Source organism: Microcoleus sp. AT3-A2 (assembly GCF_036705685.1).
Taxonomy (GTDB): domain Bacteria; phylum Cyanobacteriota; class Cyanobacteriia; order Cyanobacteriales; family Microcoleaceae; genus Microcoleus.
On sequence record NZ_JAUBVF010000022.1, the window covers coordinates 1 to 57,671 of the forward strand.

At 44.1% G+C, this 57,671-nt stretch carries 43 protein-coding genes, 1 tRNA gene and 1 pseudogene (1 of these 45 running past the window's edge); 16 read left to right on the forward strand and 29 right to left on the reverse strand.

Annotation, left to right across the window (positions count from 1 at the left end; all coding sequences use genetic code 11):
• Window positions 1-58: 58 nt before the first annotated feature.
• The 5 genes and pseudogenes from QUB37_RS14470 to QUB37_RS14490 form a co-directional block, all read right to left on the reverse strand.
• Window positions 59-787 (reverse strand): transposase, encoded by a 729-nt coding sequence (locus QUB37_RS14470; RefSeq protein WP_333163045.1) that lies wholly within the window; start codon window positions 785-787, stop codon window positions 59-61.
• A gap of 9 nt (window positions 788-796) precedes the next feature.
• A pseudogene (locus QUB37_RS14475) lies at window positions 797-1,465 on the reverse strand (IS607 family transposase).
• A gap of 170 nt (window positions 1,466-1,635) precedes the next feature.
• Complete coding sequence (locus QUB37_RS14480; protein ID WP_333163047.1) at window positions 1,636-1,980, reverse strand: NAD(P)H-quinone oxidoreductase subunit M; 345 nt, start codon at window positions 1,978-1,980, stop codon at window positions 1,636-1,638.
• A gap of 75 nt (window positions 1,981-2,055) precedes the next feature.
• Window positions 2,056-2,577 carry a hypothetical protein gene (locus tag QUB37_RS14485; RefSeq protein ID WP_333163050.1) on the reverse strand — a complete coding sequence of 174 codons (522 nt, stop codon included), beginning with the start codon at window positions 2,575-2,577 and terminating at the stop codon, window positions 2,056-2,058.
• 311 nt (window positions 2,578-2,888) lie between these two features.
• Window positions 2,889-4,505 carry a TerD family protein gene (locus QUB37_RS14490; RefSeq protein WP_333163052.1) on the reverse strand — a complete coding sequence of 539 codons (1,617 nt, stop codon included), beginning with the start codon at window positions 4,503-4,505 and terminating at the stop codon, window positions 2,889-2,891.
• Between the two features lie 25 nt (window positions 4,506-4,530).
• Here QUB37_RS14490 and QUB37_RS14495 point away from each other — a divergent pair, with 25 nt between their 5' ends.
• Window positions 4,531-5,331, forward strand: a complete 801-nt coding sequence (locus QUB37_RS14495) for an ion transporter (RefSeq protein ID WP_333163054.1) — start codon at window positions 4,531-4,533, stop codon at window positions 5,329-5,331.
• 238 nt (window positions 5,332-5,569) lie between these two features.
• Here the strand turns inward: QUB37_RS14495 and QUB37_RS14500 are convergent, their stop codons facing one another.
• The 8 genes from QUB37_RS14500 to QUB37_RS14535 all read right to left on the reverse strand — a co-directional run bounded on the left by QUB37_RS14500 (window position 5,570) and on the right by QUB37_RS14535 (window position 16,387).
• Complete coding sequence (locus QUB37_RS14500) at window positions 5,570-6,946, reverse strand: ATP-binding protein (protein WP_333163056.1); 1,377 nt, start codon at window positions 6,944-6,946, stop codon at window positions 5,570-5,572.
• Between the two features lie 108 nt (window positions 6,947-7,054).
• Window positions 7,055-8,410: an ATP-binding protein gene (locus QUB37_RS14505; protein ID WP_333163058.1), complete on the reverse strand. Its 1,356-nt coding sequence runs from the start codon at window positions 8,408-8,410 to the stop codon at window positions 7,055-7,057.
• A gap of 688 nt (window positions 8,411-9,098) precedes the next feature.
• Window positions 9,099-9,665 carry a hypothetical protein gene (locus tag QUB37_RS14510; RefSeq protein ID WP_333163060.1) on the reverse strand — a complete coding sequence of 189 codons (567 nt, stop codon included), beginning with the start codon at window positions 9,663-9,665 and terminating at the stop codon, window positions 9,099-9,101.
• 82 nt (window positions 9,666-9,747) lie between these two features.
• A complete protein-coding gene (locus tag QUB37_RS14515; RefSeq protein ID WP_333163062.1) occupies window positions 9,748-11,313 on the reverse strand; it encodes an Ig-like domain-containing protein in 1,566 nt (521 codons plus the stop codon).
• Window positions 11,314-11,798: 485 nt separating this feature from the next.
• Entirely contained in the window at window positions 11,799-12,785 is a 987-nt protein-coding gene (locus QUB37_RS14520) for a hypothetical protein (RefSeq protein WP_333163064.1), read from the reverse strand.
• A 30-nt stretch (window positions 12,786-12,815) separates the two neighbouring features.
• Window positions 12,816-14,192 (reverse strand): oligosaccharide flippase family protein, encoded by a 1,377-nt coding sequence (locus tag QUB37_RS14525; protein WP_333163065.1) that lies wholly within the window; start codon window positions 14,190-14,192, stop codon window positions 12,816-12,818.
• A 182-nt stretch (window positions 14,193-14,374) separates the two neighbouring features.
• Complete coding sequence (locus QUB37_RS14530; RefSeq protein WP_333163067.1) at window positions 14,375-15,163, reverse strand: TIGR03943 family putative permease subunit; 789 nt, start codon at window positions 15,161-15,163, stop codon at window positions 14,375-14,377.
• A 144-nt stretch (window positions 15,164-15,307) separates the two neighbouring features.
• On the reverse strand, window positions 15,308-16,387 hold the full coding sequence (locus QUB37_RS14535) for a permease (RefSeq protein ID WP_333163069.1): 1,080 nt from the start codon (window positions 16,385-16,387) through the stop codon (window positions 15,308-15,310).
• 1,234 nt (window positions 16,388-17,621) lie between these two features.
• On the opposite strand from QUB37_RS14535, the gene QUB37_RS14540 reads away from it, so the two are divergent.
• On the forward strand, window positions 17,622-19,082 hold the full coding sequence (locus tag QUB37_RS14540) for an ATP-binding protein (RefSeq protein ID WP_333163071.1): 1,461 nt from the start codon (window positions 17,622-17,624) through the stop codon (window positions 19,080-19,082).
• A 229-nt stretch (window positions 19,083-19,311) separates the two neighbouring features.
• On the opposite strand, the gene dnaN is transcribed toward QUB37_RS14540, so the two are convergent.
• From dnaN to QUB37_RS14560, 4 genes are all read right to left on the reverse strand, one after another.
• Window positions 19,312-20,451 carry a DNA polymerase III subunit beta gene (gene dnaN / locus QUB37_RS14545; RefSeq protein WP_333163073.1) on the reverse strand — a complete coding sequence of 380 codons (1,140 nt, stop codon included), beginning with the start codon at window positions 20,449-20,451 and terminating at the stop codon, window positions 19,312-19,314.
• A 299-nt stretch (window positions 20,452-20,750) separates the two neighbouring features.
• Window positions 20,751-20,918, reverse strand: a complete 168-nt coding sequence (locus QUB37_RS14550; protein WP_333163075.1) for a hypothetical protein — start codon at window positions 20,916-20,918, stop codon at window positions 20,751-20,753.
• A gap of 155 nt (window positions 20,919-21,073) precedes the next feature.
• Window positions 21,074-22,444 carry a chromosomal replication initiator protein DnaA gene (gene dnaA / locus QUB37_RS14555; protein ID WP_333163077.1) on the reverse strand — a complete coding sequence of 457 codons (1,371 nt, stop codon included), beginning with the start codon at window positions 22,442-22,444 and terminating at the stop codon, window positions 21,074-21,076.
• Window positions 22,445-22,592: 148 nt separating this feature from the next.
• Window positions 22,593-22,772, reverse strand: coding sequence for a hypothetical protein (locus QUB37_RS14560; protein ID WP_333163080.1), 180 nt, complete (start codon window positions 22,770-22,772; stop codon window positions 22,593-22,595).
• A 58-nt stretch (window positions 22,773-22,830) separates the two neighbouring features.
• Between QUB37_RS14560 and QUB37_RS14565 the strand changes: the two genes are divergently transcribed.
• From QUB37_RS14565 to QUB37_RS14590, 6 genes are all read left to right on the forward strand, one after another.
• Complete coding sequence (locus QUB37_RS14565; protein ID WP_333163082.1) at window positions 22,831-24,060, forward strand: transposase; 1,230 nt, start codon at window positions 22,831-22,833, stop codon at window positions 24,058-24,060.
• A gap of 170 nt (window positions 24,061-24,230) precedes the next feature.
• Window positions 24,231-25,472, forward strand: coding sequence for an HhoA/HhoB/HtrA family serine endopeptidase (locus QUB37_RS14570; protein WP_333163084.1), 1,242 nt, complete (start codon window positions 24,231-24,233; stop codon window positions 25,470-25,472).
• An 80-nt stretch (window positions 25,473-25,552) separates the two neighbouring features.
• The gene (gene def / locus QUB37_RS14575) at window positions 25,553-26,086 is read left to right on the forward strand and encodes a peptide deformylase (protein ID WP_333163086.1); all 534 of its coding nucleotides are present in this window, start codon (window positions 25,553-25,555) and stop codon (window positions 26,084-26,086) included.
• 54 nt (window positions 26,087-26,140) lie between these two features.
• The gene (locus tag QUB37_RS14580; protein ID WP_333163088.1) at window positions 26,141-26,713 is read left to right on the forward strand and encodes a TerD family protein; all 573 of its coding nucleotides are present in this window, start codon (window positions 26,141-26,143) and stop codon (window positions 26,711-26,713) included.
• A 99-nt stretch (window positions 26,714-26,812) separates the two neighbouring features.
• The gene (locus tag QUB37_RS14585) at window positions 26,813-28,267 is read left to right on the forward strand and encodes a TerD family protein (RefSeq protein ID WP_333163090.1); all 1,455 of its coding nucleotides are present in this window, start codon (window positions 26,813-26,815) and stop codon (window positions 28,265-28,267) included.
• Window positions 28,268-28,348: 81 nt separating this feature from the next.
• Window positions 28,349-28,948: a TerD family protein gene (locus tag QUB37_RS14590; protein WP_333163092.1), complete on the forward strand. Its 600-nt coding sequence runs from the start codon at window positions 28,349-28,351 to the stop codon at window positions 28,946-28,948.
• Between the two features lie 144 nt (window positions 28,949-29,092).
• On the opposite strand, the gene lysS is transcribed toward QUB37_RS14590, so the two are convergent.
• Window positions 29,093-30,646 carry a lysine--tRNA ligase gene (gene lysS, locus QUB37_RS14595; protein ID WP_333163094.1) on the reverse strand — a complete coding sequence of 518 codons (1,554 nt, stop codon included), beginning with the start codon at window positions 30,644-30,646 and terminating at the stop codon, window positions 29,093-29,095.
• A 368-nt stretch (window positions 30,647-31,014) separates the two neighbouring features.
• Entirely contained in the window at window positions 31,015-31,152 is a 138-nt protein-coding gene (locus QUB37_RS14600) for a hypothetical protein (protein WP_190734883.1), read from the reverse strand.
• Window positions 31,153-31,186: 34 nt separating this feature from the next.
• Here QUB37_RS14600 and tkt point away from each other — a divergent pair, with 34 nt between their 5' ends.
• From tkt to QUB37_RS14630, 6 genes are all read left to right on the forward strand, one after another.
• The gene (tkt, locus tag QUB37_RS14605; protein WP_333163096.1) at window positions 31,187-33,202 is read left to right on the forward strand and encodes a transketolase; all 2,016 of its coding nucleotides are present in this window, start codon (window positions 31,187-31,189) and stop codon (window positions 33,200-33,202) included.
• A 530-nt stretch (window positions 33,203-33,732) separates the two neighbouring features.
• Complete coding sequence (locus QUB37_RS14610) at window positions 33,733-36,528, forward strand: PAS domain S-box protein (RefSeq protein WP_333163098.1); 2,796 nt, start codon at window positions 33,733-33,735, stop codon at window positions 36,526-36,528.
• 48 nt (window positions 36,529-36,576) lie between these two features.
• Complete coding sequence (locus QUB37_RS14615; RefSeq protein WP_333081177.1) at window positions 36,577-37,023, forward strand: response regulator; 447 nt, start codon at window positions 36,577-36,579, stop codon at window positions 37,021-37,023.
• Between the two features lie 306 nt (window positions 37,024-37,329).
• Complete coding sequence (locus QUB37_RS14620; RefSeq protein ID WP_333163100.1) at window positions 37,330-37,482, forward strand: hypothetical protein; 153 nt, start codon at window positions 37,330-37,332, stop codon at window positions 37,480-37,482.
• 91 nt (window positions 37,483-37,573) lie between these two features.
• Window positions 37,574-39,076, forward strand: a complete 1,503-nt coding sequence (locus QUB37_RS14625) for an ATP-binding protein (RefSeq protein WP_333163103.1) — start codon at window positions 37,574-37,576, stop codon at window positions 39,074-39,076.
• A gap of 124 nt (window positions 39,077-39,200) precedes the next feature.
• Window positions 39,201-40,289 carry a response regulator gene (locus QUB37_RS14630; RefSeq protein ID WP_333163105.1) on the forward strand — a complete coding sequence of 363 codons (1,089 nt, stop codon included), beginning with the start codon at window positions 39,201-39,203 and terminating at the stop codon, window positions 40,287-40,289.
• Window positions 40,290-40,393: 104 nt separating this feature from the next.
• Here the strand turns inward: QUB37_RS14630 and QUB37_RS14635 are convergent, their stop codons facing one another.
• The 4 genes from QUB37_RS14635 to QUB37_RS14650 form a co-directional block, all read right to left on the reverse strand.
• Window positions 40,394-43,000: a PAS domain S-box protein gene (locus tag QUB37_RS14635; protein WP_333163107.1), complete on the reverse strand. Its 2,607-nt coding sequence runs from the start codon at window positions 42,998-43,000 to the stop codon at window positions 40,394-40,396.
• Window positions 42,997-43,392: a response regulator gene (locus QUB37_RS14640; protein WP_333163109.1), complete on the reverse strand. Its 396-nt coding sequence runs from the start codon at window positions 43,390-43,392 to the stop codon at window positions 42,997-42,999. Before QUB37_RS14640 ends, QUB37_RS14635 begins: the two co-directional genes overlap by 4 nt.
• Window positions 43,393-43,517: 125 nt before the next feature.
• The gene (locus QUB37_RS14645) at window positions 43,518-44,954 is read right to left on the reverse strand and encodes a response regulator (protein WP_333163111.1); all 1,437 of its coding nucleotides are present in this window, start codon (window positions 44,952-44,954) and stop codon (window positions 43,518-43,520) included.
• Complete coding sequence (locus tag QUB37_RS14650) at window positions 44,947-47,814, reverse strand: ATP-binding protein (RefSeq protein ID WP_333163113.1); 2,868 nt, start codon at window positions 47,812-47,814, stop codon at window positions 44,947-44,949. The genes QUB37_RS14645 and QUB37_RS14650 overlap by 8 nt, the downstream gene beginning before the upstream one ends.
• Window positions 47,815-48,182: 368 nt before the next feature.
• Between QUB37_RS14650 and QUB37_RS14655 the strand changes: the two genes are divergently transcribed.
• A tRNA-Arg gene (locus tag QUB37_RS14655) sits at window positions 48,183-48,255 on the forward strand.
• 72 nt (window positions 48,256-48,327) lie between these two features.
• Here QUB37_RS14655 and QUB37_RS14660 read toward each other — a convergent pair.
• The 6 genes from QUB37_RS14660 to QUB37_RS14685 form a co-directional block, all read right to left on the reverse strand.
• The gene (locus tag QUB37_RS14660; protein ID WP_333163115.1) at window positions 48,328-49,944 is read right to left on the reverse strand and encodes a diguanylate cyclase domain-containing protein; all 1,617 of its coding nucleotides are present in this window, start codon (window positions 49,942-49,944) and stop codon (window positions 48,328-48,330) included.
• Between the two features lie 5 nt (window positions 49,945-49,949).
• Window positions 49,950-50,705, reverse strand: a complete 756-nt coding sequence (locus QUB37_RS14665; RefSeq protein WP_333163117.1) for an alpha/beta hydrolase — start codon at window positions 50,703-50,705, stop codon at window positions 49,950-49,952.
• 242 nt (window positions 50,706-50,947) lie between these two features.
• Window positions 50,948-51,151: an EAL domain-containing protein gene (locus QUB37_RS14670; RefSeq protein ID WP_333163118.1), complete on the reverse strand. Its 204-nt coding sequence runs from the start codon at window positions 51,149-51,151 to the stop codon at window positions 50,948-50,950.
• A gap of 674 nt (window positions 51,152-51,825) precedes the next feature.
• Window positions 51,826-53,388, reverse strand: coding sequence for a circadian clock protein KaiC (gene kaiC / locus QUB37_RS14675; protein ID WP_333163120.1), 1,563 nt, complete (start codon window positions 53,386-53,388; stop codon window positions 51,826-51,828).
• A gap of 346 nt (window positions 53,389-53,734) precedes the next feature.
• Complete coding sequence (gene kaiB / locus QUB37_RS14680) at window positions 53,735-54,049, reverse strand: circadian clock protein KaiB (protein ID WP_006632119.1); 315 nt, start codon at window positions 54,047-54,049, stop codon at window positions 53,735-53,737.
• Between the two features lie 188 nt (window positions 54,050-54,237).
• Complete coding sequence (locus QUB37_RS14685) at window positions 54,238-55,176, reverse strand: circadian clock protein KaiA (RefSeq protein ID WP_333163122.1); 939 nt, start codon at window positions 55,174-55,176, stop codon at window positions 54,238-54,240.
• Between the two features lie 396 nt (window positions 55,177-55,572).
• Between QUB37_RS14685 and QUB37_RS14690 the strand changes: the two genes are divergently transcribed.
• On the forward strand, window positions 55,573-57,671 hold the 5' portion of the coding sequence (locus tag QUB37_RS14690) for an ATP-binding protein (RefSeq protein ID WP_333163124.1). It continues 1,165 nt past the right edge of the window; only the first 2,099 of its 3,264 coding nucleotides appear in the window; the start codon lies at window positions 55,573-55,575; its stop codon lies off the right edge, out of view.

A 57,671-nucleotide genomic window follows, 5' to 3' on the forward strand; every position in this document is an offset into this window, starting at 1 on the left:
AACTAATTATAAAATGGAACCGAAAAGTAAAAAATAAAGGTAACTTAGTTAATGCAGTTTAGATGTTTGACAGCTTAGCGTGATGCTTTGCTAATTGAATTTTGGCTTGATATCTATTCTCAGAGCCTTTGACTTTTCTGGCAAGAACTTTTGACAACCTCTTGAGTTTTGCAAGATGTGCTTTGTAGTGTTTTGGGTTCGGAAATACTACGCCAGTTGAAAGTGTAGCTAACTCTTTGACTCCCAAATCAACTCCTACAACATCATGACTTTTGATTGTTGGTTCATACTCTTGTTCGTAAGCGAACGCAATAAACCAACTATCGGCAGTGCGCGAAATGGTAATTGACTTGCAAGTTGTGTGAGGCAATCCCTCATGAGTTTTTACCCAGCCAATTGTCGGCAACTTTATAGATGTACCGCCCACAGGGATAGGCTTACCACCCGCATCAATAGTGAAAGAATCGTGATGCCCCTTCTTCTTGAATTTGGGATAGCCACCTTTTTTCGAGAAGAATCTAGAGAAAGAATCTCCAAGGTTGTCAAACGCATATTGGGTAATTTTTTGGCAAATACCTGCCTCTTTAATCCACGTAAACTCAGGTTTTACGTGGTTGTTAAAGATTTTCTTGAGAAGGTATTTATTTGGCTTCAGTCCATCTTGATAAAGATTACTCCAAGTAGCCACACCCCAATTATAAGTAAACCTTGCTATTCCAGCGTGCTTGCTCATTATTGTGGCTTGACTTTTGCTTAGCTTTAGCTTTGTTTTGATGGATAGGAGCATTGTTCGACCTCAACACTGTATTTCTTGATTGCTCAATTTTCCCAGGTCTTGTACGGGCTTGTCAATAGCATCTTTTAGATTTTCCTTGATCTCTTTGGAGTAATTTCGTAGACCGTATAGACGGCAAGAGAAGCAGTGGATTATCGCCATCAAATCTTCTACTAATTCATGCTGGGGGGACAACGATAATTGATTGGCGACTACAATTTCGCATCCAACCGACGTGGCAAGTTCTTGGATAAATTCAAAAGCAAAGCGACACATTCTGTCTTTGTGTGCAATTACAATTATTGATATTTCACCTTTGAGCATTGACAACATGATTGCTAGAAACTTTTTCCTTTTAAAATTTAGTCCGCCCCCCATTTCTGAAACCCAATCATCGACCGTTAATCCTCGGCCTCAGCAGAAAGCTTCCATTGCCAGCATCTGATTTTTGAGTTCCGGTTTCTGTCCACTGGACGAAACTCGACAGTAAACGACCGTTTTTCGGTTGGCTTCTATGGGCTTCAATCCGTTGGCTATCAAGAGATCGTCTTCGGTGTAGAACCGATGACCTGACAGGGTGCGCTTGGCTGGCAACTTTCCTGAAACGTCCCAACGTTGGAGTGTCTTTACTGATAATCCCAACTTTTTTGCGAAAACGCGCGAGCTTAAACAAAATGGTACACCGCATATTTGTCGACAAGTGTACCATTTTGTCTATTTATTCGCTACCTAGGGGCTAGCTCTTTTCCCCCCTACTCCCCTGATTAAGAGAAGTAGGAGGGATCGAAACTCAGCTACAAGCGACATTTATTATGGGTTTCAATCTTAAGTTGACATAAATGCCGATCGCCCGATCGCCCTTACAGGTTAATTTTGGCATCAACTTGAGGCAAGCCCATGCTGTAGTTGACAGCGCGACTGTTGAGGTTGTAGCTGATTTGGCCTTTTTGTAGGAACGATCGTACCAAGTGTTCCAACTCCGAACCGATACGGCGGAGGTTGTACTCGGTCAAGTCTTCGCCCTCGTAAGCGTCTACGAGTTGGTCGAATTTGGCCTGTACCTGTTTGACGGACTCGTCATTCCAGTTAAGTTCGTTATCTGGGTCAATGTCGAGGGTCAAAAGGTCGTTGCTGGGTACGAGTTCGTTATCTTCGAGGATGGCGGTGTATATGCGAATATGGCGGGTTGTTGACTTAAGCTGCATGAGTTCTTATGTGTAAAGATTTTTTGCTGAATTAATTGTAATGGCTGGGAGATGCGCGGGGAGGGCGGGCGATCGTCAATTTCTCGGAATCCCGAAATATTTTAGTTGTTCGGTCGTCCAATTTTTGTAATATTCAGTTTTCTCTAAAGCATCGGAAGCGGGCTTCAGCTTAGAATTTACTTGAACGGTGAAGCCCGGATACGGCATCCTCCTAGTATGAAGCCCGTCAATATTAAAATCTTCTTCGGGATGAGCGTGAAAAGCCAGCAACCCCAACTCTGAAATCTGATTATTCAGTTTGTCTATCAATTCTTTAGTTTCTGGCGCAGTAATTGCTGTTTTTTGAGGATTAATTACTACCATTATTTCAAATTCCGAATTGTAAAATTCATAAATCGATTTCATTATGGCAGAATCGCGATCGAACTCAGTCTGCGCTGAAAAATGCTCGATTTTGAATAAAATTTGATTTGCCAAGCGTGCCTTTTTAGTGAAGGGACAAATCGGTATATCGCTGAAAACTGGATGCGGCAACTCGACAAACTCGGTCATCCATCTGAGGGTAGATTCTATAATTTCCGTGTCAGATTCATTCATCTCAAATCTATAATATTGGACATTTAACCCTAATTATACTCAAACTCACAGCGCTTAAATTTAGTACCCACTAGACCAGAAACCGGGTTTTTTCGAGATATTGCGTTTGGGCGCGCCGATGCGGGCAAAAACCCGGTTTCTCCGAGTCGCAGCCCTTAAATCCAGTACGCGCTGGGCCAGAAACCGGGTTTTTTGCGACAATATTTGGTTTCCTTGCGCGATCGATAATAAAACCCGGTTTCTCCGAGTCACAGCGCTTAAATCCAGAAATATAAGGACTGAAGTCCTTAGTACAAAAATCGCACTTCCATTTATTCGTGAGTTGTGCCGTCTGGCATAATTGCACCTGCGAGTTTAGCACTTGTCATATTTGCTCCAACCCAGTTGGCATCTTTCAGGTTAGCTTTCTCTAGGTTTGCATAACTCAAATTTGCTCCGCACAGGTTTGCTGAAGTTAAGTTTACTCCACTCAAGTTAGCATTTTGAAAGCTAACTCCAGACAGGTTTAAGCCTGCCAAGTTTTGACCGCTCAGATTAGCTTGAGCAAGACTAGATCCGATCAAGCTTACCGCTTTCAAATTTACGTTTTTCAGGTTTGCTCCATCAAGGTTTACTGCAACTAAACTTACCCCATTCAGCTTAACCCCCCTTAGATCAGCATAAGATAGGCTAACTTTAGTTACTTTGGCTTGACTTAAATCTGCTCCTATCAAATTAGCGTTATTTAAATTTGCCTGAGTGAGGTTGGCACTGCTTAAATTGGCTGTAGTCAAGTTCGCACTATGCAATTGTGTCTCGCTCAACTTTGCTTGACTTAAATTCGCTTGAATGAGTCTTGCATAATTCAAATTTGCCTTAGTTAAGTTTGCACCACTAAAATTAGCTTGAATTAAATCGGCTTGTTGCAGGTTTGTGGATTTCAAGTTTGCCCCTTGCAGGTTAGCTCCAATCAAATTTGCCTTCACTAGGTTGGCATTACTCAGGTTGGCATTGCTCAGGTTTGCTTGACTGAAACTAATGGGATATTCCAGAGTTTTGCCGCTCAAATCGACTCCTGCTAAGTTAATCCCTGTAAAATCCCGTTCTCCCTGGTTATACCGCCGTAAAAATTCCTCAGCAGTGATAGCAAATTCCTGATTTTTTGAAACAGAATCATCAACATCCTTAACAGAATCATCAACATCCTTATCAGCTTCCAAGTTATCCGCCTTCACAGGATTAGCAACAGACTCTCCCGCTGCTTTTTCCTGCAATTGCTTGTCCACCCGATCGCTAAACTGCCTCAAAACCTCAGCATCATCAACCTGATCACCAGCATTCGAGCTTTTCTCAACCGCATTCGAGCTTTTCTCAACCGCATTCTCAACATAATACTTATCTACAAAACTTTGCAACCCAGCATTATATCCCTGTCCTACCGCCTGAAACCTCCATTCGCCATTCTTCTTATACAAACGTCCAAATTCTAAAGCCGTTTCTTGGGAAAATATCTGATTTAAATTGTACCGAACCAATTCGCTAAGAGTTTCTCGGTTGTAAAGCCTGATAAAAGCATTTGTAACTTGACTAAAACTTTGATTCTTTTCCTGTCCCTCGTGAAGAGTCACAACAAACACAATTTCCTGAATAGCCGAATTGATTTTACTCAAATCCACATAAACCGTCTCATCATCTCCGTCTATTTGCCCAGTCGCGCTGTCTCCTGAATGTCGCACCGAACCGTCGGGCGATGTCAGATTGTTGTAAAATACAAAATACTTTTCATCAGGAATCCGACCGTCCGCCGCTAACATAAAAACAGATGCGTCAATGTCGCAGTTTTGTGCCGTCTGGCTGACTTGCCACCCCAGGGCGATCGCAATTTTACTGAAATTAGGAGTTTCTTTAGAAAGATTGAACCTTTCACCCTTCGTTAATTCGATACTCATATGCGATAATTCCCTTACCTCATAAATGGTATTAATTATCTCATCTATGTTAACCCGATCGCAAATTGGATTTTATCTCGAAGACATCGAAACCCCAATTGGCAGAACCGTCAATTTAACCCTTACCGGACTCATTCTCCTATCTTCGACCAGCTTCATCGCCGAAACTTACCCGATTTCGGAAACTGTTAGAATTAATTTGCAAACTCTCGATACAGCACTTTTAGTTGTTTTTTTGTTTGAGTATTTATTGCGACTATGGTGTTCCGAAAATCGAGTTAAATTTATTTTTAGTTTTTTTTCAATTATAGATTTGCTGGCAATATTACCATTTTTACTGGGATTTGTCAACGTTAGTTTTATCCGAATTTTTCGCTGGTTCAGAATTCTCAGACTCATCCGCTTTCTAGAACTAAAAATTTCTATTTTCCGCATCAGCAGCGAAGATGGGGTTATTTTTGCTAGGATTTTGTTTACTTTGCTGGCAATAATTTTTGTTTATTCTGGTTTGATTTATCAAGTCGAACATCCGGCCAATCCCGAAAGTTTTGGAACTTTTTTGGATGCTGTTTATTTCTCGGTTGTCACCATGACCACCGTGGGATTTGGCGATGTTACTCCGATTTCGGAATCCGGTCGTTTTCTGACTATTTTGATGATTTTGACGGGAATTGCTCTGATTCCTTGGCAATTGGGGGATTTGATTAAACACTTAGTTAAAAGTGCTAATCACGGAGAAGCTGTTTGTAAAGGTTGCGGTTGGTCTGTACACGATGCTAATGCTAGATTTTGTAAAATGTGCGGCACTCAATTGGATAATGGTTGACTGTTGACTGTTGACTGTTGACTGTTACAGCGTTTTCCGGTAGGGACACAGCATTGCCGTGTCCTGTACTTCATAAATCAGGAATAAACTGTAACTTCTTCCCTCTTCCCTCTTCCTTCTTCCTGAAATCCGTTACATCCGTTACAGAATCCGTTGCCGAACTTCCCTCTTCCTGAAATCCGTTACATCCGTTACATCCGTTGCATCCGTTACAGAATCCGTTGCCGAACTTCCTTCTTTAAGCTAACGGTAACAAAATTTCAAATTCAGTGCCTCTGCCTAACTCCGATCGCATTCTGAATGCACCGCCGTGTTTGCCCGTCACTATTTGATAGCTAACTGCTAAACTCGTTTCTTTGAGGGCGCGTTTTTCCGTAGAGAATGATTCTATGATTTTTTTGTACTTGCTAGGTGACATTCCTGGCCCGTTATCGGATATGCAAATCGAAACCCAGCGAACATGAAGTTTGTCTAAATCCGGCGCAGGTTCGGGACAGCAGACTTGAGTTGTGATTTCAATTTTAGGCTGGCGATCGGCGTCTCTGAGTCCTCCACCTTTGAACTCTTTCGCCAATTCTTGACCGACTGCTTCATTAATTAATGTATGAATAGCATTGGTCAAGATATTCATAAATACTTGGTTTAGCTGTCCTGCATAGCATGGCACTGGTGGCAGGTAGCCGTAGTTTTTCACGACTTTGATTTCCCTGGTCAAACGACTTTTGAGCAGCAAAAGTATGCTGTCTATGTTGGCGTGCAAGTCGGTGGGTTTTGGATAAATATCGTCGATGTGGCAGAAGTTTTGTAAACTGCTTGCCAACTTGCTCAAACGTTCGGCTCCAGATTTGATGCTGGCAACAGTTCGGAGGAAATCGTTTTGCAGAAAATCATAGTCGATCTCTTCTTTGAGCCTTGCTATTTCCGGCGGGGGTTCGGTACAGTGCGCGTCGTAAGCTGAGAGCAACTCCATCAAGTTTTTGCTGTAGTCGGTGACGTAGGTTAAATTCCCCCAGATAAAGCCTACCGGATCTAAAATTTCGTGGGCTACTCCGTTGACTAAACGCCCTAAACTAGCCATTTTTTCGCTTTGAATCATTTGAGTTTGGGCTCTTTCGTAGCGGACTTGAGTTTCTATGCCACGAATTTGCCAGTACGCGATGTTTAGTGCGTTAGGGTCTAAGAGTCGGTAAGATTGGGAGTCTATTTGGACGACGATCGGTTCTGACTGCAATTCGGGCGATCGACGCAGAGCTTGTGGGGCTGCTGCCAAAATGGTTGTACTCTCTGCCACCAATAATATTTCGACGCGAGCGTAACTGTAGAGAACTTTTAGTGGCAGGTGCAAAAATAGCTCAGGGCCTTGGGGTTTGAGCAAATATTCCAGCAGTTGCCTGCGGGATATCATTCCAGCAAACTCTCCTGCTTCCATCAAGACGACTCCCGGCACTAGGGGATACTGTTCAAACATTTCGGCAACTGCCACGGCCAAGCAGCTCGATTTAACCTGAAAGTCATACAGGGGCAAATCCCAGAGGGTAGACTCTAGGGAAAGGTCTTGATGGCTGCCTTCGGAGAGTGAAGGGCCAAGGAGTTTGGAACTGAATTTATTTGCCACTGGAACTTTTAGTTGCCGAAACGCTGAGAAAGTGAATTGAGAACCTACTACTAAGCTACCCTATCATTTCATCGCAGGAGCGAACAACCGAGAATATTCTTAAGTTAATCATGTTGTGCCAACTATAGGCAGGAGAATTTCAAATTCAGTATTCTTACCTGGTTGCGATCGCAATTTGAGTTGGCCACCGTGCTTTTCAGTGACGATTTGATTGCAGATAGCTAGCCCCATACCGCTGCCTTTGCCCGCTGGTTTAGTGGTAAAAAAGGTGTCAAATATCTGCTTGTGATTTTCTGGGGCAATGCCGGGCCCGTTATCGGCAATGCAAATTGCGGCCCTCTTGCCGTGTTCGGTTTCTATAACTTTAGTGGTAATTTCGATTTGGGGCTGCCAGTTGTCCCCGCATGGGGTGTGTATTTCTCGATCGGCTGCGTACTCTGTCAGGGCGTCTAGAGCATTAACTAACAAATTCAAAAACACCTGACTCAACTGACCGGAGTAGCCACTAACTAGCGGCAGTTCGCCGTAATTTTTAACCACTTCTATGCTGTTTTTAAAGCGGTTTTTCAAAATTAACAGCGTCATCTCCACGCATTCGTGAATGTCTGTCTCGGCTGGTTTTGTCTCGTCCATGTGAGAGAAGTGGTGCAGCCCGTTAACTATTTTTAGCAATTGCGAGGCTCCCAACTCCATCCCTTCTAAGGTAATCGGCAAATCTTCTTGTAAAAAATCAAATTCAATTTCTTTTTTAAGGGCATCAATTCGGGGACAGGGTGCCGAATATTCTTCTTCATAAACCGACATTAGCTGAAGCAAGTGTTCAAAATAGGACAGCAGAAAAGTTAAATTTCCCCAAATACAGTTCAGCGGATTTCTGATTTCGTGGGCTACTTCTGCTACAATCCTCCCCAAACTCGCCATTTTTTCTGTTTGGATGAGTTTGGCTTGGGTTTGTTTGTGGAGTAACTTATTTGTTAATTCGTGAATTCTTGATTGAGCGACCATTAATTGGTGTACGTCTAACAGCTTGTAGGTCTGGGGGGCTATTTCGACTACTACGGGTTCGTAAATTAATTCTGCTGATCTGTAAAGACATTCCTGGGCGGCTTCTACTATTAATTTACTGGCGGGAAGTACGAGTTCCTCTGGCTTGGCAAACTTGTACAGCACCTCTATTGGCCGCTTGAAAAACATTTCTACTCCGTAGCGGCGGTTAACTTTTTCAAAAAATAGACGCCTGGATATTATGCCGACAAAATTACCTCCATTTGTCAAAATGACGCCGGGAAGCATGGAATTTTGTTCAAAAGCCTGGGCTACTTCTTTTGCCTGTTGAGTTAATTCAATTTGGCAGTTGGAGAGTGGCAGGTCTAGGAGAGTTGATTCTAAGGAGATGTTCCAAGTACAAAATTCAGGTATATGCAACACTGATAACTCCGAGCTAGTCTCACGCACAGCAAACATAGATGAAACCCCTGTTAAATATTGTATTAATTGACAACTTAAGTTGCTATTAATTCCTAACTGGTAATTGGTAGCGGGTAGTTGCTAATTTGCCAAATTACAACTGCACCCGATGGGAAAACCCGATCGCAGTAGCATTGTCTGCTAAAGATTTTGTTTCTAAGTCAATATTAAACGATCGAAGCTTTTGTGGAACTTACTGATCTCTGCTGTAAACTTTTTACCATGATATACCTGCGATCGGGTGTTTTCCGAAAATTTTTAATATTTATAACTAATTATTGTGATAAATTATACCATTTTTCCAGTAATAGAAGGGAATTGGAGAACCGCTCGCGGGTTATCAGTGAATATACAGGCATCCTTCGAGGGTTCGAGGGCCCGGATTAGCCATAGTCCAAGGGGCTTGCAGGCTCCAATTGTCAAGACTAGGGCCCAGGCCAAAGGAAGTTCGGCCACGGATTCACCTTCTTCGGATGTAACCGAATGTAACGGATGGAAGGGTTTAGTTATCTAGGAAAGAAGGAAGAAGCAATGTTCCGCAAGGGTTTGTGGAATTAAGAACATCCTAACCGTATTGGCGGTTGCTATACCACTCAAAAGAAATGCAACTTTAGGCAACTTCCGAACCTCGATAGTCCTCAGTTTTTTGCACTCTGCAATCTCCAATCTCCAATCTCCAATCGTCTTAGGGTTCCACCTCCGGCCAGAGGCGTTCTAGCTGATACCGCCAAGCGGCGAGAGTGTTTTCGCGAGACTCTCGCCCTAGTTCCATTTCACCCATCAATCCCTCTGCGTAGAAGCGGTCTAAAGTCTGAAGGGTAGTTTCCACAGACTGTCCCTGCATCTTCGCAGCTTTGATGATTTGACGGATGCGGCTTTCTATCAAACCGCCGAAAAAGTCGGACAAACCTTGCTCTTGCAAAGCCAGCAGTCTGGCGACGGCGGCTGAGAAATCGGCGGCCACGAGTGTGGCACAACTGTGCTGAAATACTCCCCACAAAACGTTTTGATGTAAGGCGTAGCGAGTTTCGAGGGTGGTGTCAAAGTTAGCTTCTAGCAGTTTATCAAGAAATGGTTGAGCTTCCTGGGCCTCGGCGAGTGGCAGCAAAATCCGCAGCCAACTCCCGTCTTCTGAAAGGAGGACTAATAGGCGAAATTTGGGGGTTTCTACTTGCCAAGAAGTGGCAGCAGGCATCTCAACACTGTCACCAAATAAGTCTTTAAGGGTATTGCTAATTTCTTCGGGAGTCATAATGATTTTAGATTTTAGATTTTAGATTTTAGATCAGTCACCAGTCATTAGTCAGCAGTGCGAGTTCAAATCTCAAATTGGTTTATGGTAGCCAGCGGGGATGATAGCCGGCAAAGGGCAGTTCTTCTGGCTGTAGTTTTGCGGGAGAACCGTCTGTCGGTATTTCTACTAAGGGTAGCAGCCAGAGGCGGCTGGTGGCGATCGATTGTCCACTATCGTTGCGGGGACTGTCTGCTGCTGAGGGAGTTGCTGCTGTGACTGATTGGTCGAAAATTAATGCCAGCCCGTCGGGAGATAAACTGATTTGGGTATCTAATTGGTTGGGCAAAATCAGCAGCGGTTTGATGGTTCCTACCAAACGAGTACCCTCTTTTTTGAGGTCGATGGTGGCGATGAAAGGCTGTTCTTTGTAGCTTTCTGTTTTGAGGCGTTGGGCTAACAAACAGTAGAGACGCTGAACTTGGTTGTCTTGGTTTTTGCGGGGGTCGAAATAAACGGCCATAATGCTGCCGGGAATACGCAATATTTCTTGTTCTACACCTTGGTTATCTAAGATGAAAAGCGATCGAGTAAAGTCGCTGTTGTATTTAACATAGGCGGCGGCGGAGTTGTCGCGAGCCATGCCCAACACTTGTTCGTATTTTGGCAAAAATTCTACAGGGTCTGCTTCGGGTTTGAGGGGGACGATCGCTAATCCTTGTTTTTGAGATATTACCATCGATTTGCTGTCGGGGCGAATCATAAAATCTCCGCCTTGTTCATTTTCCAAGGGTCTGGGCGCCTGTTTTTCTTCCACAATCCAAGGACTGAAATCGCCGGGATTGCGACGGTTGACGCGCTGGACAACTATGATTTTTCCGTCTGCTGAGAGGTCGAATTTGAGGTTTTGGTAATCTTTGGAGTCTAAGATTTTGTCGATTCTACCGGCTGGGTATTTTTGTTTAGTTCCTGAGTCCGATTGAGGGTTGATGCCGGTGGTGACTGTGAATATTTCTTGATTTAGAGTGCCGCGAGTACGGGCGATCGATCGATCTGTGGCGGAGAATAAAATGCGATCGCTGTCAGGATACGGTTTAAAATCGGTAACGACTAAATCTTTGGGAGTCAGCGCTATCGGTTTCGAGTCGCTGCTGGTGAGATTGACTAGCATTAATCTGCTTTCTGTTTCGCCTTGGACGCCGATGTAAGCAAAAGCTCGATCGCGGCTGCGAAAGGAACTGCTAAACGGTTGCATTGGCGTTCCTTTATTTTGGTTTTTTTCTCCGAAATACTTGTCGGTTGCTCCGGCGAGTTGGACTGTGTAGGTAACGCCGTAGGGTGCTGGATCTTTGAGGGTGTAAGCCATCCGTCTTCCAGCCCAACTAAATTTACCGGGGAGGGGGGGTTCTAGCTTTAAGTTTTCCTCGACGGTGGGCTGGTTCATCGGCCGAAAGAATGTGAGAATAAAGCCGGTATCTTCGGCGCCGATTTGTTTGTTTTCCCAGGTAAATTCTCGCACTCTGGGTGCTGTGCGATCGCCGCTCAGCAGCAGCAGACCGATTAAGACGCTCAGCATTAGCATGAGGAAGATGGCCGTGCGGTCGATCGGCTGTTTGAATGGCAGAATAGCGAAGGGTGAGGGATTAATTTTTTTCTTAAAAATACTCACAAATCTTTCTCTCCTACTTTCTGCTGAAAATTAACTGCCAAGTTTTCCCTCTTAAATTTTACTGTCTTGGGCGTACTCCCGACCCTCTGAAACGGTTCCTTTTTTGCCTGCGAAAAGGAATGCAACGACGTATGTTGGTAAAAAACTCGGTTTCTTAAAGTGTTGGTGCCTCCAGGACTAAATTAAACTCACGAGCTTAAATTCGTGGCGTCTGCGGCACTTCCAACAACCTCAACCGATTTTAGATGTGTAATTTGAGATTTTATATTCTAGGGTACCTCAGAGCTAAATTTTCCTCCATCGAAAGAGATTTTGACGACAGTATAGCACCCTATCATTGTGCCAGTGACGTCCAGGAATGTTTGAGATTTGAGATTTTTAATTTAATCTGAAATCTCAAATCGCCAATTCTTTAATAGGTTGAGGGGTAAAGCTAGCACTCTACCCACCCTACTAATAATCACGACGATCTACTTAGAACCATTTCACGAATCCTTGACGATTGGTGTGCTGGAACTATTATTAACTGCTGACAGTGTATACGGCGATTCCGGTTCGGGATATAGCTTAGAATATTTGCTATCGTAATGCCTGACCTCAAAATAGTTTAAGTTTGAGGGGTGAGGCTTATATATCGAGAAACATTCCAAAATACAAAAAGTTGCTGCACTCTCTAAAGGCCCGACATTCAATACTTGATTTTTGAAGATGCGACCTGATTTTATCCACTCTTTCATCTGCTTTCTTGACAAACAGTAAAATCCTGAATGAGGATTGCTACACTCAGCAAATTTTACATTTTCTATCTTTACACTAGATAGCTGATTCCACGATAGATGATCATCTATTGTCAAATCAATGTATCTCTTGGTTCCTTGATACATTTCAAAACGGTGTGGGTAAAGAATAGCATTCTCATACCCGCTTTGTCGGTTAAAATTTTCTAATTTTTCTAGAATGAAAGCATCGTACAAAACAATGTCATCTTCTATGAATAAAAACCAGTCAAATTTTTCTACTCTTTCGACAAATTCTTCCTGAAGTCTAAACCCTACAAACATGGGGTCGCAGTCAGGGCTTTCTTGTATATCAATGCACTTAATTTGATATTCAGGTAAGTAGGCTGTAACGTGCCTGTTCGGTAGAGTTTGGATAGTAATACTCAGGTCGCAATGAGCAAAACTCGTTAACAGTCCATCTATTGTGTGTCTGAGTCTCTCTATTTTTGCTGCAGCTTTTTCTGGATTGTTAGATTCTTCAACTGATGTAATGTGTGCCACAGCGGCAAAGACTTTGGGGCGTTCTTTTTCCGGCTGTTCGTTTTCTTTGAATAAATTTATAATGCGATTTCTTTGATAAAAAAACATCTTTTTAGTATACCTCGTGGCTACTCGCGATATTTCTTGTAAAAGAGCAATTTGTAAGAAGATAAAGTGCATTACTTTTCTTCTTGTCTTGTGTTCGGCTGACATATAGACAATCTCCTTTTTGTTTATTTTTGTTTACTGAAACAGTTGATTGATTGGAACTAAATCCATCGGTGATATTTTATCGATCGGCAGACCCAAACCAAAAGCCACTCTGCACCAAAGTATAGTTGCCAGCACCCCTACAAACAGCCCTGTTAATTGAATATCCTGCCAAAAACAAGTTAGTCCTTCTTTCCACAAACCGTAGTTAGTTACTGCATAGGTAGGAAGGTCGCCGAGAGCTACAGCAATCACGGCACCTAAATTACCTTTTAAGTGGTATCCGAGCGGTATACTTATACATAGATTCACAAAAGTCAGCAGATTGCCAATAGCTGGGTACTGAGACTTTCCTACGGCTAACAGACAAGAACCCATCATATTGTAGAGGGTGGTGTGCCAGATACCTAACGCCAAGATTGGCATCATCCAAGATGCAGCCTCATACTCTTTCCGATACAGTATTAAAATTAACTGATCTCCAAGGCTCACAAAAATTGCTAAACCTACGGCTAATGGTATTAGAATTAGCTTGCGGTTGTTGAGTATCTTGGCGCGCAACTCTTCCCGCGGCAACTCTGCCAGCATAGAAATTGAGGGAAAAATCACCCTGCCGCTAATGGCGATGATGACTTGGCGCGGCATATCCCCCAGGGTAAAAGCGATGCCGTAAATGCCCAACATTGTTAAAGTAAATATTTTCCCGAGAATGAGTCGATCGGCTTGAGAACACAGAAAAAATAAAATCGTAGACAAAAATATCCATTTGCCATAAGAAAATATTTCTTTTACTGCTTCTTTATCCCAAGCAAAGCGGTTTGACTTGCCGGGAATCAAAAAATGGCTCCATACTAACTCCACTACAGCTCCAGTCCAGCCGCCTACAATGATCGCCCAGATGCTGCGATCGAAGAAAGCCCACACAATCATCACTGTAGTAGAAATTATCTGTGTACCCAACTCAAAAAGCACTACTTCCTTAACACTCATTTTGCGTTCTAGGGTGGATACGGAAGTCGATTTAAATCCTCCTATTAGGGTATTTATACTTATGGCTGGAATCAACCACATCAGACGGGGTTCTTCATAGAATTGAGTAACTGGCCAGGTTATTAGAATTAAACACAACCAGACAAACAAGCTGCGAATAGCTTGCATTGTCCAAGCAGTGTTGAGAAATTGAGGCTCGTCCCCGCGCTTGTTTTGAATGATACTGGGGCCCAGACCTATGTCTGTGAATAAGTTAATGCCTATGATGAAAACGTACGCTAGACCCATTAGACCAAATAATTCAGGCAAAAGCAGGCGCGTCATGATTAGGTTGCTACCAAATCGGATAATTTGACTGCTTCCATAGCTGGCGATCGTCCAGGCAGCACCTTTGATAGCTAATTTTTTTCCTGATGACATATACTCAGAATTTATTTCCTAATTACGAGTGTAGTTGCTGAATTTGTTATTTGCAACTCCTAGAGGAGGATGCTGCCACTTTTATAGCTGACTTTACCGTATGTTCATCTGTATACAGAGATTCGGTCTGGACTGTCCATCTCGCAATCAAGGTAAAATTTAATCTGATACTTACTCGACATCTAATAATCATAAGGGTTTTTGGGTTCAGGAATTGGTTTGAGGGAGGATGCTTGAATGATTAATTTGCGCTTGCCTTGCAGTTCTTCTACGATCGTTTCTCCTTCTATTTCTAGCCAACTGTCTGGGGCAAAGGTGGTGCGGCTTTGACCGATCAGTAATTTTACTGGCAACCCGATCGGATAGGCGTCTGCCGCGCAGCAGGTAATGATAAAACGCCCGATCCACATATATTGTTCTGCTATGTTGGGGGGGTGAATTACAAATCCTTGAACTTTGACTTTTTGACCTCTGTATGTATCCGGTTCGGGGTTGAAATTTAACAGCCGCACCCATTCGACGAGCGATCGCTGGTCGGGTTTTGTAGTATTGCGAAATTCTTGGGGTTGCAGTCTGGTGATGGGCAGGGATTCGGTGAGGCCTCGTTCTAATGCTGTCTGGCTGGTAAATGTGCGGGGTGTTGTTAGTAAACCTATTAATGCGACGCTCAACATTAAGGTGCTGCCGATACTGGGGGGAAACAAAGTAACGTGTTCAACTTCTGTGATTCTGAGAGAGTTATTTGCTGTTGATGTCCGCGATTGCTTTGTGGTGCGATCGAGTTTTAAGAGTTCCCAAGTTTTTAAACCGCCAATAACCATTAAGCCGATTCCTCCTGCTAGAGTCAAGCCAAAGTAATTGGGGTGAATTAGAATGCTTAATTTGCCAGTGATCCAATATTTAAGAAGCAGTATTCCCCAGGCTAAGATAGCTAGGGCGTCCAGCCAGGGGCTAATTTTTTTAAGATTCATTTTTTAATAGTAATTGAAAAGGAAGAGGGAAGAAGGAAAAGACAAAAACACCTATCCGTATATCCGTGACTTCCATGTCGGGGAGCAAGGTAATTGAAAATCGCAAATCTAAAATGGTATTAGTTGTCTGTTTGAGCTAGTTTATTAACCTAAATGCAAGTTGACAGCGAGGGTCATTAAAAAGGTTAACTGAGCTGCCAAGACGATTAAGTAAACTACGGCTCGACCTTTAAAAATTGACAGCATTAAACCGATGCCTTTGAGGTCAATCATCGGGCCGAAAACGAGAAATGCTAGCAGCGAACCACTGGTAAATGTGGAAGCAAAAGACAGGGCAAAAAAGGCATCTACTGTAGAACAAATCGATACGACCGCGCCTAAGAGCAGCATGGCTAGAATCGAGGAAACGGGGCCTTGGCCGAGGTTGAGAATTAGTTCGCGGGGGGCGCCAACTTGAATGATGGCTGCGATCGCACTTCCGATTACCAACACTCCTCCCAATTCGCGCAACTCCTGTACCATAGTATCTAAAAGCAGGCGCAGACGATCTTTAGAAACAGGGTGGAACATGGAGGAACGTTGCGAGGTTTTTTCTGTTTTGCCTCCTTGTAATGGCTTCCAGTCGTCTTGTAGCAAAGATTCGATCGGCACCACCCCCCCCGGCTGACCGAGCATAAATGTTCCCGACTGCAACAGCAGCGGAGTGTTAGCTTGGACGAGTTCTTTTTCGGAAAACTCTGGTTTTGGCAGGGGAATCGCGCGGGCTACAGAGGGTTGCAGCAGAGGCCGCAAGTCTTTTTGGGCGCTGAACACCCAGCCGATAATTGTGGCTATAGACAGAGAAAATACCACCCGCAAAACTACAATTTCTGGCTGATCGCGAAATGCCGTCCAAGTAGCCCAAATTACCACGGGGTTGATGGTGGGGGCCGCAAGCAAAAAGCCGATGGCCGCTGGTGCGGGTACTCCCTGCATCAGTAACCTGCGGGCTACGGGTACGTTACCGCACTCGCACACGGGAAACAAAAAGCCGATCGAACTGCCCATCAAAGCCGCCAGCAGCGGGTTTCGCGGGATGCGCGATACGAGTTTGCGTTCGTCTACAAACCCCAGCAGCAAACCTGAAAATAAAACTCCGAGCAGCAGAAAAGGTATTGCCTCTACTAACAAGCTCAGAAACAGGGTGAAAGCATTATTTAACTGATTTGTCAGGGCGGGTTGCATCGATCACCTACTGGTAGATTGGTATTTAGCTATACGTCTTTGGTAGAACTCCTTGTAGATCATACCAAAGCATAGCACTAAGTTAAGATCCCGTTAATTTTTTTTTGTCTTTTTTTTGCTAGAATTTGTATACCTTCTAATTTAATCAATGCTGATGCCTTGAATAATTGGGATTGGTTAAACTTGTTTGAATTTGACTGAATTTCTATTGATATCCGCCTCGTACAGCCAATCAATAATTTACCGAAAGTATCCAGGATACAAGCCCCCAAATTCATCCATCCAGAAATAAAAAACCTGTATCCGATGAAACTTGCCCCCCTAATTTATCCCTGGGGTCAATGCTTCAATTCTAAAATCTAAACTCTAAAATCTAAAATCTAAAATCTAAAATCTAAACTCTAAACTCTAAACTCTAAACTCTAAACTCTAAACTCTAAACTCTAAAATCTAAAATCTAAAATCTAAAATCTAAACTCTAAACTCGATTGATTCTGCCAACCGTCGCCGATTTGATGGAGCTTTCGGTTAACAATGGTTGATTGTAGAACAACTGCCAAGGCAGATTTTGCAGATTGCGGGCGAGGCTAACTGTTTTATATAACGATGCTAAAAAATTGGTTTGTAGCGATGACTTTAGTTTTCACTACAAACCTATAGGGGACGAACTGGCAGGTGTGTCGCTGGCTGAGCCTTAAGGGGGGTTGCGAGTACCGGATCGGGGAGATGGGACAAATCGCCTCAAATGCCTTAGCTTGCAAGGCGTCCCGCCATCGCGCTTACTGAGCTAAAATTCAGGGACACGATCGCTCCAATTTGGACTTTTAGCTTGTCTGCTGACGGGGTGCATCGCGTGGGCGATCGGGCAATTCCGATTTTTCTCTATTGTCAATCAATTATATTTCTCCGCATAATAATTATCAACAAAAGGTTAAGACGATAACTTAAGGTTAATAAATAGTTAAATAGTCGAACCAAGCGTTAATACCGCTCAAGTCAGTATAAAATAAAGTCAGGTATAATTACCAGGGCGCATTTATCTCGGTGATACTCAATATTGCCTAATACTTTAAGTGGTAAAATTTTTCTTACTACAGTCAGTTTTTTGTGTAATTTAAAATGCAGTTTGCCAGGGGGATGCCGGTCAAAGCACTCAGCAACTCGCCTGCTGACCTTTGGTAGCTGAATGTCTGCTGGCAAATAGAACCCAAAAAAGCGTGCTGATAAATTTATTATGTTGAATACCTCCTGCGTAGAAAGACCCGTCCAACCCATCTCCCAGGCTGACCTAGGAGAACTTTGTTTAGACTCTACTCTCCAACAGTTGTCGCTTTACGATTTTCAGGTAGAAGCTACGGATTGGGGAATGCGAATTTCTCAGATGTTAGAAGCTAATCCGCTATTACCGGGAGTCATTGTCACCCATCAAGGTGAATTTGCTGGTATGATTTCCCGGCGGAGATTTTTAGAATTTATCAGCCGTCCTTTTGGGCGAGAATTATTTTTAAAGCGACCTGTAAGGGCTTTGTACCGCTTTGCCGAAACTGAGAGTTTAATTTTTCCCAGCAATACTTTAATCGTGGATGCAGCCAGGAAGTCGCTGTTGCGATCGAAAGAACTGCTTTACGAACCGATTGTGGTTCAAGTTTCGCCTCAAACTTATACTTTGCTAGATGTGCACGAACTGTTAGTAGCCCAATCCAACATTCATGAACTAGCAACAAAATTGCTGAGGCAGCAAACTCAATCTCAACTAATTCAAACCGAAAAACTAGCCAGTTTGGGACAGATGGTAGCTGGAGTCGCCCACGAAATTAGAAATCCCGTCACCTGCATCAGCGGAAATCTCGGCTTTTTGTCCAACTACTCGAAAGACATCATGGATTTGCTGTCTGCTTACGAACATATTGTCGGTGAAAACGAAAAAATTAACCAACTCAAAAAACACATAGAATTTGATTTTTTGCAAGAAGATTGGGTGGAAATTCTCAAAAGTATGAAAGTTTCATCGCAGAGGCTGACCGAACTCGTCACCAGCCTGCACACCTTTTCTCACATGGACGAAACGCACTTGAAGCAAGCTAACATCCACGAATGTATTGACAGTACGCTGCTAATTATGAAAAACCGTCTCAAGTACAGTATTGAAGTAGTTAAAAGCTATGGTGATTTGCCTTTAGTCAAGTGTTACTCTGGTCAGTTGAGCCAGGTATTTATGAATATCATCAGCAATGCGATCGACGCTTTGGAAGAGGTAAAAGCAGAAAAAGATTTTATGCCTGCGATTACTATTGAAACCGAGGTAATAGACAGTTCTGACGGAGACTGCGTGAATTCGGAATTAATTCAAAATTATGTTAGGGGCGATGGCGTCCCGCCCCGCAAGCTACGACAAAATGCCAAACAGCTATCATCCGCCAGCCAAAACGGCGACTTCTGCCCAGAAGCATCGGAAAAAAATCAAAATAACGCTTGGATAGCGATCCGAATTGCCGATAACGGGCCGGGAATTCCGCCAGAAATTCAGCGGCGGATTTTTGAGACATTTTTTACCACTAAACCCGCCGGGAAAGGTACCGGTTTGGGGTTGGCAATTACCCATCAAATTGTTACGGAAAAGCATAAAGGCAAGTTGAATTTGCATTCTACGCCCGGTACAGGTACTGAATTTGAAATTTTGTTGCCCTTGATTTGAAGCAATAACTCATATCAAATATATTAGCATGGGAATTATTCCTATCTCTCTTCTTTTTATCTGCGTGAATCAGCGTCAATCCTTTGTCATCTGCGGTTCAGAAATTATCTTTTTTTACCGCAGATGAGGGCAGATTAACACTGATTAACGCAGATGAATTAGATCAATTTCGCTGGCAGCAGCGGTGATTGTTGACTAATGACTATTGACTAATGACTACTGACTCTTTTTAAGCCCTTAACTGTACTGGCATTACCAAGAATGTAGCATTAACTCCGCCCAAAGGCTGAAAAATTACGGGGGCTAAGGCACCGTTTAATTGCAGTTGAATTTCGGGAGATTGAGCAGTTTTCAAAATGTCAATTAAGTATTTCACGTTGAAAGCAATATCTATGCTATCTCCCGAAATCTGTGCGGGCATTGACTCTTTGCCACAGCCGACATCTTTAGCATCTACAGACAAAGTAATTTCCTGATTCTCCTCGTCGATGCTGCATTTGAGAATATTGTTTTTTTGGTCTGCAAAAACGGCTATTCTTTCTACTGCTGCTAAGAACGATCGCCTTTCTAAGGTAATTTGCCGCTCAAAAGACGGCGGAATCAACTGCCGGTATGCGGGGTATTGCCCTTCCAATGTGCGAGTTGTCAGCCGCTGGTCTGCCCATTCAAAAACTACTTGACCTTGTTCAAAATGCAGGGTGACAGGTTCAGTCCACTGCCGCATCACCAGCATTCTTTCTACTTCCCGCAATGCTTTAGCGGGGACTGTCACCTCAAATTCTTCTTGAGTTTCTTCGCCTTCAGCTTTTTCATTGGCAGTTTGAACTACTGCCAATCTGTGGCCGTCTGTAGCTGCAAATTCGAGGCAATCTTGCAATACCTTTAAATGCACGCCTGCAAGTACCTGTTTTGCTTCGTCGGGGCTAGTAGCAAATAAAGTGCCTTTGAGTCCTTCTATCAAGGCTTCCGGTGGCAATTTGAGGATTGTTCCGGCTTCGATTGCGGGCAATTCTGGGAATTCTTCCGGGCCCATGCCTCTAACTTGGTAGCTGCCAGAACTGCAAGTGAGATATGCTACGGTGTCCCCCGCTTCGTCTTCTAAAGTAATCTCTCCATCTGGGAGTCTCGAAACAATATCGTTGAGTAATTTAGCGGGTATGGTAAAACTGCCGCCGCCCGTCACTTCTGCTGCGAAGCTGGTACGAATGCCTAAACTGAGATCGAAAGCTGTCAAGCTAACCCGCTGATTTTCCTCATCCGCTACTAAGAGCACGTTGGCGAGTACCGGATGTGTCGGGCGGGAGGGAACGGCCCGACTTACCAACGAGAGGTTGGCGTTGAGGTCACTTTGGGTGCAAACCAATTTCATGGTAGGAAGGTTAATTAACCGGATTTGAAACAGAAACAAATGGTATCACAGAAAGCCGGCGGGTCAGTTTTTCTGTGTGTAGGGGTTAAGCATGGGACTAGAAGCCGGGTTTCTAGGCAAAATTTCGCCTGTAAAAACGAGAAATCTTGGTAGAAACCGGGTTTCTGAAGTCAGGGCGCGTCGCGAACTATGTGTGTAGGGTGTGTAGGGATCACCAGTTTTTTTTAGTTTATAGAATTAAATTTGTATCGATCGCCCTGTGGAAACTGTGGAAAAAAAAGCTAACTGCTTGCTGGGCGTCACTTATAGGTAAGAAATACCTGTGGAAAACTTGTGGAAAAGCTGGTGCGGTTGATCGCCCATTTTTGTGCAAAAGCTGTTTCGGGCGATCGAGTAAAGTTTTCCACAAACGGAGGGCCCATTTTCCACAGGTTTTTCCACAGGCAAGATTGTCTATTATGGGGCATTGGGAATTGTTGACTGTTGACTGTTGACTGTTAACTGTTGACGGCGTTGAGTGATGACAACTGACAACTGAGAACTGACAACTGACAACTGAGAACCGACAACTGACAACTGACAACTGACAACTGACAACTGTCAACTGACAACTGACTTCAAATTAACTTTTGCGGCTGACAACATTAATTCGATCGCTCAACTGACGCAAAGTTTGAGCCAAATTCGGGTCAGTGTTCCGCAACTGAGCAATTTTGTCACAACTGTAAAGCACAGTCGTGTGATCTTTTCCGCCGAACACTTCGCCAACTTTCGGCAAACTCAAACCAGTATGCTGCCGAATTAAATACATCCCTATTTGACGGGCAAGACTAATTTCTCGCCTCCGGGAAATGCCTTTTAAATCTTCAACAGAAACATCAAACTCCTCAGCCACAACTGCAATTACTGCATCTGGCGTTGCCTCTACGCTTTCAGTTTGCGGATTCAAAACCGGGGCGATATTTTCCACAGTCATCGGCAAACCGGTAATTGAAAGATATGCTACCGCCCGAATCAAAGCACCTTCTAATTCCCGAACGTTGGAAGTGTAACTAGAAGCAATGTATTCAATCACATCTCGCGGCAGCCGCATATTTTCATACTCAGCTTTTTTCTGCAAAATAGCCATCCGAGTTTCCAAGTCTGGCAATTGAATGTCGGCAATTAATCCCATCGAAAATCTGGAACACAAACGCTCTTGCAGGCGGGGGATTTGTTGCGGCGGGCGATCGGAAGCTAAAACTACTTGATTCCCGGCTTCGTGCAAAGTATTAAAAGTGTGAAAAAATTCTTCTTGAGTGTATTCTTTGCCTTCAATAAATTGGATGTCATCTATCAATAAAACATCTGCGGCCCGATAATGATCGCGGAAAGTTTGCATACTGTCTTTGCGAATGGCGGCGATTAAATCGTTAGTAAATTTCTCAGTAGAAACGTAAAAGATCTTGGCGTTGGGGTCAATTTCCAAGCGATAATGACCGATCGCCTGCATCAAATGAGTTTTGCCCAAACCGACGCCACCGCACAAAAATAGGGGATTGAATTCTCGGCCCGGAGACTCGGCTACCGCGAGGGAGGCGGCGTGAGCCATGCGGTTGTTAGAACCGACGACAAAGCGGGAAAATAGGTATTTTGGGTTTAAATTGGCGGGTTTGGGTGGGTGAAGCGAGTGGCTTTCCGGGACATCGGCGATGGGGGAGGGCCAAATAATGGCGGAGTCGCTGCTGCCGCCTGTTTCGTTTCCCCCGGCAATTGTCAAGTAAATGTCTACGGGATAGCCGAGAATTTCTTCGACTGCATCGGCAAGAATTTCTCTGTAATATTTTTGCAACCAATTGCGAGCAAAGGGGTTGGGGGCGCTGACAATCAAACAGTTATTTTCGAGTTGTTCGGCCCTGGCAGTTTTGATCCACGTCTCAAAGCTAGGTCTGCTAAGTTGTACCTGGAGACGTTCAAGTATCTGATTCCACAGACTTTCGAGGGGAATGTCCACTGCTCACCTTTGCCGATCGGCATTCAAGATATTAATTCTACTCTAGAGAGTTTAGGTATGAAACCGCCGGAATTCCACGCGCGATACCTGTAATCAGATTGGTGTTGGGCTCGCTCCGGCGGGTCAACCTAGGTACGGAGTTGACTAATTAATTCTCGTAATCACTAATTAATTTATCAACAAACTCTCTCAAACGTTCTTGCCACTCAGGAACAGCCTTAAGTTTTTCTTTTTGCCCTTCATAGCCTTTGAATCCGATTGTTTCCTTGTCTAAAGGACGGTTCAACCGTTTCCTTGCCCCTAGTTTGTGATTTTTTTGAAAAGGCATTGACAGGCCCCAGTATACTGGTTAACTTATATATAGCACTTAGTGTACAGTCAGATAGATGAGAACGGCCTATCAGTATAAACTACGCCCTACAAAGTTACAAGCCATTGAGATCGACAGATGGTTATCTATGCTATGCGCTCAGTATAACTATTTGTTGGCAGATCGATTTAACTGGTATGAGCAAAACCGTTCTCCTGTTAATGCTTGTCCTCTGATTTGTTACCTGCCTGAACTGAGAGATGCTCCCGATTACTATTCACAGAAGAAAAAGTTACCTCAGCTCAAAAAATCTCATCCCTGGTATGCCAAGATTTATTCTCAAGTTCTCCAAGATGTAGTGAAAAGAGTCAAGGTAACTTTTGACCGTTTTCTGAAAGGTGATAGCAATGGAAAATGTAGCGGTAGACCTAGATTTAAATCACGCAGTCGTTACCGCACGTTTACCTATCCTCAGATCAAAGGCGAGTGCTTGCAAGATAACCTTATTAACTTACCGATGTTCGGGAAGGTTAAGGTTATTTTGCATCGCTCCATACCTGATGGCTTTAAGCTCAAAACTGTTTCGATAACCAAAAAAGCTGATGGATACTACGTAACTCTCAGCTTGGAAGATCTAACCGTTCCTACAATCAAACCAGATTTTGATCCAAACAAAATTACTGGCATTGATGTGGGTTTGAAGGAATTCTTAACGACATCAGAGGGTGAAACGGTTACTATTCCTCAACCTTATCGCAAAGCGCAAAAACGCCTACGGGTTATTCAAAAGCGAGTTGCACGACGTAAAAAGGGAAGTAGCCGTAGACAGAAAGCAGTTAAACAACTGGGGTGTCAACACAAGAAAGTTGCGGATAAACGTAAAGATTTTCATTTCAAAACTGCTAAGTATTTATTGAATAAATATGAGGTTATTGCAGTGGAAGACTTGAATGTTAAAGGACTTGCTCGTACAAGAGTAGCTAAATCCGTGCTGGATGCTGGGTGGTCAAGCTTCCTGTCGATACTAACAAATAAAGCCGTAAATGCTGGTTTGTTGGTAGTCCCAGTAAGTGCCCATAACACTTCACAAGATTGCTCTAATTGCGGCGAAAAAGTACCTAAGAAGGTGCATAAAAGATGGCACGATTGCCCTCATTGCGGGTGTAGTCTAGATCGTGATCAAAATGCAGCTATCAATATAAAAAACAGAGCGGTAGGGCATTCCGTTCTTAAAGCTCAGTTAACGTCCGAAGCAATAGCTGGAGTCGCTGAGAATCCCACATCAATGGTGACAGCTTGTGATTGATGTGGGAGTATGTCACTCCTCAGATGCTAAAGTTTAAGGGAGTCTGCCGTAGCACGGGCGAGGGCCCGACGCCATCGCCCAAAAATTTGGCGGCTCTGCAGTCCAAACCAGCTATCGGGGAGCTGCTCAGCAAATATTTAGATTTGGCAGGAAAGCCTTAAAACATGGCAATGAAGAGTTCTACTGGCAAATTTTGGAAGCAACCGGCAATTTACATATTGCTGCTGGTAACGGGAGCCGGGGCCGCCATGTTGGGCGATCGTCTGACGGTTTCTCAATTTCGTGCAAATTCTGGCGATTCTGGACAAAAGGCGCTAGAACCGAAATTGCAACTGCCTCCTAATACAAAGGATCAAGCTAGGAAAGTCTTGCCGCCGGTTCCCTTGTCGGGGGACGCGGCTAATGTGAATTTTATTGTGGCTGCGGTGGCAAAAGTTGGCCCGGCAGTGGTTCGGATCGATGCTTCGCGCCGGGTGAGACCGGGAAATAGAGGGCTGTCGCCGGAAGATTTTTTTGGCATAGAACCGAATTCGGGCGGCCGGGGCGGGATCGAACGGGGCACTGGTTCGGGTTTTGTCATCGGTGCCGACGGGGTGATTCTCACTAACGCTCACGTTGTAGAGGGAGCCGATACGGTAAATGTAACTCTCAAGGACGGCCGCAGCTTTCAAGGGCGGGTGTTGGGGGCGGATAAGGTGACGGATGTGGCTGTGGTGAAGATTGAGGCGAATAATGTGCCTGTGGTGGCGATCGGCAATTCGGATAAGCTGTTGTCTGGGGAATGGGCGATCGCCATCGGCAATCCTTTGGGTTTGGACAATTCCGTAACTGCGGGAATTATAAGCGCTACAGGGCGATCGAGCTCTGATGTGGGCGTACCCGACAAGCGGATCGGTTTTATTCAAACAGACGCTGCAATTAATCCGGGGAATTCCGGCGGCCCCCTGCTGAATGCTTCGGGCGAAGTTATTGGCATGAATACGGCGATTATTCAAGGTGCTCAAGGATTGGGCTTTGCGATTCCCATTCAGGCGGCGCAACAGGTGGCGAAGGAACTGATTACGACGGGGAAAGTCGAACACGCTTATTTGGGTATTGAAATGGCGACGCTGACTCCAGAGGTTAAGCAGCAAATTAACAGCAATGCTAACAGCAGCCTGCGAGTTGCAGTCGATCGGGGTGTGGCTATTGTTAGCGTTGTTCCTAATTCTCCCGCTGCGGCAGCAGGTTTGGGGGCTGGAGATGTGATTCAAAAAATTAATAATCAGCAGATTATTCAGTCGGAAGCTGTTCAGGAATTCGTGCAAAATGCTAAGGTTGGCGGTCTGTTGCAAATGGAAATTAACCGCAACGGGCAAATAGTTAATTTGACTGTTAAACCGGGGAGTTTGCCGGTTCAAAAAGTTCGATAAGAAGGAAGAAGGAAGAAGGAAGAAGGAAATGGTAATTTGTCAGTAGTTAACGACTAACCAATAACGACTAACCAATAACTATGGCAGAACTCTTACAAATCTCACAATTAGGTAATCCCGTGCTGCGCCGCCCGTCGCAAGTTGTCGAGAATATTAAGGACGATCGCATTCAACAGTTGATTGACAGCTTAATATTTACAGTACAGCAGGCAAACGGAGTGGGGATTGCCGCCCCTCAAGCGGCTCAGTCCGATCGCCTGTTCATCGTCGCATCCCGTCCCAACCTGCGCTATCCCCAAGCACCCCACATGGAACCCACAGCGATGATTAATCCCCGGATTGTGGCTGCATCAACAGAGACAGTCAAAGACTGGGAAGGCTGTTTGAGCATTCCGGGGATTCGGGGATTAGTGCCGAGAAGTAGGGCGATCGAGATAGAATACACCTGTAGAGACGGCAAACTCCACCGACAAGAATTAACAGACTTTGTGGCCCGAATTTTTCAACACGAACACGACCATTTAGATGGAATCGTGTTTTTAGACAGAGTAGAAAATACCCACGAACTAATCACAGAGGACGAGTACCAAAAGCAAATTGTCAACTTACTATAACACTTGATATAATTGCTAGTAGTAACACCAGTGATGTTGTGAATAGGAGGGCGAATGTCTATCAATTTGGAAAAAGGCGGGAGAATCAATCTCTCGAAAGAAGCACCGGGGCTAAAAAATGCCGGGATTGGTTTGGGATGGGATACCAATGCTACAGACACCGGGGGAGACTTTGACTTAGATGCTTCCGTGTTTATGTTGGGGGCTACTGGCAAAATTCCCGGCGAAAAATACTTTGTTTTCTACAACAACAAGGAGTCGCCGGACACTTCTGTAATACATCTGGGAGATAGCAGAACCGGAGAAGGATTTGGCGATGATGAAACCGTTACAGTCGATTTAACCAAAATCGATCCGGTGGTGGAAGAAATTGTGTTTGTGGTAACTATCCACGAAGCAGAATCGAGAAGGCAAAACTTCGGTCAAGTGCGGAATGCTTTTATCAGGATTTACGACACTACTACTAACACAGAGGTAACGAAGTACGATTTGGACGAGGATTTTTCTAGGGAGACAGCGGTAGAGTTTGGCAGACTTTACAAGAAAGACGGTGAGTGGAGGTTCCAAGCTGTAGGACAAGGCTATAATTCCGGCTTGCAAAGCTTTGTAGATAAGTATGCCGCATAAAAAGGCGATCGCTCCTAGCTAAATAAATCGAGGGGAAATTCGGAAGCAGGAATGTTTCCCTCGATTTTAAGCAATCAGACTCATGAGGTGATAAACCAGATGGGAATTCAATTAAAGAAGGGCGAAAGATTTAATCTTTCTAAAACATCTCCAAGTTTAACAAAAGTTGCGATCGCCCTGGGGTGGGAAATAGCAACTGAACTAAACTTATCGAACTCAAACCTGCAAAGCTGCGATATCGATGCCTCTGTTTTTGCATTAGGTGCGAACGGCAAAATTCCCGATGAAAGATACTTTGTATTTTACAATAACTCGCAGTCGCCGGACGGAGCGATCGCCCATTCGGGAGATAATCAAACTGGTCAAACTCAAGGGGATGACGAGACAATTGATGTAGACTTGGAAAAAGTAACGGCTGCTGTTGAGGAAATGGTTTTTGTGGTCACGATTCACGACGCACACGCTAAACATCAAAATTTCAGCCAAATCAGAAATGCTTTTATCAGATTGTACGATCGCGAAACCGGCAGCGAACTAGCGCGGTATGATTTAACAGAAGCTTTTTCTGAAGAAACAGCAGTCGAGTTTGGACGGTTGTATAAAAAGGATGCAGCTTGGAGATTTCAGGCCGTAGGACAAGGATATAAAGCAGGGTTGCAGAGTTTTGTTGACAAGTATCATTCAGAGATTAAACAGCCAGAAAAGCCAGCAAAACGTACAGTAGAATTGCCTAAATTACCAGTTATTGAAGATAGTCACAAAAGTCAGAAAGCTATAGCATTAGACAAAAAGCTTGAGGAAAAAGCGCCGCATATTTTCAATCTCGCTAAGAAAGCCGATATCTCGCTCAAGAAAGTAAATCTAACAAATCACAATGCTCAAGTAGCCCTTTGTCTCGATATTTCGGCTTCCATGTCTTCGCTGTACAGTTCAGGAAAAATTCAGCGTTTGGCAGAGAAGATTTTGGCCTTGGGGTGTCGGTTGGATGACAACGGATCAATCGACATATTTCTGTTTGGAGTCAACCCCCACAATCCCGGTGAAATGTCGATCGACAATTTCTCAAACTTCATCCACAATATACTGCAACCGTATCCTTTAGAAGGAGGTACTTACTACGGTAAAGTGATGAAGGAAATTAGAAAGTTCTATTTTCCTGACGGTCGCGGTAGCAGGCGCAACGCAGCTATTAAAGCCGATCGACCTGTATACGTGATGTTTGTGACTGATGGAGAAACTGCCGACGAATCGCAAAGCAAGCAGCAGCTAAAATGGTCGTCCTATGAGCCGATATTTTGGCAGTTTGTGGCAATCGGTAAGTCGTTGAAGGATGTCAAAAGTAAGGGAGTTCGCGGCTGGTTAGCAAGAGCGGTAGCGAGCGATTTTACATTTTTAGAACAGCTTGACGAAATGGGCGATTGCTACCTAGACAACGCCGATTTCTTCAGTTTAGAAGACCCGGAACATATTGCCGATGAGGAATTATATGATTTGTTGACAGCCGAATATCCGCATTGGGTAAAATCAGCACGAATCAAAAATCTCTTACCCTAGAAACAGCTTTTTAATGCCAACAAAATGCTAGCTTAGGGCAATCATTCAACTTCACCATAAACCTTACAAAATCACAAAACTATGGCTATCAACTTGACAAAAGGACAATCAATCGTTCTCAGCAAAAGCGAATACGACTTGTCCAAACTGACAGTGGGTTTGGGCTGGGATGTTGCACAAGCTAAAAAAGGTCTTTTCGGGCGAAGCAGTGGTGCAAATTTTGACTTAGATTCCTACGCTATGCTGCTGGGAGAAAATGGCAAAATAAAGAACTACAAAGAGGATGTAATTTATTACTCTCATTTGGAGTCAAAGGACAAAACAGTTGTTCACTCAGGCGACAATCTCACGGGGGAGGGAGAGGGAGACGACGAACAAATAGTGGTGAAGCTGAGTTCTTTGCCTGCAGAATATCACAAAATTATTTTGGGCGTAAATATTTACGATGGAAAAGAGAGAAAACAGCATTTTGGCTTGGTAGAAAATGCTTTTGTGAGGGCTGTAGATGCCGCCGGCAAAGAAATAGCTCGCTATCAATTGTCAAATGACCCTTCTTATGAAGGAAAATTAAATATGTTGATGGGAGAAGTTTATCGAGAAGGCGGCGAGTGGAAGTTTAAGGCTTTGGGAAATCCTTTGGCTGAGGATATGAACGGTGTTGTCGGTTCATTTATGCGGTGATCTTAAAAATGTTGTTTTAACCGCAGATAAACGCAGATAAACGCAGATGAAATTCCATCTGCGTTTATCTGTGTTAATCCGCTAATATCTGCGGTTAAAAAATCCCCATGTACTTATTAGACATCTGCAAAAAACCTACTCCAATCAATCTTTAACAGGTCGCATTGTCGGGAACATGACGGCATCTCGGATGCTTTGAGTATTAGTTAAAAGCATCACCAATCTGTCTACACCGATACCCATTCCGGCACAGTTAGGCATTCCCAAAGATAGCGCTTGAATAAAGTCTTCATCCATTGGATGCGCTTCGTCATCGCCGGCATTTTTCTGCGCCAACTGTTCCTCAAACCGCTTTCTTTGCTCTTTCGGATCGTTCAATTCTGAGAATCCATTCGAGTATTCTGTACCGTTGATAAATAGCTCGAAACGTTCTACAAATCCGGGCTTGCTGCGATGTCCTTTTGCTAAGGGACTGACTTCAACAGGGTAGTCGATGATGAATGTAGGTTGAATTAGTTTGGGAACAACTAATTTGTCAAAAACTGCATAGAGAACGTAGCCTAAACTCTGTTGTTCTAACTTAGACAGGTGCAAGTCTAGCTTCGTTGCAGAGGCGATCGCACTTTCTAAGTCCAAACTGTCAAAATCCAGCCCAAACTCGTCTCTGACAGCTTCTACCATCGTTTTTACTCGCCAGTGTTTGCCGCTGAAACCGGGATATTTTTCACTGTAGTCGAACTTGCGTTCTAAACTAATCGTTTCCCCCTGATTTTCGATTTCTTTGACATCCCCAAATACCGCCGCCGCTGCGAAACACATCACGTCTTCGACAACTCCTAAAATGTCGAAAACATCAGCATAAGCTTGGTAAACTTCTAAAGAGGTAAACTCAGGATTGTGGGTGCTGTCAATGCCCTCATTTCTAAATGCTTTCCCTAGTTCAAATACTCGCTCGAAACCCCCACAAATCGCTCTTTTCAAGAATAATTCTGGAGCCACTCGCAAATACAAATCTACCTCTAAAGCATTGTGGTGAGTGATGAATGGCTTAGCAGCAGCACCGCCGTAAATAGCTTGCAGTGTTGGCGTTTCTATTTCGTAAAAATTGGCTTGCCAGAGATAGGAACGGATGCTTTGAACGATGCGGCTTCGCAACATAAAACGGTTGAGCGCATCTTGGTTGCTTGCCAAATCCATTTCGCGGTGACGGCGGCAAACTTCGGGGTCGTTAATTCCGTAATAAGAATCGGGAAATTGAATGGTAGCTTTTGATAAAAGCTTGAATTCCCTGACTAAAATAGAAAGTTCTCCCCTGGGGGTGCGGCAGCCGATACCTTCGACGCCGACAAAATCGCCGACATCGAGCAATTTTTTAATTTGTTCAAAGCTCAAACCGACTTCGCCGGTGACGATTGCTTTCTCGATTTTGAGTTGAATTTTGTCTGTGGCGTCTTTTAAATCGATGAAACCAATTTTGCCGCTGTCTCGCTTGGAAGTGATGCGGCCGGCTAATCGCAGGGAAATTTCTTCGGGGTCACTTTGTCCGTTTTCGAGTTCTTTTCCCGGCTGACTAAATATTTCGCGAACTTGCTTGGCTGTGTGCGATCGCGCGTAAGATTCACTGGGATACGGTTCTATGCCTTGCGATCGCAGTTCGTCTACTTTTTGACTGCGGACTTCGGCTTCACTGAGAGTCATTAGTTATTGCCTGATTAAAATTACAAATATCTGACATCTTGCACTATTCTGGCGCTCGTGCGATCGGGCGTTGCTCAAAGCAACACCCTACAAGAAAATTCACTCTTTGTGGAACAGGCATCTTGGCTGTTCGCGATCGAGCTGCAAAATGTCAGAAACACCAAACTCTATCATAACTGGTCAACATAGACCAATTTGTCAGATAATCCAGACACACTGGCGATCGACAGATGCGGAAGGTCAGTAAGGTTTTAATCCTGACGGAAGTCTTCTATCCTCTCCATCCCTCCTACTCCCTCTCCCCAACAGTCAACAGTCAACAGTCAACAGACAACTATTGTTATCGACTGCACAAAGCGACCGAAACATTAAAAAATTAAGTTGTCTGTCGATCGCAACAGGTGAGATGATATGTAGTGCAGCCTCACGGCAGTTCCATAGAAACTGAACAGCAGAAACGCGAGCGATCGAACTCGGCTCATCGCACCTCTGTCAGAATCGACCACACACACTCTCTCTTAACATATAAAAACCAGAATTATGGCTGTTGCAACCCAATCACTCGAAGAACTCTGCATCAACTCTATCCGCTTTTTGGCCATCGATGCGGTAGAAAAAGCAAAATCAGGACACCCGGGACTGCCGATGGGCGCTGCCCCTATGGCCTTCGTGCTGTGGGATCGGTTCATGCGGTTCAACCCCAAAAACCCCAAGTGGTTTAATCGCGATCGCTTCGTCCTCTCCGCCGGCCACGGCTGTATGCTACAGTACGCCCTCATGTACTTGACCGGCTACGATAGCGTCACCCTCGACGACATCAAGCAATTTCGTCAGTGGGAATCCAAAACCCCCGGACACCCCGAAAACTTCGTCACCGAAGGCGTAGAAGTTACCACCGGCCCCCTCGGACAAGGAATTGCTAATGCCGTCGGTTTGGCAATGGCAGAAGCTCACCTCGCTGCTAAGTTTAACAAGCCCGACCATAAAATTGTTGACCACTACACCTATGTCATCATGGGTGACGGCTGCCACATGGAAGGCATTTCTGGCGAAGCTTGTTCTTTGGCCGGACACCTCGGACTCGGCAAATTAATTGCCTTGTACGATGACAATCACATTTCTATTGAAGGCGACACCAGCTTGGCCTTTACTGAAGATGTGGGCAAGCGTTTTGAAGCTTACAACTGGCACGTTATTACAGTAGACAATACCGCTCTAGACGATGATACTAACCTAGAAGCAGTTCACAAAGCTATTGAAGAAGCCAAAAAAGTCACGGACAAACCGTCCATGATTAAAGTCCGCACCGTCATTGGTTACGGTTCTCCTAACAAGCGCAATTCTTACAGTTCTCACGGTGCTGCTTTGGGTACCGATGAAGTGAAAGCAACTCGTGATTTCTTGAAGTGGGAACACGCACCGTTTGAGATTCCTGATGATGCTTTGTCACACTTCCGCAAAGCAGTCGATCGCGGTGCTCAATCTGAGCAAGAATGGCAGAAAGCTTTTGATGCTTATAAAGCAGCATATCCTGCAGAAGCTGCAGAATATGAGCGCAGCGTTGCCGGCAAACTTCCTGAAGGTTGGGATAAAGTTTTGCCGACATACAAGGCAGAAGATAAAGCCGATTCGACTCGGAATCATTCTGGAAAATGTTTGAATGCTTTGGCAGGTGTACTACCTGAATTGATCGGCGGTTCCGCTGACTTGGCATCTTCTAACATGACTTTGCTCAAGGGTGAAAAAGACTTCCAAAAAGGTCAGTACGAAGGACGTAACCTGCGCTTTGGTGTGCGGGAACACGCCATGGGTGCGATCGCTAACGGTATGGTACTGCACGGCGGTTTAATTCCTTACTGCGCTACTTTCTTGGTATTTGCTGACTATATGCGGGGAGCAATTCGCCTCTCTGCACTATCGGAAGCTGGAGTTATTTACGTAATGACTCACGACTCCGTAGCCTTGGGCGAAGACGGCCCCACTCACCAACCCGTGGAAACCATCGCTTCTCTGCGAGTAATTCCCGATTTGTTGGTAATGCGCCCTGCAGATGGCAATGAAACATCCGGTGCTTACAAAGTGGCAGTTGAAAGCCGCACCCGCCCAACTTTAATGGCTTTGTCGCGCCAAAATTTGCCTAACTTGGCTGGAAGCTCGATCGAAGGAACAGCCAAAGGTGCTTACATTTTGTCCGACGACGGCGGCACTCCCGACATCATTTTAATCGGCACCGGCGGCGAAACATACCTCTGCGTTGATGCCGCTGAAAAATTGCGCGCTGCAGGCAATAAAGTGCGCGTAGTTTCGATGCCTTGCTGGGAATTGTTCGACCTACAAGATGCCGCTTACCGCGAATCTGTACTGCCGAAAGCTGTTACTAAGCGGTTGGCAGTTGAAGCAGGTTCTAGCTTCGGCTGGGGACGTTATTTGGGTTCTGAAGGCGACAGCCTCAGTATTGACAGATTCGGCGCTTCTGCACCGGGCCCCGTTGCTTTAGAAAAGTTTGGCTACACCGTTGATAATGTGGTAGCTAAGGCTCAGGCGCTGTTGGGTTAATAGCAGCAGCATAATTTTTGGTGGGGCGGGCTTCGAGCTCGCCCCATTTTTTATAGCAGAAGGAAGAAGGAAGAAGGAAGAAGGAAGAAGGAAGAAGGAAGAAGGAAAAGGAAGAAGGAAGAAGGAAGAAGGAAGAAGGAAAAGGAAGAAGGAAGAAGGAAAAGGAAGAAGGAAGAAGAAAAAGAAAGAAGGAAGAAGGAAGGAAAAGCTAAAATCTAAAATCTCAAATCGGAATATTGGGTTTCACTTCATTCTACCCAACCTAGAGCTCGCTACAGATCGCGAATCATTGAGAATTGCTATATTAAGACTTACGGAAGAAAAACCAGTTTCTACAACAATATTCGGTTTGGCAATGAGGCATCTAGCCAGAAACGGGGTTTTTCCCGCCCGGTGGGTCCAAGGCTGTATATTTCAAAAATTTGAGATAGGTTATAAGTCATTGGATTAAATTACCAATTACCAATTCCCGCTTACCAATTACCAATTACCAATTCTCGATTACCCATTCCCGATTACTCATTCGATTTATGATTTGGAACTTTTTAAATCACCTGTTATTCACGGCAAATTATATTCCTCAAGGCTACTGTTACCTTTGGCAGCGAGAGCTAGTAGCGCTCCACATAGTGTCAGACTCTATAATTGCCCTGGCCTACTATTCAATACCGCTATCCCTAATTTATTTTATCGGTCAGCGAAAAGACTTACCCTTCCGCAACATCTTTTGGCTGTTGGCAGCCTTTATTATCTGCTGCGGCACTACTCATATAATGGAAGTTTGGACGCTTTGGCATCCTGTTTATTGGGTTTCTGGCAGTCTGAAAATTATTACGGCTGCGATTTCTGCTTACACCGCTTTTGCATTAATTCCTTTCGTTCCCCAAGCATTAACTCTGCTGAGTCCAACTCAATTAGGGATGATCGATTCAATACTGCAAAAAGAAATAATTGAACGCCGAGAAACGGAAGCTCGCTATCAAACTTTAACTGAAGCTTCGCCGGTAGGAATATTTTATGCAGATGCTGGAGGAGACTGCTTGTATGTCAACGAGCGCTGGTGTCAAATTTCGGGAATAACTTGTGATGAAGCTTTGGGCAAAGGGTGGTTGCAAGGCATTCATCCAGACGACCGCGATCGGGTTTTTTCTGAATGGTATAGCGCCGCGCAGGAGAAATTGCCGTTTAAATCTGAGTACCGCTTTCAAGGCATTAATCACACTCAAACCAGTTGGGTATTCGGTCAATCTGTCGGTCAAATTGGAGAAAATGGGGAGGTTAAAAGTTATGTGTGTACTATTACTGATATTACAGAACGCAAGCAGGTAGAAGATGAAAATCGACGGCTCAATGAAACTCTGGAGCATCGAGTTGCTGAGCGCACTGCTCAAATCGAAATTTCTAACCACAAATTGCAAAAAGAAATAGCTTACCGCGAAAAAATTGCGCTCACTTTGTTGGAATTGACGCAACTGCAAAATGCAATTCTTAATAGCGCTAACTACACAATTATTTCTACAGATACCGACGGTACAATTAAAACATTTAATCGGGCGGCAGAGCAACTTTTAGGTTATTCGCTAGAAGAAGTGGTCGGAAAATTCACGTTAGCAATAATTCACGAGCCTCTGGAGGTCGCTCAAAGAGCTGAAGTTCTTTCTCAAGAATTGGGAGTGAAAATAGAGCCTGGAATTCAAGTATTATTTGCCTTGCCGTGCCGGGAAATCGCGGACGAAAATGAATGGACTTACATTCGCAAAGATGGTTCGCGGTTTCCGGTACTGCTGTCAGTAACTGCCTTATTTGATAGTAGCGGAAATATTAACGGTTTTTTGGGTATAGGTCAGGATATTAGCGATCGCAAACAAGCTGAAAAAGAGCTGCGTGACCTAACCAGTGCCATGCAAAATGCGGTGGAAGGCATTTCGCGGCTGGACATTGAGGGACGCTACGTGAACGTTAACCGAGCTTACGCTCATAAATGCGGTTACGAACCGGAACAAATGCTTGGCATGAAATGGCAGCTCACCTTACATCCGGGCGATGTTGAAATGGTGCTCTCAGCTTATCAGGAAATGCTAATTTCTGGCAAAGTAGAAGTTGAAGCTAGAGGAGTCCGAAAAAATCGCTCGTTTTTTTATAAGCAATTAACGATGGTAAAAGCTTGCGACGCACAAGGGATATTTAACGGTCACCACTGTTTTATGAAAGATATCACTGAGCGGAAACTAACTGAAACAGCTTTGCAGGAAAGCGAATTCAAGTACAGGCAAATAGTTGAATTAGCAAAAGAAGGTATTTGGGTAATTGACAGAAATGGCCTCACGACTTACGTGAACCACGCAATGGCGCGAATGCTCGGCTATAGTGAATTAGAAATGTTCGGGCGGTCGCTTTTTGATTTCATGGACGAACGGGAAAAACCACAAGCTATTGAAAATGTCGAGCGGCACAAGCAAGGTATTGGTGAACAACACGAATTTAAATTCAAAAGCAAGGATGGCAAAGATATTTGGACTGATATGTCTACCAGTTCAGTCATGGACTCCCAGGGTAATCTGCTGTCTTGTTGCGCCTTGGTTTACAACATTACAGCACGCAAAGAAGCAGAGCAGCAAATGCTGCAACTGACAGAAGATTTGAAGCGTTCCAACGAGGAATTAGAACAATTTGCTTATGTGGCTTCCCACGATTTACAAGAACCCCTCCGAGCCGTTACAAGTTACACTCAATTGCTTGCCCAGCGCTATCAAGGAAATTTGGACGATCGCGCAGATAAATATATTAATTATATTGTCGATGGCGCCACCAGAATGCAGCAGTTAATCAACGATTTGTTGGCTTATTCGCGCCTGGGAACAAGGGGTCAGGAGTTTGAGCAGGCGGACTGCAACGCTGTGGTTAAGCAAACTATGTGCAATTTGCAAATTGCGATCGCCGAAACAAAAGCTGTAATCACCTGCGACGCGATGCCAACTGTGATGGCGGATGAATTTCAACTGGTGCAATTATTCCAAAATTTGATTGCCAACAGCATCAAATTTTGTCGCCAAGAGCTCCCGTTGGTTCATATCGCTACCTGCAGGCAAGAGAGCGAATGGGTATTCAGTGTCCGCGATAACGGCATTGGAATCGATCCGCAGTATGCCGATCGTATTTTTATCATTTTTGCGCGCCTGCACTCCCGTCGCCAATATTCCGGTACTGGTATAGGTTTGGCGATGTGCAAGCGCATTGTTGAACGCCACGGCGGTCGGATCTGGGTGGTATCTCAAGAGGGAAAAGGAGCGACTTTTTACTTCACTATTCCTATAATTAGTAGCTGAAGCCTCAAAGTTCAATTTTGTTTTTATACTTTAAAGGATACGCCGATTATGAGCGATCGAAGCACTGTTAGACCTATAGAAATTCTGCTGATTGAGGATTCTCCCAGCGATGCCGATTTGGCAATAGAAGTCCTCAGTCAGGGCAAAATATTGAATAACTTGCATTTTGTGGAGGATGGAGTCGAAGCAATCAAGTTTTTGCGCCGAAAAGAACCCTATCTCAGGGTACCTCGTCCCGATTTGATTTTGCTCGATTTGCATCTGCCGAAAAAAAGCGGTATTGAAGTGCTAGAAGAAATTAAAACTGACCCAAAGTTAAAATTAATTCCTGTAGTTATCCTCAGCACTTCAGCAGCTCCCGAAGATATTTTTAAGTCATACTCGCTCCACGCCAACTGTTACATAACAAAACCGGTAGACTTCGTAGAATTTACTAAAGTAGTGAGGTTAATTGAGGAATTCTGGCTGGCTGTCGTCAAACTTCCTCTAAATTAAACGAACAGATGCTTTGCTTATGAGCGCTCTAAAAATTTTTAACCTATGGAAATTCGGCTGGTGGATGATTTGCTCAGCGAGGCTGAATGGACTTTATAAAAGCTGGCGACCAGCACCTTTTTAACAATTTGCCCAAGAGTAGAAGATATGGTTTCAGCAATAAAATTATTGAATAAAGAAGGCTTGTCAGTTCGTGTTCCCGTCCCGATTGAATTCTGCTTGGCTTGATTTGGTATAAAAAACGGTGGGTAAATATTGATCTAAATTAATTCAGCACTCAAGTTAAAAATGATTCCGGTGGTAATTATGACAACCTCAGCAGCCGATGAAGAGATGCTCAAGTTTTATGCCCTCTCAGCCCGGTGCTACATCACTAAGCCTATCGATTTTAGTCAAGTTGCTAAGCTGGTGAGATGGATTGAGGATTGGTGGCGGGTGGTGGTGACAGTTCCCAAATAATAATTTTCAAGTTGAAAATGGCATGGGAAAGCAAAAAAGTTTAACCTAAGATTGGTAGAGTAAAATTTTTACAGTCAAAAACGTCTAAGCTATGTGGATTAAGATTCTGTTAGTAGAAGACAATCCGGCTGATGCTGATTTGCTTGCAGAACTGTTAGAAGTATCTGTGGGTGTCGAGTGGGAACTGGTGTCTGTTGAGTTCCTGCATGAGGCGATCGCACAATTGTGTAAACAACCCTTTGATGTAGTTTTGCTCGACCTTTCTTTGCCGGACAGCCGCGGTTTGGAAACCCTAACTCGCCTGCGAGAAGTTGCCCCGGATACGGCAATGGTGGTAATGACAGGCTTGGACGATGAGGCGATCGCCCTCGAATCAGTTCGCTTGGGAGCTCAAGACTATATTGTTAAAGGTCAAATTACTACTCAATTATTAGTGCGGACAATCCGGTACGCGATCGAACGATCTCAAACATTTCAAATGCTGCGGGAAAGCGAGCGCCGCTTTCGGGCGATTTTTGACTCTTCGTTTCAGCTAACCAAGCTGCTGACTCCCCAAGGAATTGTGCTGGAAGTCAACGAGACAGCCCTCGATTTTTCCGGATTGCGATCGGAGGGTATTGTGGGTCGCCCGATTTGGGAAATGGCGATTTGGGCCCAGTCGCCACAGGTTTCCGAACAATTGCAATGCGCGATCGGCAAAGCAAGTCGCGGCGAGTTTTTCCGCAGCGAAATCGACTTGTTAGGCAAAAGTGACCAAATTATGACAGTTGATTTCTCACTGAAACCTGTTAAAAATGAAACAGGACAAGTTTTGCTGCTGATTGCGGAAGCCCGTGACATTAGCGATCGTAAACGAGCAGAAGCGGAAATTCTCAAAGCCCTCGCACGAGAAAAAGAACTTTCAGAACTGCGAGCTAAATTTGTCACAATGGTTTCCCACGAGTTCCGCACACCTTTGACAACCATCCAATTTTCCGCTGGATTGCTGCAAGATTACAGTTCTCAGTGGCCCCAAGATAAAAAATCTACTCATTTTGTGCGGATTCAATTAGCAATTAAACGCATGACAGAGTTATTAGAAGATATCCTCGTAATTGGCAAAATCGAAGCCAATACCTTGCAGTTTCAACCGGTTTCCTTAAACCTTGAAAAATTTTGCCGTCAACTGGTAGAAGAGCAGCAGCTCAACGACAGCAACCAACACCCGATCGCCTTTCAATATGAAGGCGGCAACTGCGAGGCTCAAATGGATGAAAAACTGCTGCAGCAAATCTTGGGAAATGTCCTCTCAAATGCCATCAAATATTCCCCCGCCGGCAGTACAGTTTCCTTGCACCTCAACTGTCAAAACAAAGAAGCTGTTTTCCAAGTTCAAGACCAGGGCATTGGCATTCCGCAAGCCGATCGAGAGCGGATCTTAGAAACTTTTTACCGAGCTACAAATGTCGGCACTATTTCGGGAACAGGTCTCGGTTTAGCTATTGTGAAGAGGGCTGTGGAACTTCACGGTGGCCAACTCGCGATCGACAGTCAAGAAGGAAAAGGCACAACTTTCACTATTACCTTACCTTTAATTTGCGATCCCAGTCAATAACAACTGAATTATCAACTATATATATCCGCCATTTAACGATTAATTAAGCCCCTAACAAACAAACTTATCAAGTGTCTGAACCCAGATTTTTTCAACAAACTACTAACTAAAAGGAGCTATCACCGTGGCTAAGATTTTGGTAATAGAAGACGAAGAAGCGATTAGAGAAAATATTTTAGAGTTGCTGGAAGCCGAGAATTTTGAAGGAATAGGAGCGATTAACGGCAAAGTAGGCATCAAATTGGCGATCGAACAAATCCCGGATTTAATTTTGTGCGACATGATGATGCCGGAAGTAGACGGTCACGGCGTCATCAAAGCTTTGCGTTCCGAACCCTTGACTGCAACAATTCCGTTTATTTTCCTCACAGCCAAAGCCGATAAAGTTGACGTTCGCACGGGCATGGAACTGGGAGCTGACGATTACATTACTAAACCGTGTACGCCGCAAGAACTGCTCAAAGCCATTGCTATTAGACTTGAAAAACAAAAAACAATTAGCCGACAATCTCAAAAGACCCTAGACGAATTACGCACTAATATTAGTATGTCGCTGCCCCACGAATTGCGGACTCCTTTGAATGCAATTCTGGGCTTTTCTGAGCTAATTTTGTCAGAATATAAGGTATTAGAGGAATCCGATATCTTAGAGATGATCGGTCAAATTCAAACTTCCGGCCATCGTTTGTATCGACTGATTCAGAACTTTTTACTGTATGCAGAACTGGAGATAGCAGCCACAAATCCCGAACTGCTAAAGGAGATGCGAAACAGCGAATTTATCTGTGTAAAATCTTTGCTTAGTCAAAAAGCGCGGCAGCAAGCAAAACACGCGAATAGAACAGACGATTTACAATTAAACTTGCAAGATGCCTCGGTAGCTATGGATTCTGTCCGACTCGCAAAAATTGTTGAAGAACTATTGGACAATGCCTTCAAATTTTCATTAGAAGGAACGCCTGTTTTATTAAGCACTTTCGTGGAAAATAAGACTTTTTTTCTGTGTGTCAAAGACCAAGGCCGTGGCATGACTGCCGATCAGATTGCCCAGCTAGAAGCTTACAGGCAGTTCGATCGCAAACTTTACCAACAAGCAGGTTTGGGATTGGGCCTGGCTATTGTTCAACGCCTTGTAGAATTGCATGGAGGAGAATTTAAAATAGAAAGTTTCCCGCAGCAAGAAACCATAGTTTGCGTTTCCCTGCCTGTCTAAACAATGATGATACCAGTTTCCAAAAAGAATACAACTGTAGGCAAACTCCCAACCCTTATGGCATAAATCATTCCCAATTCTCAAATCTCAACTCTAAAATGGTATTATGCAGGAGCGATCGCTCCTTTCAGACACCGCTGCATATAAATTTGAGCTACCTTATCATTAGGGTTGATTTCTAAGCAGGCCGAAAACAATCTTATAGCTTCGCCACACTTGTCACTATTGTATAGTACCAAAGCTTGCTCAAAGATTGTCTTTGTCTCTAACTTTTTCTGTCGTAAATCTGGCGGATCTGCCGCAAATATTTCATAAAGTGTTACCATTCGCGATTTGCCTTTAACTGTTACGCGATCGATCAACCTCAAATCATAAAAATCGTTTAACTGTATAAAAGTATTGTGAGTAATTAACATCGAAACTTCATACTCTTTCGTCAAATTTTCCACGCGGGATGCTAAGTTTACCGCATCGCTAATCACCGTGCTGTCCATCCGACTTTGGCCGCCCACCGTGCCTAACATCAAAGAACCCGTATTGATTCCTATGCCAATTTGCAGCGGCGGGGAACCGACCTGATTACGACTAATATTATACTCGTTAAGCTCTTGTAGCATTGCAATTCCAGCTTTCACAGCATGGTCCGCACTGCCATCAAACAGCGCCATAATCGCATCGCCAATGTATTTATCAATAAAACCAAAATTGTCAGTAATTGCTGGTTCCATGCGCGACAAATAACCATTAATAAATTGGAAATTCTCTTCGGGATTCATCCTTTCCGAAAGAGAAGTGAAATCACGGATATCTGAAAACAGTACCGACATTTCTTTTTGTACCTGATCGCCTAATTTGACTTCCAGAATACTTTCATATCCCAGAAAGTGGAGAAATTCGTGCGGCACAAATCGCCCGTAAGCATCTGTTAATTTTTCTTCCGCTGCTAAAGCTTTTTGTAACTCGTCTGTGAATTGGCGGCGCTCGGTTTCAACCTCTAGACGTTCTGTGATGTCTTGAAAAGCTGCGATCGCGTAAACTATGTTTTTCCGTTCGTCGTAGATTGGAGTCGCCCAAACCTCGATCGGCACAATCCGATCCGACCCATGAACTTCTAGATCGTCCATACGCACAAATTCTCCCCGCAACGCCCGAACAATCGGTTGGCTATCCCTCGGATACAATTGATTAGTTCCAGCGTCGTAAAAATGATAAGCTTCAGGGAATTGGTCAGTACATCCATCAAAAATTAAACCTTGGGCTAGTATCCTTTCGCCCCAAGAATTCATGTAAAAAGGTTTACCCTTACCATCCACAACAAATATTCCCACCGGCATCGCTTCCAGGAATTGAGTCAATCGGCTTTTGCTTTCTGACAGTGCCTCATTTAACTTTTCTTGAGCTGCCAAAGCTTTTTCTAAATCATTAGTAAACCTGATTCGTTCCACTTCCACCTGTCTTTGCAAACTAATATCCTTAGCAAAACCTTGATAGTAAAGCACTTCACCGTTAGCATCATAAACTGTGCGCGCATACTCAGAAATCCAGATAATGCTGCCATCTCGACAGTAAATCTGAGACTCAAACTCACACAGAGTACCATGCTGTTTCATCAGCGCCAGAAACTCTTGACGGCGGTTCGGTTTCACATATAATTGCTGCTGAATATCATTAATACTTTCTATCAATTCTGACGCGGAATCGTAGCCGTAAATTTCCGCCAGAGCAGGATTCGCACTGATAAAATGTCCGTCCGGCGTCGTCTGAAAAATACCTTCTAGAGCATTTTCAAATATCCCGCGATACTTCTCTTCAGCTTGAATTAGCGCCACTTCAGCTTCCTTGCGTTCAGTTATGTCACTAAAAGCAATAATTGCATAGGAAATGTCGCCTGTAGAATCATAAATTGGAGTCGCCCAACTCTCTACAGGAATAATCTTATTAGCTGTACGAATTTCTACACCCTCAGTCCGCACATTTTCGCCCCGAAGTGCCCGCATAATTGGCAATTCTTCCACGGGGCATCTCTGATTAGTTCCGGTTTTATAGAATTGATAAATTGCTGCTTTTTGCTCTGAATTAATATGCGGCACAGTGCCTTTGCCAAATATATCCCGCGCTTTCTGGTTAGCGTAGAAAGATTGCCCGTTTGCATCAAGTACACACACGCCCAATGGCATAGCTTCTAGATATTGCGTCAAGCGACTTTCGTTTTCATGGAGTTTGGCAATCAGCATGGCCTGCCTGCGGTTTAATTTTACCAACTCCTGATTCATTTCCTGAAGTTCTATTTGTTTTTCAGCTAATTGTTTATCTTGAAAATATCTATATATTGCCTCAGTGACAGTTAATTTTAAGTCATCACCTTGCCAAGGTTTAGGTATATATCGGTACAATTTAGCATAGTTAATAGCATTGGCTACCGCCTCCAAATCAGCCTGCCCTGTCAGCATGATCTTGAGACAGTTCGGCGAGATAGCATGAACGCTCCTTAATAGTTCGTCTCCTTTCATACTAGGCATGATATGATCGGAAATAACCACAGGAACTTCATACTGTTCTGCTAAAAGTTCTGCCAGCAACTCTAAAGCTTCTTCGCCACTTTGGGCCGTTTCAATTAAATATTTATCTTCAAAAGCTTTCAGCAGGTCTATTTCCAGACTATCGAGTATAGTCTGCTCATCATCGACACAAATAATTACTGGTTTTCTCATAAATTTGCTAGACCAGACTTAATCGCTTCAATTAATTCTTGATTTCGCCAAGGTTTTTCTATGAAAGCATGAAGATTTGCTTGATTTTTTGTGCGTTCGATTGCTTCTTTGTCGGCTTGTCCTGTCAGCATCACTGTCACAATTTGCGGATATTTTTGATGAATTTTAATCAGCAACTCATCTCCTTTCATTCCCGGCATCAACCAATCAGAGACAATTACTAAAATGTTAACCTCATCTTCACATAGCTCTTCAATAATTTCCAGAGCTTCGGCAGCACTTTCAGCAAATTCGCAAAGATATTTACCGTTAAATGCCTGTTGCAGTTCAATTTCCAGACTTTCCAACACTCCTACTTCATCGTCCACACACAAAATTGCTGATTTAGACATCGCTAGTTTCCTTCTTTAGTATGGCAGGGTGAACCCGCATGGGCAGTACACCGTTTTCCAAATTCTACATTCTGCGCGGGTAGACTGCAAATTTTAGCCCCAGACTTCAGCCTCTGGCGCTTTACCTACTCAGTTAAATTAATCGGCAAAGACACGGTAAATGCTGTTTTACCGGGCATCGACTCCACATCAATTTTACCCTGATGTTTGTCAATTATTTTCTTGGCAATATCCAGTCCCAACCCGCTGCCTTCTCCCGCAGGTTTGGTGGTAAAAAAAGGCTCAAAAATTTTCGGAATAATCTCTGGTTGAATCCCCTTACCGCTGTCAATAATTTTTACCAAGACGCTGGTATCTTGTTGTACCGCGTCAATTGTTAAAGTTCCTTGATTGCCCATCGCTTGTAAGGAATTGTGAATTAAATTTGTCCAAACTTGATTGAGTTCGTCGGGATAACACAGTACCACAGGCAATTGATCTTGATAGTTTCTGACAATTTCCACACCCTGCTTGATTTGGTTTTGATAAAGAGTTAATACAGTTTCAATTCCATCCGTAATATTCACTTGTATTTTTTCCCCATTTACATCGTAACGCGCATAATTTTTCAGGGCAAAGACGACTTTGGCAGCGCGCTCAGTAGCGGTAGCAATGGTTCGGGCGCTTCTGTGAATGCTAGCAAAGTCGTAGGCTGTTTTGATAATATTTTCGCTGTCAGGATCTTTGAGCAACGACAAGAATTCTTGCAAATTTCCTTGTAATCCGATATTGACTAAAATGCTAGCAATGCTGTCAGAATTGTCAATGCCTTCCGAATCGAGTTGCTGCTTCACGCCTTTTTTCAATACCCGTTTTTCTCGAGTAGATAAAGAGTAATTTTGTTGACTAGAACTGTACATCAAACGCAAGAAATCTTGCTGGCGTTCGGCTGACAGTTCTTTAAAAAAAACTGGCAAACTTTCGAGATTGTTATCCAAAAAGCTGGTAATATTTCCAATAGACGACCGAATCGCCCCCAACGGCGTATTGATTTCGTGAGCAATGCCTGCAATTAGTTGCCCTAATGCGGCCATTTTTTCCGATTGCACTAATTGATTCTGAGTAGCTTGCAGTTGGTCTAAAGTAACTGTAAGTTCATTGTTTTTCTGTTGGAGTTTTTTTCGCAACTGGCACATAGCTAAATGGGTTTCTACCCTCACTAACACCTCTTCCACCTGAAAAGGCTTGGTAATATAATCTACCCCACCCACAGCAAAGGCTTTGACCTTATCAAGTACGTCATTAATTGCGCTAATAAAAATTACCGGTATGTCGCAAGTTCGTTCATCAGCTTTGATATTTTGGCAAACTTCATACCCATTCATTTCGGGCATCATAATATCCAGCAAAATTAAATCAGGAGGCATACCTTTGGCCGCCGAAAGCGCTAACTCGCCGCTAGGTACAGGGCGGACTTTATAGCCCTTGCCATTCAAAATTCCGGCTAGCAGTCGCAAATTAGCTGGGGTGTCGTCAACTACTAAAATATTACCGCGATCGGTCCTAGGAAGGTCGTTATTCATGTGATATTGTTTGAGATATTAACTTTAAAACTTTGTCGTACTCAAAATTTTCTATACAAGTTGCGATCGCACCTGCCGTTACTGCATCCTTTAATCGAATTTCATCGACCAAGCTATCAATTAAATCCATATCTGCATTCAGTATAGCTAACTTTAAATTAGCTACCAGCGACTCAGGTAATTTCACGAAATCAGCCGCAGTCATTGCGCGATCGCCCTCTTTGAGAGCCGATAAATTAGCTTGACCCGGATCTTCATAAATATAGCGCACTCCGATATGTTTATGCATAGCATCAAAAATATCGGCTTCCCGGAAAGGCTTCCTCATAAAAGCATCGCAGCCCGCCGATAAAATAACTGCCCGTTCTTCCTCCAAAACGCTCGCTGTCAGCGCAATAATCGCAGTAGCTTGACCTTTAATAGTGCTTTTAATATATTGCGTCGCTTCGTAGCCGTCCATCACAGGCATTCTCATGTCCATCCAAATTAGATGCGGTTCCCAACTATCCGAAATCTCAATAGCTTCTTGGCCGTTATTAGCTTCTTTTAGTTCAAAACCCAAAGGAGAGAGGATTTTAATTAACAGTTGGCGGTTGAGCGGTTTATCGTCTACTATCAAAATTCGATAGGTGTGTTGGCTGGGAACCAGGCCTATAACATTCCGGCTCGGTTTTGGGCTTTCAATATCAGCCGCATCGACCGCAATAACTTGAATGTCGAACTTAAAATTAGTTCCCTTACCAACAGCAGAAAAGACACTCATTTCACCCCCCATTAATTCCACAAATTTGCGACTGATTGGCAATCCCAAGCCGGTACCTTCTTGCGAATCCTTGCCTGTCTTGGTTTGCACGAAAGGTTCAAAAAGATCGTCTAATTCATTGGTAGCAATACCGGGCCCAGTATCCTCGACTTCAAAATGAAGGAAGAAGGAAGAGGTAGAAGCTGAATAGTCATTTGGGGTTGAAATGATCTGGTTGTTCGACTGACTTACTTGAGATATTTTAATACCATTAATGGCAAAAACTTCAGTATTTGTTGATACTTCCGATTGAGCAACATTTCCCCCTTCTGCCTGCTGATTTATGCCTGACGACTGCTTGCTAACTCTGACCCATGCACCGCCATCCTCGGTAAATTTAAGAGAGTTATTTAGCAGATTAATTAAAATTTGCCTCAATTTTAAATCGTCCGTTTCTACGTATTGTGGCACATCGGGACTGCGCTCAAAAACCAACTGCAAGTGCTTGTCATATGCTTTGAGTTGAAACATATCTTCCAAGTCATTAAGCAGGCGATAGAGGTCGATTTTTTTGGGATTTAGGGTGGTGCGCCCCGATTCAATTTTAGATAAATCCAGCACGTTATTAATCAGGGTAAGGAGGTGTTCTCCGCTGCTCCTAATTATGCTAATATTTTCTTGATGTTCTGGGGATAGAGTTTGGCTGCGAGTCATCAGTTGGGAAAAACCGAGAATTGCATTGAGAGGCGATCGCAATTCGTGGCTCATATTAGCAAGAAAGGTACTTTTAGCTTGGTTTGCCACTTCCGCTTTGTCTTTAGCTACAGCCAATTCTGCCGTCCGCTCTTGCACTCGTTGTTCTAAAGTTTCAAAAGATTGTTGCAGTTGTTGAGCCATGCTGTTAAATGACTTGGCTAATTCCCCCAATTCGTCGGAGCGTTCAGTTTCTACTGTTTTATTCCATTCACCTTTAGCAATATTTTTGGCTGCTGTATTTAAGCTCAAAATAGGATTTGTCACCCACTGAGAAGTCAGAATACCAATCACCACAGCTACTCCTAAAGCTGCGAAACAAAGCAAAACCGCTGTGCGGGTATTGGCATCGATTTCTTTGGTGAAATCTGCTTCGGGAACAACTACAACAATCACCCAGTCTAAACCTTTGCCGTCTTGGAACGGCAAGACTTTTAAAAATTGTCGCTTGTTATCTATTTCAAAGCTCAATAGCTCGGATTTTTTAATTTGGTCTAATTTTGTAAATTTTGTCGTCAAATATTTAGCTGTCGATCGAGTAAAATGGTTGCTGCTTTCTTCTACTTTAAACAATTGTCTTTCATTACCTTTACTGCGAAACGGTTTTTCTGTTGTGGAAGTTGCTAACAAAGTACCCTGGCGATCTATAATAAATGTTTGACCGGATTTGCCAACTTTGAGACTGTTAAGAAATCTCCCAAGATGGTCGAGACGCAAGGCAGTAAATAAGACTCCTTCTAGCTGATTTTTGTCGCTGTATACGGGTTGGAGAGCGCTGATAATTAAGGTCGGCTCTAGCAAGGAAACATAAACCAAACTCCAAGTAAGTTTGCCGGCTTTTACGGCACTTTTATACGCAGTATTTTGCCTATTGTCAAAGTTTTTGACAATGGTGGCAACTGTAGTGCGATCGCCTCGCTGGTTGGTATTATAAGAATAAAAATTTAACCCAGTAGATGTTTCTATCACATTAATCATTCGGGAGCCGTTAGACAGTTGTTCACCGGATCTATAATCTCCCTTATTGTTGCCAACTGAGGTAAAATTGATATATGGATATAATTGTACTTGCCGCAAAAGATATTTCTCCCAAGCTGATAAGTTTTCCATCTTTAACAAGCCGAGCTTGACAGCATCCAGCTTGGTTTGATTGATTTGATGGGGAGTTGTCAGGTAAACTTGCAGGTTTTGCTCGACACGCAAGCTCACCTCGCTCATTAACTGACTGGCGAGGTTATTAACTGCTTTTTGTCCGTTTCTAAAAGACAGATATCCTACGAGTCCTACGGCTCCCAGGATTTGCAGTATAAATGGAACTATGAGAACAGTTCGCAGCGGTAATTTGTCTAAAATTTTAGAAACCATAAAATTGAGAGGTTTGGTGAACTTAGTCTAGAACCGTATTTGCACAACTGGTCTTAATAGCAGCACCATTTATTTACTGCCGCTTAGCTAGGAGGAATGGATGCGGGCTATTTTAGCTATGGTAGATGCTCAACCCCCATCGAATGTAAACCTAATGTTTGCTCGATTAAAGTCTATTATTTTACCCATTGTCGTATTATTGTTACCATTTAGGTAAAAGTTGCAGTCTTTGGCTTCGAGAACAGCCTGATATTTGATCGCGCGGGCGAGTTTAACCACCAGGGGTCAAGGGGTTTGGAGGCCGGCCAGGAAATTTGCGATCGGCACTCGCCATTTTCCGCAAGACGTGTTATACTCTAAATAGTCAAGGGCACGTAGCTCAGTGGATAGAGCATCAGGTTCCGGTCCTGAGGGTCGGGGGTTCAAATCCCTCCGTGCTCATTTAAATTTATAAAATGACTGATTTTGAGAGACCAGGGACAAATTTTTGTCCTCGGTCTCAATTATTGTGATTTAAGCATCAGTGTCAAAAATCGAATCGCCACTGTAGTCGCAGGTCGCGGACTGATTGCGCCCCTGTTGCTTGGCACGGTATAGTGAACGATCGGCGATCGCAATCAAGTCAGCCGATGATAGTTCCGAAATCGGAATCAAGTTGGCGATCCCCATACTAATAGTAACTACATCGCTCACATCAGAGGTTTTGTGAGGAATATGTAAAGCTTGAATAGCAGCGTGAATCCGTTGGGCCACAGAACTCGCTCCTTCAATATCAGTATTCGGCAAAATGATGGCAAATTCTTCCCCGCCGTAACGCGCCACTAAATCCGCCGGACGGTAGACCACTTCTTGCACAGTCTGAGCAAGTTTGAACAGGCAATCATCCCCCATTTGATGACCGTAGCAATCATTATAACGTTTGAAATAATCCACATCAAATAACAAAAGAGAAATAGGTTTTTGTTCCCGGTGTAGCCGCTGCCATTCATGCTCTAACCGGTCATTAAAACAGCGGCGATTAGCAATTTGAGTCAACCCATCAATATTTACCACTTGTTCTAAGAGGTGAGTCGCGCGGGCTAGTTCTTCGTTAGAGAGTGCCAGTTGTTGATTAATTTCTCTCATGCGCGCTTGGGCCTGCTGCCTTTCTGCCAATTCCTTCTGCAACTTCTGAAAAATATCCGCTTGTTGAATGGCAATCGCTAAATGATTAGCAATCTGTTTAACAAGGTCTACTTCAAATTCTTCCCATTGCCGAGGAGCAGAACATTGATGAATACATAACAACCCCCACAAATCTTTTGCATTGAGCAGTGGCGCAACTAAATTAGCCCGAACCGGAAATTGTTTCCAAAGAGCGCGGTAACAGTGTTGAAGGTCAATATTATGGATATCTTCAACTACCTGCATTCTCCATTCTTTATATGAATCAGGATCTTGTTCACCACCACACTGGTCGTTCAAGAGATTTCTGCTTACCAATTTACATCCTTCGCCTACGGATTCTGAAACAAACTCACCATATCCAAAATTACTGTCAGGATCGAACTTAAATATGCCGACGCGCTCGGCATCAAGAAACAGGCGAATCTCCTGCGAAGCAATCTCAAAAATTGTAGACAAATCAAGAGATTGACGGATGTGTTGAGTAATTTCTTGAAGTAATATCGCCTTGTTGTACTGTTTCCGCAGAGCGATTTCTGCTTGTTTTTGGGCGAGAATAGCTGCCTCTGCTGCTTTTTTTGCTTTAATAATTTCACCTTCGTATAGGATACGCTGGCGGATACAGAGCAAGATACAGTTGTTGACGAAGTTTCCTCCCTGATTCCGACGCACAGCGTTGATCAGCATGGGTATATCACTGCCCTGCTTTGACCTTAATGAGAAGTAAATTTCTTCTACTTTACCGTCGAGCTTCAACAGGGGGAAGAAATGGGTTTGAAAAAAAATCCGGCTGGCCATTGGCAGAATGGAGTCCATTTTCCGTTCCCGCAGTTCATCGGTTTCGTATCCGAGTAATTGCAGTAATGTGGCGTTGACCATTACGATCGTACCATCGTCAGCAAACGAGAGGAATCCACAGGGTGACGTGTTGAGTAGCTCGTCTATCTGGTAGGTCATGTTTGCCATACAAATCAGGTAGTATGAGGTACACTCAAATACTCCTTAATCACCTCGATCGTCTCTTGTGGATGACTTAGGTGCGGGCAATGTCCCGTAGCTTTCATCAGCCGTAGCGTACTTTTAGGTAGGTGGTGCTGAAGGTAATCCCCTACCTCGGTGGGAGCAATCACGTCATCAGCACATTGCAATATCAGTGAAGGTACTGATACCTTGGGTAAATCACTGCGATTGTCAGAGTAAAAAGTTACCTCGGCAAAGCGACTTGCAATCACCGGATCTGTGGAGCAAAAACTTGTCTCAAGTTCCTCACTTAACTCAGGACGATCCTGATTCTGCATCACCATTGGCGCCAGAAAGCTTGCCCAACCAATGTAATTTTTCTCCATGATATCGAGGAGATCCTCAATATCTTTGCGCTCAAACCCTCCGTAATAATTTGGTAAATCATTGATGTAGCAGGGTGAAGGCCCTAGGAGAATCAGGCGATCAAAGTAATTAGGAGGTTGCATTGAGGACAGAAGGCCGATCATACTGCTGACAGAATGACCGACAAAAATCACATCCGTCAATGCTAATTCTTCACAGATATCGAGGACATCCTGAACATAGCCATTGAGGTCGCTGTACCGTTCATAACTGTAGGCACTAATATCAGACTGTCCCGAACCTACATAATCAAATAGGATGATTTTGTAGTCCTTCTCGAAGGCCGGTGTTACGAAACGCCACATATTTTGATCGCACCCAAATCCATGAGCAAACATCATTGTCTGGGTGCCTTGTCCAAACACTTTGATATTATTCCGTAAGAAAATTTTTTTAGTCATTTGAGCGACACGAGAATTAAATTAATTATAAGACTTTTGCGCCCTTTCATGAGGGAGGATTGCTGATCCCACATAGTGGTAGACAACAATTCAGGATGTCGGATTAAATGAATAGCAAACTCAGCAATGACCGGATTCCTCAACATATAACGCTGCCCGATTTCCTCGGCGATCGCTTGTAACTATTCCCATTTCGCTGGGGTTTCCATTCCTTCGGCAATTATGCTCAGATTTAAGCCATCTGGGATTGCAACTATGGTTTTGGCAATTGAGCTATCGCTCGGATCGCTGGCTAAATCGCGGACAAATGAGCGATCAATTTTGAGCGAATTAACCGGAAAATTTTTCAGGTTGTTAAAAGCAGCATAGCCAGTCCCCCAAATCATAGACAAAAATCCCAGTGCCACGCTTCGATAATTGGCTCAAAAGATTGTAGGCAATGTCAACATTAAGAATCATTTCCGTTCCCGTAATCTCTAGCTATAGATATTTTGGCTTCATATCATTACACTCAATAATGCGATCGCTCTTAGCGATTAAAGTCGGTTGGCTGAGTTGACGTGCCGAGAGATTCAACCCGATATTAGGCAGAATTAGTCCTGCTGCTAGCCACTGCTGATATTGCCAGCAAGCTTACTCTAAAACCCATGTGTTCTTCGGGCGAAATCAATCCAGTTTTTTCGGCGATGGGAATACATCGATGATCGGGAGTAACCCCACCTAGTTCAGGAGAATGACCTCCTACTATAACTTTAACACCAGCAAGGCTACCTGTTTACAAATCGAGTAGAGAGAGGATTTTATGCTTTTTGAGATGTCATTGAAATATACAATTTAGAGGAACAACAACTTACCCTACATTTTTACCACAACCTATTGAGTGGGATTGCTATAGCAAAAGGCGCTGATGAAGAAGGCCATAAAAGCTCATATTTCAGCAATTAATAACCTCCCAAACATTTTCGCGGTTGCTATAAATCTTCACAAACTCCTCAAATTAAAAAAGTTGGGTTTCCTAGCTCAACCCAACCTACTTTTAACGACCAATCACTGCTAACTCTCAAATATCCTCATCGTCTTGACCTTGCACACCCTGGAGAATCCGCGATAGCTCACTCTTCTCATTAATCGTAATCCGACTAGGAGAACCGCTGATAATCCGTTCGTAACCACTAAACGAATCTTTAATTTGCGGCCCTCTTTCAGTAATCGTGTATTCTCGAATTCCTTTGTCGTGCCACGAACCGCGCATCTTAAATACATTAATTGCCCGCGACATTTCTCCTCGAATCTCTACATACTGCAGCATGATAATCGTGTCAGTAATCGTAGAAATATGAGAGTCCGTAATCGAATGAGAACCCATAAACTGGTCGCTTGTATTCGTGAAAAACCCGGTTATTTCTTCCTGCTTCGCAAAACCTGTCACTCCGATCACAAATTGCCTGAAAGCATTATTGCTGACACCCCTAGCTAACGCTGACAGCGAGTCTATAGCAATTCGAGAAGGTTTGAACTCAGCAATTTCTGATTTAATACTCTGCAAGTGGTCTTCCAAACCCGCCGATTCCGGGTAAGTGCACAGCAGCTTCAGCAGTCCTTTCTCTTCCATTTCCTCAAAATCAATGCCCCAAGAATAAGCATTGCGGAACAACTGGGCCCGCGACTCTTCATAGGCAAAAAGCAGCGCCCGATTGCCGTTCATACAAGCATTCTGCAAGAACTTGCTCACCAATAGCGTTTTGCCTGTTCCCGTTGCACCCGTAGCCAAAATAATCGAGTCTTTGAAAAAACCGCCACCGCACATCTCGTCGAGAGTTTTATCGCCGGAAGAAACCCGCACGTTTGAAGATTTTTGAGTTAATCGCATCGCCCCCAAGGGGAAAATATTAATTCCGTCATTAGTCATAGTAAAAGGATATTCGCCCTTCATGTGAGTTGTACCGCGCAACTTCAAAATTTCCATGGTGCGGCGGCGGCGTTCCCCTTCCAAAACGTTGCGAACAATCACTACATTATCCGACACAAACTCTTCCACCCCAAACCGCGCCACCGGGCCGTATTCTTCCACCCGTTCCGTAGTCATAACTGTAGTTGCTCCTACTTGTTTGAGGCGCGCAACTAAGCGAAAAATTTCTCGGCGTACCACCGATGCAGCATCGTACTGCTGAAATACGGCTGTCACCGAATCTATTGAAACCCGCTTGGCTTTGTACTTACGAATGGCGTACTGAATTCGCTCGATTAAGGCTGATAAATCAAAATTTCCTACGATATCTTGACCTTCCGGATCGGGAGAAGCGTCCAAAATAAATAGCTTGCCTTCCTCGATTAACTGTGCCAGATCCCAACCGAAACTGCAAGCATTTTTAATAATATCTGTGGGAGATTCTTCAAAAGTTACGAACACTCCAGCTTCGTCAAAATGGGTAATTCCGTTATAAAGAAACTGTACGGCAAATAAAGTTTTTCCCGTTCCTGACGTGCCGCTGACTAGGGTGGTTCTGCCGAGTGGCATTCCGCCGTGACTGATGTCATCGAAACCCTCAATCATCGTGCGAATTTTTTCAACTCCTGGCGTTACCAATCCTTTTCGTTGAACCGTTTGACTAATTTCATTCATGTCGATTTTTGTCAACTCTCAGTATTCTTTAGTTGTCACTCATTAACCGCCGATCATGAGTCTTTGTACCCAGCTTTTAGTTTTGGCTCATGCTCAATAACTAATGACTGCTAACTGCTGACTAATGACCCCGCCCAAAAACCGATACCGTGCCACGTACTCTTGTCGTGGAAAGATAAAAATTTTAGACTTTTTTTCAACCTCCCAGATTCATCTGTTGAGTAAATCTAAAATCTAAAATCGTTCGACTGAGCGCGACTCGACGCTTCGACGCTCGCGCTCGCCGAACGTTTCACGCCAAACCGAAGTCTCAAATCAAAAATTGACTGACTCTCACCTGATTATCTTATGAATTCAGGTCTTCTTCGCGAAGTTCTTCATAGAGCAAATCTAATCCTATCAGAACTTTCTCACGATCGGACAAATCGCCAATAATTTTTCGCACCGGCGGCGGCAGGATTTTGGCCAGCGTCGGGGTTGCCAATATTTTGTCCTCTTCTGCTAGCTGAGGATTTTTGAGAACATCTATGACTTTCAGCGCGTAGACTCCTTGAAATTCTTGTTCTAGGATGTCCTTTAGGGTTTTCAAAGCTCGCACTGAGTTGGGAGTATTCCCCGCAACGTACAGCTTCAGAACGTAGGTTTTCTTCAGAGGACTCATGAACTTTTTTAAATGTTGAGTATTAGTTGTCAGATGTTAGTTGTAGTTGTTATTTGTCTTAAATCCGCTGTTCTTTGTTATTTTATAATATTTTCCGCCTCGCGCTCGCGCGGTCGTTTCTCGGCTCCTTTCTTTTTTGTTAGATTCTACTTTCTACCTTTTCTTTCTTAAATTAGGCCGAATCCGTTCTACATTCTACTTTGATATGTCTCTTTCGGAATCGATCGCCGATACATCTCGCACATATGAGCGATCGCGTCAATCAGGGTCAAACGGTAATCAAGCAATATTTCCTCGCTGCGCCCTTCTAATTTTAGCTGTTTAGCAAACTCGTCCATCAATTCCATGTGAATTTCTACAATTTGAGTCACGGGAACGTCAGCAAAAAAAGCCAAATTCACAAATTCATCTATTTGATTGTTGACCGCAGCATCTTGAGAAAAATAATTCAAAACGATGTCGCGATAACTTAACTTGAGTTGCTCCAAAAACTTTTGCTTCTCAGGTCCCGACAGATTTCTTAAAAAAATCTGGGAATTTCTTTTATAATACACACCTAAGTATCCTAATCGCTCCCGTAATTTTTCCGCCAGCCGCCGCTGCTGTCGGCTGAGCAAACTTTGAGCAGTCAATTGGGCTGTCGCATCGACCGTTACGGATTGGTAATTGACAGGAACCGGAGTTGAAAGTTTGAGAAATTGTGCGATCGCCTGATCGATACCTGCAGCTATTTCGTTCGATCGAGCGATTGCCAGTTGCACCTCAGCAGGGTGATAAAAAAAAGCACAGCTTTCGTCTTGACTCTTGTTGGCGGCGGTACTGGCAGCAGCCTCAAAACCATCTGAATATGGTGCTTCGGGCTTGCCATCTACCTGCGCGTGAGGCGAAAAAATCACAGCCGGCAAAAATAGCGATCGTTCTTGGAGCTTGCCCAGAAGCGATCGCAGATCCCCATCCACCTCCAAAACCAAACAATCAAGGTGATAATTGTGCTTAATGAACCCGAAAAGCTCCACTGACGACTTAAGGTGCGTTAAAGTATAGCGTTCGCCTCTCAAAAGCTCGATCGCAGAGGCTGCGATTTCCTTAGAGTGGACAAAAATACCGATAGACAGTTGAGGAAGCAAAGCTGTAGGTGCACCACCTAAGTTGCCTGAAAGTGCTGGATCGCTCAGAGTTGATATCTCCTTTACAAAAAACTTAACATTTTAACAATCATCTCAATATTTATTTTAACCAATCTTAACCGCAAAATAAGTGATGCGCTTCTACCAGAGGAAGAATCAAAGTGTACTCCGTGGTTTTTGTGTCAAGCACCCTGAGCGTGATTTCTGCAATTAAGCTTAAGCCTTAAAATAATTGCTAGTCGCCTCAAATCAGGCGTAGGCATCGAACTCCCCGGTCTTGGTGCGGGTACCGAGCCTAATAGCGAACTGATATAAAACAAATAAGATACAGAAATTCGCAGCTACATTGAGCATCAAAAATATTACTGCTCTCGCGAGCAGACTCTCAGGTTTGTTATGCCACTCACCACCCCCAGTCTCAAAAATTTTATCGAGCCAGTGCCCCTGTGCCTCCAAACGGGTGCGCTAGCATCGCTGCAGTCAATTTTCAGCTCCTGCAACTGCGATCGAGTCGCAGTAGTCAACGAACAGCTACAGCCGCTGGGATTAGTATACCTCCGCAGCCTTTGGGCTTGGGGAGCCGATCGCACAAACGACGGGCAGCAACCTTTGTCAGAAAGCTCGATCGCGATCGAACCAGTCAGGGCATTACCCGCCGCTATGAGCGTCAGCGAATTCTGGCAGTACCTGCAAACAGAGGAACAGAACACCCCAGCCCGGTCAAACCGCCAAACCGCCGGCATTTCATCAAACAGCCCGATCGCCCTCACAGATGCCAGTGGTCAATTTTTAGGAATGCTAGACAGCCTGAGCCTGCTGCAATTCGCCGCACTTAACAGCAGCTCGCTCTGTAGCCTCACAGAGCAGGCAACAGCCGTCAAAGAAATCGAATTAAGACCAGTTTCCGAAGCCATCGCCACGGCCATAGACGCTCAAGTGCGCTTTCTAGAAGCAGGATTGAAACCTTCGGAAAACCTGAAATCCCTAGTCCAACTCCTAGAAAAACTCCCCCTGCCTCTGAGATTGCAAACCCCTACCGCACAAATAGTCAGCCAAAACGCAGCGTGGCGGATTTTGCTGGGAGCAGGCCCAGAACCCGTTCCAGAACCAGCAGCAAATTTGGGTAAAAACTCGCCCCGCAAACCAAGCCATTTAACAAGCGAATACAAGAGCGTGCAGTTAGAGGCCATCACCAAAGAATGCAGGAGCCTAGTAGGAGCAAGTAGATCGGGCGATTCCCTGCGGGATAGCTTCGCCGCGCGTGATTCAACCGCAGCCACCAGTTGCCCGCTGCCCTTGTACGCCGCCGCCTCCCCCTCAACCTTAACCGCTCCAGCTTGGTGCCCCACCGCCGGCAAACCAGATACCTATATTTGCGACTGCCCCGTACAAAAAGATCAAGAACGGATCTGGCAATTTGTCAAACAGCCGCTCTCAGACAAGCTAATTTTAGTAATGGGACAAGATGTCACCGAAGAACATTTAGTCGCCAAAGAATTAGCAGCGAAAAACGCAGATTTAATCCACCTCAACCGACTAAAAGACGAATTTTTATCCTGCATCAGCCACGAACTAAAAACCCCGCTCACCGCCGTCCTCGGTTTGTCCAGCCTCCTCAAAGATAAATTGATCGGAGAACTCAACGATCGCCAAACACGCTACGCCAAACTAATCCATAAAAGCGGGCGGCATTTGATGACAATAGTTAACGATATTTTAGACTTGACCAGGATGGAAACCGGTCAGCTAGAACTAATTCCCGAACCGGTCGAAATAGCATCAACCTGCCAAAGAGCCTTTGAACAAGCAAAACAACTGCAACAGCAAGAAGAAAAAAATCCTCCAGGCGCGAGCAAAACGGACGGTACAGCAAACGCAGAACCCTCCGCCCAAATAGAATTTACACTCGAAATAGAACCGGGACTGAGCCACTTAATTGCCGACGAACTGCGGTTGCGGCAAATGCTGGTTAACCTCCTTTCCAATGCCCTAAAATTCACCGAACTCGGCGGCAAAATCGGATTGAAAGTAAATGTTTGGGAAGGCTGGCTCGCATTCACAGTTTGGGACACTGGCATCGGCATCCCCGCCGACAAACAGCACCTGATATTTCAGAAATTCCAACAGCTTGAAAGCCCCCTCACCAGGCGCTTTCAAGGAACCGGACTGGGACTGGTACTGACTCAACGCCTAGCTCGGCTCCACGGCGGAGACGTTTCGTTTATTTCCTCCGAAAACCAAGGCTCTCAATTTACCCTGCTGCTGCCACCAAATCCTCCGGGAAACAGCAGCGAAGAAGCCTCGGCACCGGGAGCTGCTGAGGAAGAATTATTAAAACCCCAATATCCGACTCTGACCGCCAATTCTCGCTCTCGTTTAGTATTAATAGTCGAAGCAGTTCCCAAATATATCGAAGATTTAACCAACGTCATCTCAGGTTTGGGCTACCAAGTAATAGTCGCCCGTTCCGGCACCGAAGCGCTGGAAAAAGCTCG

Coding starts and splice junctions, on each gene's coding strand:
- QUB37_RS14470 (WP_333163045.1), bottom strand. CDS start 787: ATGCTCCTATCCATCAAAACAAAGCTAAAGCTAAGCAAAAGTCAAGCC.
- QUB37_RS14480 (WP_333163047.1), bottom strand. CDS start 1,980: ATGCAGCTTAAGTCAACAACCCGCCATATTCGCATATACACCGCCATC.
- QUB37_RS14485 (WP_333163050.1), bottom strand. CDS start 2,577: ATGAATGAATCTGACACGGAAATTATAGAATCTACCCTCAGATGGATG.
- QUB37_RS14490 (WP_333163052.1), bottom strand. CDS start 4,505: ATGAGTATCGAATTAACGAAGGGTGAAAGGTTCAATCTTTCTAAAGAA.
- QUB37_RS14495 (WP_333163054.1), top strand. CDS start 4,531: ATGGTATTAATTATCTCATCTATGTTAACCCGATCGCAAATTGGATTT.
- QUB37_RS14505 (WP_333163058.1), bottom strand. CDS start 8,410: ATGTTTGCTGTGCGTGAGACTAGCTCGGAGTTATCAGTGTTGCATATA.
- QUB37_RS14510 (WP_333163060.1), bottom strand. CDS start 9,665: ATGACTCCCGAAGAAATTAGCAATACCCTTAAAGACTTATTTGGTGAC.
- QUB37_RS14520 (WP_333163064.1), bottom strand. CDS start 12,785: ATGTCAGCCGAACACAAGACAAGAAGAAAAGTAATGCACTTTATCTTC.
- QUB37_RS14525 (WP_333163065.1), bottom strand. CDS start 14,192: ATGTCATCAGGAAAAAAATTAGCTATCAAAGGTGCTGCCTGGACGATC.
- QUB37_RS14530 (WP_333163067.1), bottom strand. CDS start 15,163: ATGAATCTTAAAAAAATTAGCCCCTGGCTGGACGCCCTAGCTATCTTA.
- QUB37_RS14535 (WP_333163069.1), bottom strand. CDS start 16,387: ATGCAACCCGCCCTGACAAATCAGTTAAATAATGCTTTCACCCTGTTT.
- QUB37_RS14540 (WP_333163071.1), top strand. CDS start 17,622: ATGTTGAATACCTCCTGCGTAGAAAGACCCGTCCAACCCATCTCCCAG.
- dnaN (WP_333163073.1), bottom strand. CDS start 20,451: ATGAAATTGGTTTGCACCCAAAGTGACCTCAACGCCAACCTCTCGTTG.
- QUB37_RS14550 (WP_333163075.1), bottom strand. CDS start 20,918: ATGCCCCATAATAGACAATCTTGCCTGTGGAAAAACCTGTGGAAAATG.
- QUB37_RS14560 (WP_333163080.1), bottom strand. CDS start 22,772: ATGCCTTTTCAAAAAAATCACAAACTAGGGGCAAGGAAACGGTTGAAC.
- QUB37_RS14565 (WP_333163082.1), top strand. CDS start 22,831: ATGAGAACGGCCTATCAGTATAAACTACGCCCTACAAAGTTACAAGCC.
- QUB37_RS14570 (WP_333163084.1), top strand. CDS start 24,231: ATGAAGAGTTCTACTGGCAAATTTTGGAAGCAACCGGCAATTTACATA.
- def (WP_333163086.1), top strand. CDS start 25,553: ATGGCAGAACTCTTACAAATCTCACAATTAGGTAATCCCGTGCTGCGC.
- QUB37_RS14580 (WP_333163088.1), top strand. CDS start 26,141: ATGTCTATCAATTTGGAAAAAGGCGGGAGAATCAATCTCTCGAAAGAA.
- QUB37_RS14585 (WP_333163090.1), top strand. CDS start 26,813: ATGGGAATTCAATTAAAGAAGGGCGAAAGATTTAATCTTTCTAAAACA.
- QUB37_RS14590 (WP_333163092.1), top strand. CDS start 28,349: ATGGCTATCAACTTGACAAAAGGACAATCAATCGTTCTCAGCAAAAGC.
- lysS (WP_333163094.1), bottom strand. CDS start 30,646: ATGACTCTCAGTGAAGCCGAAGTCCGCAGTCAAAAAGTAGACGAACTG.
- tkt (WP_333163096.1), top strand. CDS start 31,187: ATGGCTGTTGCAACCCAATCACTCGAAGAACTCTGCATCAACTCTATC.
- QUB37_RS14610 (WP_333163098.1), top strand. CDS start 33,733: ATGATTTGGAACTTTTTAAATCACCTGTTATTCACGGCAAATTATATT.
- QUB37_RS14615 (WP_333081177.1), top strand. CDS start 36,577: ATGAGCGATCGAAGCACTGTTAGACCTATAGAAATTCTGCTGATTGAG.
- QUB37_RS14620 (WP_333163100.1), top strand. CDS start 37,330: ATGACAACCTCAGCAGCCGATGAAGAGATGCTCAAGTTTTATGCCCTC.
- QUB37_RS14625 (WP_333163103.1), top strand. CDS start 37,574: ATGTGGATTAAGATTCTGTTAGTAGAAGACAATCCGGCTGATGCTGAT.
- QUB37_RS14635 (WP_333163107.1), bottom strand. CDS start 43,000: ATGAGAAAACCAGTAATTATTTGTGTCGATGATGAGCAGACTATACTC.
- QUB37_RS14640 (WP_333163109.1), bottom strand. CDS start 43,392: ATGTCTAAATCAGCAATTTTGTGTGTGGACGATGAAGTAGGAGTGTTG.
- QUB37_RS14645 (WP_333163111.1), bottom strand. CDS start 44,954: ATGAATAACGACCTTCCTAGGACCGATCGCGGTAATATTTTAGTAGTT.
- QUB37_RS14650 (WP_333163113.1), bottom strand. CDS start 47,814: ATGGTTTCTAAAATTTTAGACAAATTACCGCTGCGAACTGTTCTCATA.
- QUB37_RS14660 (WP_333163115.1), bottom strand. CDS start 49,944: ATGGCAAACATGACCTACCAGATAGACGAGCTACTCAACACGTCACCC.
- QUB37_RS14665 (WP_333163117.1), bottom strand. CDS start 50,705: ATGATGTTTGCTCATGGATTTGGGTGCGATCAAAATATGTGGCGTTTC.
- QUB37_RS14670 (WP_333163118.1), bottom strand. CDS start 51,151: ATGATTTGGGGGACTGGCTATGCTGCTTTTAACAACCTGAAAAATTTT.
- kaiC (WP_333163120.1), bottom strand. CDS start 53,388: ATGAATGAAATTAGTCAAACGGTTCAACGAAAAGGATTGGTAACGCCA.
- kaiB (WP_006632119.1), bottom strand. CDS start 54,049: ATGAGTCCTCTGAAGAAAACCTACGTTCTGAAGCTGTACGTTGCGGGG.